Origin of the sequence: Nonomuraea sp. B12E4 (assembly GCF_039871825.1) — a bacterium.
GTDB lineage: Bacteria > Actinomycetota > Actinomycetes > Streptosporangiales > Streptosporangiaceae > Nonomuraea.
The window spans coordinates 1-54,584 of sequence record NZ_JBDPME010000027.1 but is presented as its reverse complement, the minus strand read 5'-3'; the positions used below and the strand labels follow the sequence as shown (position 1 = coordinate 54,584).

Sequence of the window (54,584 nt, the reverse complement as noted above, 5' to 3'; positions counted from 1 at the left end):
GCCAACAGGAAACATATGCAAGAGGGGCTTGACAGTCAACACGAACGCGTCTGCTGTGAGCGATCAGACCGGAGATCCCCGCTCCCGGCGGCCTCCCGTTCCCTTACGACGCGCCGGTTCGAGCGCTCTACCAGGACGATAACGTCAATATCCGTGAACCTCGAAGCCTTCGCCGACCTGCTGACCCCGCGCGGGCAACGGGCGCTCGCCGAGGCCGGGGAGCTCACCGCCGCCGACCCGGTCGCCGCCGCCACGAGGCTCCGCAGGACATATGACGCCGCGCTCACCTCCGCCGCCCTCACCCAGGCGCGGCTCAGGGACCGCGCCAGGGCCAAGTTCGGCGCGGACGCCGGCCGGATGTACTTCACGCCCCACGGCCTGGAGCAGGCCACCCGGGCAGAGGTCGCCGCCCACCGCGCCCGCCGCATCGCCACCTGGCACGAGCACACCTCCCGTGAGCCCGACCGGCCCGGGCCCAGGGTGGTGGACGCCTGCTGCGGCATCGGCGGTGACCTGCTGGCGCTGGCCCGCGCCGGCTGCACCGTGACCGCCGTGGACACCGACCCGCTGACCGCGGCCGTGGCCAGGGCCAACGCCGAGGCGTTCGGCCTGCCCGCCGGCGTGTCCGTGGCGGATGCGGCGAGCGTCCGCCCGGAGGAGCACGACGTCCTGTTCGCCGACCCGGCCCGGCGGACGAGCAGGGGCCGGACGTTCGACCCCATGGCCTACTCCCCGCCCTGGCCCGTCGTGCTCGACCTGTTCGCCCGGGCCCGCCTGGCCTGCCTCAAGGTCGCCCCCGGCATCCCGTACGAGTTCATCCCCGGGGACGCCGAGGCCGAGTGGGTGTCCTTCAAGGGCGAGGTCAAGGAGGCCACCCTGTGGAAGGGCCCGGCGGGCGTCCGCCGAGCCACTCTGCTGCCCGGCGGGCACACCCTCACGGCCACCGGCGCCGAGGCCCCGGCCGGCCCGGTCGGGCGCTACCTCTACGAGCCCGACGGCGCCGCCGTCCGCGCGCACCTCGTCGGCGAGGTGGCCGAACTGGTCGGCGGCCGCCTGCCGGATCCGATGATCGCCTACATCACCGGTGACACCGCCGTGGACACCCCGTGGGCGGCGAGATACGAAATAGCGGACGCCATGCCGTTCTCCCTGAAAAAGCTGCGCGCCGAGCTCCGCAGGCGACAGGTCGGCAACGTCACCATCAAGAAGCGCGGTTCGGCCGTCGATATCGAACGCCTCAGAACGGACCTCCGGCTGAACGGCGACAATTCCGCGGTAATCATCCTGACCCGGATAGTGGACAAACCATCGGTCCTTATCTGTAACGCTCCTCCACCTGCTTGAACACCGTCAAATCAGCCATTACTCCGTTAACACGATCTTTCACTTCACCCCTGCCGGACCTTGATCGAAAGGCTAAGGTGGGCGGGCGGGAGTTCTCCCCCTAATGCGGTTATCCGCTTTCTCGCTCTTTCAACTGCAAACCGGACCTACCCAAAGCTGCGCGGCAGACCGTCGGCGAGCGAAGGAGCTTTTGGTGGACAATTCCAACCACACCACCCTTCTTCAGGCAGGCGCGCATCAAGCCGTCTCCGAGAGAATGCGAGACTTGCTCAACCGCGCCGCCCAGGACCACGTTTACGAGCAGCGCACCCAGGGGGCCGTGCTCGACGAGATCCGCCAGCGGCTCGAAGGCATGGAGTGGCTGCTGCGCGAGGTGCGCGAACGCGAACTGGGCGGGCTCAGCGGCACCCTGGAGGCGGTCAGCGGCAGGCTGGACGACATCACCGCCAAGCCGCCGATGTGGGCCGAGGGGCTGGCCCAGCACGTTGAGGCCGTGCGCGACCATGTGGACGCCGTAGGCGACCGGGTGAGCCAGGTGGACGCGCACATGGCTCCGGTCGCCGAGTTGCCGAGTCTCTCGGCCGACCTCGGCACCGTGGGCGACAACGTGGACGAGGCACTCAAACGGCTACAGTCAGTGCTCGACACCACTGATGGCATCACTAAGGGAATGTCCGACTTCGCCGCCCAGTTGGCCAGCCTCAATTCCAGCATGGAGGCGGCCGCCAGCCGGTTCACCAGGCTCGACAAGTCCATGTCCGAGCTAGCCGGGCGCACCGACCGGGTCGAGATCGTGGTCAGCGACCTGTCGGAGGGCATCGGCGACCGGCTCGCGGGCACCACCGAGCAACTGACCGCCAGGGTGCAGGCCGGCGAGGAGCGGCTCACCGCCCGCCTGGACCAGACCGGCCAGCGCCTGTCCGCCCGCCTCGACGACACCGACCAGCGCCTCTCGACCAGGCTCGACGAGACCGACCAGCGGCTGGCCACGAGCCTGGTCGAGGCGGACGAGCGGCTCGTCACCCGGCTCAGGGAGGCCGACGAGCAGCTCACCACCCGCCTGACCGAGACCGAGCAGCGCCTCGCGGCCCGCCTCGACGAGACCGACCGCCACCTCGCCGTCCAGGTCGGCGAGAGCGAGCAGCGCCTCGCTGCCCGGCTCAGCAGCGTGGACGCCCGGCTCGACCGGGCCGAGGGCCGGCTCACGGGCCTCGACACCAGGCTCACCGGCTTCGACAGCCGCCTGGAGTCCGCCGACGAGTGCCTGGCCGACATCGACACCAGGCTCGACGGCATCGACGGCCGGGTGGGCGGCGTGGACAAGCGGCTCACGTCCATGGACAGCCAGCTCAGCGGGTTCACCAAGCGGCTGAGCACCGTGGACGGCCACCTGGGCCGGCACGACGACCGCTTCGACGCCCTCGACGTACGCATCGACGCCCGCTTCACCTCGCTGGACGAGCGCATGGCCGGCACCGAGCAGCGCGTCGGCGAGAGCGCCACCCGCAGCGAGGGCCGCTTCAACAAGCTCGACAATCAGATCGACGCCATCGACGAGCGACTGGTCGAGACCGAGGAGCACCTGATCGGCCGCCTCGACGCGGTGGAGGGCCAGTTCGGCACCTTCGACAGCCGCTTCAACGGCCTCGACACCCACCTCAACGGCCTGGCCGCCCGCGCCCAGCAGGCCGGCGAGCACCTGGAGTCGGTGGACGACCGCATCGAGGCCGTCAATCAGCGGGTGGGGCAGCTCCCCACCATCCTGGCCATCCCCGAGCGGGTCGGCGAGCTGATCCGCTCACAGGCCGGCGAGCAGGCCGACCGCCTGACCGCCGCCGCGGACACCCTCGCCGAGCTCGTACACACCCGGCCCGACCGCGACCAGCTCACCGAGACGGTCACCGGCATCGTCCAGCCCGCCACCGACGACCTGACCAGGCGCCTCAGCGCCCTGGAGGAGACCATGCTGGCCCTGGCGGAGGCGCTGCTACGCCCGATCAGGGCCAAGGACTGAGCGGGCGCCAGAGGGCGTCCCAGGCCCGCGGGCTCACGACGTGGGCCACCTGACCCCTGCCCCAGCAGGCGGGGCCGGGGTCAGACGTGGATCGTGGTGATCGGCAACGAGGAGTCGGCGGGGATCTCCAGGCTGGAGGGAGTGATGCCGGCCGACACCAGATCGGCGCCCAGGGCGGCGACCATCGCGCCGTTGTCGGTGCACAGCCCGGGCCGGGGCACCCGCAGCCGTACGCCGGCCGCGTCGCACCGCTCCTGAGCCAGCGCCCGCAGCCGGGAGTTGGCCGCCACGCCGCCGCCGATCAGCAGGTCGTGCACGTCGTAGCGCTTGCACGCCTGCAGCGCCTTGCGGGTCAGCACGTCGACCACTGCCTCCTGGAAGGAGGCGGCCACGTCGGGCACGTGGATCGACTCGCCGGCGCCCTCCCGGGCCTCGACCCAGCGGGCCACGGCCGTCTTGAGCCCGGAGAAGGAGAAGTCGAGCGTGCCGTCGTCGATCTTGCCCCGGGGGAACGTGACGGCCGTGCCGGAGCCGTCGCGGGCGGCCCGGTCGATGTGCGGCCCGCCCGGGAACGGCAGGCCGAGCACCCGCGCCACCTTGTCGAACGCCTCGCCGGCCGCGTCGTCCACGGTGGACCCGAGCGAGATCACGTCCGCGGCCACGTCGGGCACCAGCAACAGCGACGAGTGGCCGCCGGACACCAGCAGGGCGATGCACGGCTTGGGCAGCGGCCCGTGCTCCAACTGGTCGACGGCGACGTGGGCGGCCAGGTGGTTGACGCCGTAAAGAGGCAGCCCGAGGCCGAGCGCGTAGGACTTGGCGGCGGCCACACCCACCAGCAGCGCCCCGGCCAGCCCCGGCCCCGCGGTGACGGCGATGGCGTCGATGTCGGAGAGCTTCAGCCCGGCCGCGGCCAGCGCGGCCTCCACGGTCGGCGTCATGGCCTCCAGATGGGCGCGTGAGGCCACCTCGGGCACCACGCCGCCGTACCGGGCGTGCTCGTCCATGCTGGAGGCGATCGTGTTGGCCAGCAGGGTGTGGCCCCTGACGATGCCGATGCCGGTCTCGTCGCAGGACGTCTCGATCCCCAGGACCAGGGGTTCGTCAGTCATCGAGCTTCCTTCTCATCATGATCGCGTCGGTGCCGTCGTCGTAGTAGCGGCGGCGGGTGCCGATGTCCTCGAACCCGAAATGGCGGTAGACGGCCTGCGCCCGCGGGTTGTCGGCACGCACTTCCAGGAAGATCTCAAGCGCTCCCCTGCGGCGCGCCTCGGCCAGCAACTCGGTCAGCATCGCGCCACCGATGCCGGTGCCCTGGTGCTTGTCCAGGACCGCGATGGTCTGCACGTCGGCCTGGTCGGCGGCGGCGGCGAGCCCGGCGTACGCGACGATCTCCTCATTCACCAGGACCACCACGTAATGCCGGGTGCGGGGCATCTCGGCCAGCTCGCCGCGCATCATGCCCTCGCTCCAGGCGTCGAGCGGGAACGTGGCCCGCTCGATCGCCATGACGGCCGGCAGGTCTCCCATGGTCATCGGCCGGAGCTTCACGCCGTCACCCGCTTGGGCGCGCCCGGCACCACGGCGTCGGGCCTGCGCAGGTAGATCGGGCGCGGCGGGTCGAGCGGCGTGCCCTCGGCCAGGCGCTCGGCCGCCAGGGCGGCCAGGGAGCCCGCGAACGGGTAGAGCGGAGCGTCACCCTGATGTCCGAGGATTTCCGGATAGAGGGCGGCTCCGGCTCCCACGACCGGCATCCCCTGCACCGGCACCTCGGCCGGCCGGTCCACGAACGGCCCGGCGAGCCGGGTGCGCATGTCGGCGTATCGCGCCCAGAACACCTCTTTGCGCCGCGCGTCGGTCGCCACCAGGAACGGCTCTCCGAGCCCGCTGCCGTAGGCGACCGCGTCGAGCGTGCACACGCCGTAGGCGGGCACGCCCAGCGTGGTGGAAAGGCCCTGCGCGGTCATCAGCCCGACCCGCAGCCCGGTGTAGGGACCGGGGCCGCTGCCCGCCACGATGGCGGTCACGTCGCGCAGCGCCGCGCCCGACTCTCTCAGCACGGTCTCGATGGTGGGCACGAGCAGCTCGCCGTGTCGCCGGGCGTCGATCGTCGTCGACTCGGCGAGCACGCGCCCGCCGTCGTGAAGAGCAGCGGTGACGGCGGGCGTCGCGGTATCAAAGGCCAGGACCAGCACGACTGTTTAGCCTACCCGCCGAGAAGGTCACGCCCAGCCGGTACGGTGTTTCAGCCACTCCAGCGCCACCGCGCCCTGGGCCCGCTGGAAGGCCCGCACCGTGGGCAGGCCCGGCGGATCCGGCTGCCGCCCGCCCCAGATGAAGAACCCGGCGAGCCCGGCGAGAAACGCGGTCACCGCCGGATCGGGGTCGGTGAACACCTCCTGCGGGCGCGGCCCGCCCTGCATCCCGACCGACGGCAGCATGCCCACCAGATCGACCCAGGGCGCCCCGACGCAGGCCCACGGCCAGTCCACGAGATAGACCCGGTCGCCGGCCAGCAGGATGTTGTCGGCCCGCAGGTCGCCGTGGACGAGGGTGTCGCCCGCCGCCCCCTCGGCCCAGCCGGACTCCAGCTCGGCCAGCGCGCCGAGGTGCCGCGCCGCCCACGGGTCCAGCCCGTCGGGGCGCTCCTTCAGCAGCTCGCGCCAGCCGCGGAAGGACAGGTCGAGGGCGTCGCCGATGGCCGGCACGTCGATCGGCGAGGGGGTGAGCGTCGCCGACATCCGCTCGATGGCGGCCAGCACCAGGTCGAGCTGGTCACGCCGCCATGGCATCGCCGGGTGGGCGCCCTCGACGTCCTCGAAGACCAGCGCCACCCAGCCCGCCACCTCCAGCCCGGTCAGCAGCCGGGGGGCGGGCACCGACTCCGGCAGCGCCGCGGCGATCCTGAGCTCGTCGCGGTAGATGCGCACGCTGTCGGGGTTCGGCTCGGGGCCGACGGCCTTGACGAACGCGCGCCTGCCCCCCTCCGTGCGCACCCGGACGGCCGCGGCCGGGGAGAACCCACCCGGCTGGGTGCGGGCCTCGACGACGGCTCCGCCGAGGAACTCCGCCACCGCCTCGCGCACCAGGGGATGGACCTCCCGCCAGGGCACGCGCACCCCGGACGCCGGCGGGTTGGTGTCAACGCTCATGTCTCCATCGTCTCGCCGGGCACAAGCGGTTTTTCACGCCTTCGAGGCGTACACGATGATGTTGTCCAGGTATTCGCCTTGGGCATAGTCGAACTTGCCACCGCAGGTGACCAGCTTGAGTCCGTCCTCCAGGTAGACGCGCTCGCTCGGGAAGCTGTCCTTGTGCACCTGTTCGATCGAGTCCACCTTGAACCGCACGACCTTGCCGTCGCTGCGCTCGACCTTGACGGTCTCGCCCTTGCGTAACTGCCGGAGCTTGTAGAACACGGCGGGGGCGGTCTTGGTGTCGACGTGACCGATGATCACCGAGGCGCCCTTCTCGCCGGGCACGGCACTGCCGGAGTACCAGCCGGCGACCTTCGGCTTCTCGTACGGGGGCAGCTCGACCTCGCCGTTCTTGGCCAGGCCGAGCTTCATCAGCGGGGCGTCCACGTCGATCGAGGGGATGTCGATGCTCTCGGGCACGATGTCGGCGACCGGGGTGGTGTTGTCGCTCTGCATCCCCCGGCCGAACGCCACCAGCAGCAGCCCCGTCACGGCACCCGCGAGCACCACCCGTCCTGGGCGGGCCATGGGACTACGACCGGCGACGCTTGACGGCCACGCCGACGCCGACGGCCAGCCCCAGCCCGATGAGGGCCGCCGCGGGGCCGATCGGGACCGTGGAGCCCTCCTCGACGTCCTTGGCGTACGTGCCACCGCCGCCTGCCCGGGGCGCCCTGGTGGGCACTCGCGTGGGCTCGTCCTCGGACTCGGCCGCGACGACCCGGAGCGTGGCCCGGCCCATGTCGTTGGTGCCGTCGCACTTGACGTCGACCCGGTAGGAGTCGCGCCGGACCGTTCCTGAGACCCGCGCCTCGCCGCGCACCCAGGGGGAGCCGCCGCTCACGCCGGTCGGGGTCGGGCTGGCCCCCCGCTGCGGGGGAACCGGGTTGAGCGTGACGCCGTTGACGAACGCCCTGGAGGTGGCGGTGCCGGTGTGCGCGGGGCCGCCGGTCGGGACCGGGCAGTTGGCCAGGATCCACACGGTGGAGGTCTCACCCGCGGTGACGCGGTCGGGGTTGAGCTGGACCTGGATGGTCGGCCTGGTGGTGTTGGTCCGAGGACTGGCCGTGCTCGTCGGTGCGTTTGTGGAGGTGGCGGTCGAGGAGGGGCTGGGTGTCGGCTCCGACTCCGCCGAGGCCGTGCAGCCGGTCAAGCCGACCATGACGATGGCTCCCGCGTACGCGACTCGCCTGACCTTGAGCACCGGCCGCACCCCACTTTGCCGTCTTGCACCAAGCATCCACCGAAAATGTGGACGTCGCCCCTCCTGATACCCAGAAATTCTGGGCGAATCCCATGCCAACGATCATGATTCAGCCGGTCGGCCTGGTGCGTCAAGGGTGCCAGCTCTAACGGAAAATGGCTGAGATTTTAACCTTCTGGCGGTTCAGACGGCGTGTCGGCCCACCGCGCGCCCACGCCGCGCAGCGTCACGAGGCGGGCCTCGTCGCCGGCCTCGCGATCGATGTGGATCTCCAGCCGGTCTTCGGACAGCCCCTCGACCAGCCCCTCGCCCCACTCCACGACGGTGACGGACTCCTCCAGCGAGGCGTCCAGGTCGAGGTCGTCCACCTCCAGGTCGCCGCCCAGACGGTAGGCGTCCACGTGCACGAGCGGCGGGCCCTGGCACAGCGACGGGTGCACCCGGGCGATCACGAAGGTGGGCGAGGTGATCGGGCCGCGTACTTTGAGCCCTTCGGCCAGGCCCTGCACGAGCGTGGTCTTGCCGGCGCCGAGCGAGCCGGACAGGACGAGCAGGTCCCCGGGGCGCAGCCGGGCGGCCAGGCGGGCACCAAAGGCGCGGGTGTCCTCGGCGGTCGCGAGCCTCACTACACCTCCACCCGCTTGACCAGGTCGCGCAGCGCGTCGTTGACCACGCCGGGACGCTCGAGCTGGATCAGGTGCGAGGTGTCGGGCACCTCGGTGAGCTGGGCGTTGGGCAGCGCCGAGGCGATCGCCCTGCTGTGGTCGGGCGGGGTCAGCCAGTCGCGCTCGCCCACCAGGATCGCGGTGGGCACGGGGTCGAGCACGTGCAGCGCGGAGAGCTTGTCGTGGTTCATCAGCGCCGGGTAGAAGTCGGCGAACACCTCGGTCGGCGTCGCCCTGATCATCGACTCGGCGAAGTCGACCACGGTCGGGCTGACGTTCTTGGAGTCGCCGAAGCCCATGTAGCGGGTGATCAGGAAGGCGATGTCGCTGCCCACGCTGCGGGTCCTGTCGACCAGCGCGCCGCGCTTGCCGAGCATCGACACCGTGACCGGGGCGACCTTGTGCACGGCCTTGGACACCATCGCGGGCAGGCCCAGCGTCAGCTCGGCCAGCTTGCCCGCCGAGGTCGCGATCAGCGCCACCGCGCGGATCCGCTCGCCGAACAGCTCAGGATAGCGGTCGGCCAGCGCCATGATCGTCATGCCGCCCATGGAGTGGCCGATCAGCACGCACGGGCCGGGCACGAACTTCTCGATCACCTCGGCCAGGTCGTCGCCCAGCCGGTCGATCGTGCTCTCGTCGGCGCTCGCGCGCTCCGAGCGCCCGTGCGAGCGCTGGTCCCACAGCACGACGCGGTAGTTTTCGCGCAGGTCCTTGCGCTGGTAGTGCCAGGACTCCAGGTTGAGACAGTAGCCATGACAGAAGACGACGGTGACAGGCGCGTCCTCGGGGCCGTCGATCTCCAGGTGCAACGCCTTGCCATCGGAGGTGACGAGCGTGCGCTCCCTGCCCCGCAACTCACCGAACGGCTCGCTCGCCTCGGTGTCGAGGCGCAGCCGGATCCGGCCTACCGCGTAGCGCTTGGCCAGTGCCGCCGCCGCGACACCGGCGGAAGCCGCACCGACGAGCGCGCCGGCGATTCCTACCCTGCGCCGTGTTGTCGTCGTCATCTCCCCGATCCTTCTCCGCTCATTACCGCCGCGAAGTGCTCTTCGTCACTCGGAGTCCCTTTCACGTGAGGCTTATCACGTGGGGCTCGTGCACCTGGGACTCCTCCGCTCGTAGACTCGCGGCACGCGCGAGCCGATCCTCGTCACGATCTCATGCGTGATCGTGCCGAGGGTATCCGCCCACTCCTGAGCGGTCGGTTCGCCCCCGTCACCAGGCCCGAACAGCACCACCTCATCGCCCGCCGACAGCGGGTCGTCACCCATGTCGATCATGAACTGGTCCATGCACACCCGGCCGGCGATCGTCCGGCGCCGCCCGCCCGCCAGCACCTGGGCCCGGCCGGTCGCGTGCCGGAGGATGCCGTCGGCGTAGCCGAGCGGGACGAGCCCGAGCGTGGTCTCGCGAGCGGTGGTGTAGAGGTGGGCGTAGGAGACCCCCGCGCCCCCGGGCACCCGCTTGACCAGGCCCGCCTGGGCCACCAGCGTCATCGCCTGCCTGAGGTTGAAGTCGCCCAGCTCGGGGATGGGGCTCAGGCCGTACATCGCGATGCCGGGCCTGACCAGGTCGTAGCGGGCGTCGGGCAGCGTCATGATGGCGGCGGAGTTGGACATGTGCCTGATCACGTGGGAGCCCGCGGCGCCCACCTGCTCGGCCAGCTTCAGCGCCGCCTCGAACTCCTCGATCTGCCGCACGATCGACGGATGGCCCGGGATGTCGGCGCAGGCGAAGTGGGACCAGAGGCCGACGATCTCGACGACGCCCTCGGCCCGCAGCTTCAGCGCCGCGCTCAGCAACTCCGGCCAGCCGGCCAGCGGGCACCCGCCCCGGCTCATCCCGGTGTCGGCCTCCAGATGCAGCTTCGCGGTGATCCCCGTGCGCCGAACCGCGGCGGCGATCTCGCCGAGCAGGCCCACGCCGGAGGACGACAGCTCGACATCCGCCCGGAGCGCCTCGTCGAGCGGCTCTTCGGGGGTGACCAGCCAGGACAGGATCGGCGCGGTCACGCCGCCGGCCCGCAGCGCGAGCGCCTCCCTGACGAACGCGGTGCCCAGCCGGCTCGCGCCCCCCTCCAGCACCGCCTCGGCCGAGGGCACCAGCCCGTGCCCGTAGGCGTCGGCCTTGACAGCCCCCATCAGCTCCGCACCGCGGGCCCGCTCCTTGAGCATGGCCACGTTGAACCTGATCGCGTCCAGGTCGATGCGGGCCTGCGCCGGGGTCGCCATCGGGGAGTACATCCTTCTAGTGTGGCAGCTCAGAGCTGTGGTCGAGCATGATTCTCACCGCTCGCCCCCAGGTCGGCGATTACTTTCCACCCTCGGGGGCGCCACGGGGGCCGGCCGTCCGGCCGCTGGAAGCCCGGCTGTCCGGCCGCGAGGCGATCCGGCCGTCGGGCGGGTTCAAGGCCGGGTTCGGACCTGGGCGGAGGTCAGCCGCTCTCACCGCTCACCGTGCGGATGGCCGCGGGTACGGCGGCGGCCACGTCGGCGGCCGCCAGCGGGGCGCCGTCGGCGGCGAGCCGGCCGGCGAGCCCGTGCACGTAGGCCCCGCACGAGGCGGCGTCGTAGCAGCTCAGCCCCTGGGCGAGCAGGGCCCCCGCCACGCCCGACAACACGTCCCCGGTGCCCCCGGTGGCCAGCCAGGACGTCCCGGTGGTGTTGACCCGCACCGGCCTGGCATCCTCGGCCACCACCGTGGTCGAACCCTTGAGCAGCACGGTAACACCCAGCTCGGCCGCCGCCCGGCGGGCATGCTCCAGCCGGGCGGCCTCGATGTCGTCGCGGTCGGCCCTGATCAGCCGGGCCAGCTCCCCTGCGTGCGGCGTGATCAGCACCGGCGCGCTCCGCCGCAGCAGCGCCCGGTCCCCGGCCACCAGGGTCAGCCCGTCGGCGTCGATCAGCACGGGCACGTCCGAGGCGAGCACCCTGGCCGCCAGCTCGTGCGACCAGTCGCCGGTGCCGAGCCCCGGCCCGAGCACCCACGCCTGCACCCGGCCGACCCCGTCGAGCGAGGGCTCGTCCAGCTCGGTGATCACCGCCTCCGGCCAGCGCGCCCGCACTTGCGCCACCGGCGCGGCCGGCCCGGCGTAGCGCACCAGGCCCGCCCCGGCCCGCAACGCGCCGCCCACGGCCAGCACGGCGGCGCCGGTGAACTCGTCACTTCCGGCCGCCACCCCCAGCACCCCGCGGCGATACTTGTCCGACTCGCCACCCGGCCGCGGCAGCAGGTCGTCCACGTCGCCGCCGGTCAGCGCCGCCACGTCGGGATCCGGCAGGTGGACGCCCAGGCCGATGTCCACCAGCGTCAGCGTCCCGGTGTGGGCCGCCCCGGGATCGACCAGCAGGCCGGTCTTGTAGGCCCCCATGGTCACGGTCATCCGGGCGCGTACGGCCGCCCCCGGCACCCGGCCGGTGCTCGCCTCCACGCCGCTCGGGACGTCCACCGCGACGATCGGGCCGCGGGCCGCGTTAGCCGCCTGGACGACCGGCACGTACGGCTCCCGCAACGCCCCCGTCGCCCCGATGCCCACGAGCCCGTCCATGATCAGGTCGGCCCGCTCGATCTCCTCCTGGCCGACCACCCGCCCCCCGGCCTCGCGCAGTGCCCGCAGCCCGGCCTCGTGCGCCCTGGACCCCGCCAGCACCGCCCCCACCCAGGCGCCCCGCCTGGCCAGGCGCTCGCCCGCGTAGAGGGCGTCCCCGCCGTTGTCGCCGCTGCCCACGAGGAGCACGACGCGTTTGCCGTAGACCCTGCCGAGCAGGTCGGCGCAGGCGGCGGCGAGCCCCGCGGCCGCCCGTTGCATGAGCGTGCCCTCGGGCAGCCGCGCCATGAGCTCGTGTTCGGCGGCCCGGATCTGGTCGGCGGTGTAGGCGGTACGCATGATCCGAAGCTATCCCTCCGCGATCACGTAGGCCACGGCGACTCCCGCGTCGTGGCTGAGCGAGATGTGCCAGCGCTTGACGCCGAGCCCGTAGGCGACCTCGGCGGCCTTGCCCGTCACGCGCAGCTCGGGTTTGCCCAGGTCGTCGCAGCGCACCTCGGCCTCCAGGTGTCCCAGCCCCGGGGGCGCGCCGAGCGCCTTGGCCACGGCCTCCTTGGCGGCGAACCTGGCGGCCAGCGACCGCACCGGCAGGGGCTTCTCGATCTCGGTGAACAGCCGGTCACGGAGCTGCGGGGTGCGCTCCAGCGTCGCCTCGAAACGGGCGATGTCCACGACGTCCACGCCGATACCCAGGATCACAGCACCCAAGGGTACTCAGAACAGGCCACGCTCCCAGGGACCCCAGATCGCGAAGGAGGTGCCCTGCTTGGCCTGGATGTTGACGTAGAGCGTCCGGCCGCCGGGCCCGAACGTGGAGCCCGCGAACTCCGCGCCCGGGTCGCCGTCGATCGGCCGCAGCCGGCAGAAGTCGAAGATCCCGCCCGTCTTCGTGAGCCCGCGCAGATAGTTGTCGCCGTCGCCGTCCTCGCACAGCACCAGCGTGCCGCGCCTGCTGACCGTCACGTTGTCCGGCAGGTCGAGGGTCGAGGAGCCGGGCGACTCGTAGACGAGCCTGAGCCGGCCGCTGCCCGTCTCGTACGCCCACACCTGCCCCCGCCCCTGGCCGAACCCCGCGGGCAGCAGGTCGCCCGCCGCGGTGGCCCCGCCCTGGGTGGAGACGAAGTAGACCATGCCCTGGTGGTGGACCGCCCCCTCCAGCCGGGAGAAGACGGCCGCGCCCGCCTCACGGCCCTGCCTGCCCACGGCCTGGACGGCCTCGTCGTTGGCCGCCCCGCCGGTGAACGCCGGGTCGGGGTCGTCGATGTCCACCCAGGTGGTGGCGTACGTGGCGGCCGGTGGCTGGCCCACGGAGAGGTCCTTGCGCGGAGCGCCCTTGACGGCGAGCATCTGCAGCCTGCCGCCGTCGAGCAGCCGCCCCGCCTGGACCGGGTGCCGGGGCGGCAGGTAGCGGTAGCAGCCGGACGGGTAGCCGAAGTTGTCCTCGGTGAGGTAGAGGGCGCCCGCTGCGGGGTCGAACGCCGCCGCCTCGTGCGCGAACCGGCCCGCCGACCTGATCGGCCCGGCGTCGGCCGCGCGCCCGACGGGCACCTCGAAGAGGTAGCCGTGCCTCCTCTTGAGCTTGGAGTTGTCGCCGCCGGAGAAGTCGTCGCCCACGTCGGGGCCGTTGACCGTCTCCTCGCAGCTCACCCAGGCCCGCCACGGCATGGGGCCGCCCGAGCAGTTCATCATGGTGCCGGTCAGCGAGGGGGCGCTCTGGAGCACCTCCCCCTGGGCGGTGACGCGCAGGGTCGAGGTGCCGCCCCCGGCCATCGGGTCGTAGGCCCTGTCCTTGTCGCCGAACGCGCCGACCGGGCCGTTGATCTCGTGGTTGCGAATCAGGATGACGGTGCCGTCGGGCCCGGGGAAGGCCGCCATGCCGTCGTGTCCGCCCGGCACGGCGGAGCCGTCGCTGAACTCGTCGCCGGCGGCGCTGAACGAGCGGTAGTGGAATCCGTCCGGCAGGTGCAGCCGCACCTTCCCGTCCCGCAGGTCGCGTACGGGCCGCAGCGGCCCGTAGCCGCTCGACACCGGTTTGGCGCCTCCCCGCGAACCCGCGCACGCCACGCCGGCGAAGGGCCCGGCGATGCCCGCGGCCATGGCGGAGATGAAGCGACGACGGTCCACGAGATCTCCCCGCCCCGAACCCCCACAGCGACAGAAACGCATTCTTTCCCCGAACTGAGTCTCGGTAATCCCACGTCTTTATCCACAGGCTGTGGACTTCCACGGATCACCCCACCCATGATCGAGCGGACCAGGGATCGTTACGCTGCCAAGGTGAACAACGGCTACGTGGAACTGAGCAGGGAGCGGTGGAGCGAGCTCCGCAAGAACACGCCCTTGACTCTCACCGCAGACGAGCTGGAAGAGCTACGCGGCGTCGACGACCCCATCGATCTCACCGAAGTCACCGACATCTATCTTCCTCTGACCCGGCTGCTCAACCTGCACTTCACCGGGTCCAAACAACGCAGCAGCGTGCTGAGCGCGTTCCTCGGTCATCCCGGGGAGCGGGTCCCGTACATTCTGGGCATCGCGGGCAGCGTCGCGGTCGGGAAATCGACCACTGCCCGGTTGCTGCACACGCTGCTGGCCCGCTGGCCCGAGCATCCGCACGTGGAGCTGATCACCACCGACAGCTTCCTCTACCCCAACGCGGTGCTGGAGGCCAAGGGGATCATGCATCGCAAGGGCTTCCCGGAGAGCTATGACCGGCGGGCGCTGGTCAGGTTCGTGGCGGAGGTCAAGGCGGGCACACCGGAGGCGTACGCACCGGTCTACAGTCACCTTGAGTACGACATAGTTCCCGGCGCGACCCAAGCGGTGAAAAATCCGGATATCTTGATCATCGAAGGCCTCAACGTCCTCCAACCCGCCCCGCCCACCTCCCTCGCGGTCAACGACTACTTCGACTTCTCCATCTACGTCGATGCCAAGGTCGAGGACATCCGCACCTGGTACGTCGACCGCTTCCACAAACTCCGCCGCACCGCCTTCGAGGACCCGAAGTCGTACTTCCGGCACATCGCGGAGCTCTCCTACGACGAGGCCACCGCCTTCGCGGTCAACGTCTGGCGCGACATCAACGAACGCAACCTGATCGAGAACATCGCCCCCACCAGAGGCCGTGCCGATCTCGTCCTGCAGAAGGACGCCGACCACTCCGTCCGTCGGGTACGGCTCCGCCGGACCTGAACGCCTCCTCGACCAGATAACGCCCCAACCTGCCCCCGCACTCCTGGTCGTCGATATCGGCGAACCAGCACTCCGCACCGTCGTCGTGACACCTGAACCGGATCATGCGAGGAACCCTCGCGTACCGGCGTCAACAACCCATCAATGTCCGATGGACGGCGACGGTGCGGGTCCCATGGAAACATGGCCAGAAGTAGGACGCGAGGAGGACATCGTTCATCCGTCTGAACGAGGCCAGGGCCATGGTGCGACGGGTAGGGTCCGGCACATGCACATCCTCGCCACCGAGGGGCTGACCAAACGATTCCCCACCGTCACCGCGGTCGACCAGCTCACGGTCACCGTGGGCGCCGGCGTCACCGGTCTGGTGGGGGCCAACGGCGCGGGCAAGTCGACGCTGATCAAGATCCTGCTCGGGCTGCTGCCGCCCACCGCCGGCACCGCCAAGGTGCTCGATCTTGACGTGACCGCGCAGGGGGCGGAGATCCGCAGGCTCGTCGGCTACATGCCCGAGCACGAGTGCCTCCCGCCCGACGTCTCCGCCACCGAGTTAGTCGTCCACCTCGCACAGATGTCCGGGCTGCCGCGTACGGCCGCCCGCGAACGCGCCGCCGACGTGCTGCGTCACGTCGGCCTGGCCGAAGAGCGCTACCGCGCCGTCGGCGGCTACTCCACGGGCATGAAACAGCGCGTCAAGCTGGCCCAGGCCCTGGTGCACGACCCCAAGCTGATCTTCCTCGACGAGCCCACCAACGGGCTCGACCCCCGTGGCCGCGACGAGATGCTGACGCTGATCAGGCGCATCGGCACCGAGTTCGGCATCAGCGTGCTGGTGACCTCCCACCTGCTGGGCGAGTTGGAGCGCATCTGCGACCACGTGATCGTCATCGACGCCGGGCGGCTGCTGCGCTCGTCCGCGATCGGCGAGTTCACCCAGGCCACGCAGACCGTCACGGTCGAGGTCGACGAGGGGCTGGAGCCGCTGGCCGCCCGCCTGGCCGAGTGCGGGCAGACCGTCTCGCGGCAGGGCCGCATGCTGGTGGTCAGGGTGGCGGGGCCGGAGACGTACGACGCGATCCGTGACGCCACGGTCGACCTGGACCTCTGCCTCATCCGCCTGGAGCAGGGCCGTCACCGCATCGAGGACGTCTTCCGGGAGGAGGTCGCGGGTGTCTGAGATCTACGACATCGGCTACCGGCACTACGACGGGCCCCGGCTCGGGCGCGGCTACGCCACGCGGGCGCTGGCCGTGCACAGCCTGCGCGGCGTCTTCGGCCTCGGCCGCACGGCACGCAGCAAGATCATGCCGTTCTCGCTGGCCACCATCATGCTCCTGCCGGCCGTCGTGTCCATCGCGCTGATGGCGCTGGCCCAGCAGCGCGGCATCCCCTACAGCGGGTTCGCCGTCGTCATGCAGGCCGTGGTGGCGATCTTCCTGGCCTCGCAGGCGCCCACCGTGGTCGCGCCCGACCTGCGCTACCGCGTGCTGCCTCTCTACCTGTCACGTCCCGTCGCCGTCGCCGAATACATCACCGCCAAGGTCACGGCGATGAGCGTGGCGCTGTTCCTGCTGGTGGGGGTGCCGCTGACGCTCATGTACGCCGGCGAGCTGCTGATCGACCTGCCCGGGCCGCCGCCGACCAAGGAATACCTCGGCTCCATGCTGATGACGCTGGTGCTGGCGCTGCTGCTGTCGGCGTTCGGGCTGGCCATCGCCTCGTTCACGCCGCGGCGCGGGCTCGGCGTGGCCTCCGTGATCGCGGTCTACCTGCTGTCCTCGGCGTCCGTGCCGGTGATCTACGGGACTCTCTACTCCGCGGGCAACGAGGACGCGGCCGCGTGGGCGTGGCTGGCCAACCCGTTCTGGCTGGTGGACTCCGTACAGTCGTGGTTGTTCGGCACGCCGCCGCACTCCATCGAGAGCGCCGCCTATCCCAGCGGCCCGGCCTCCCTGGCGATCCTGGTGCTGCTGATCGCCGCCGGCCTGCTCGCCCTCGCACTGCGCTACAGGAAGGCGGCCTCGCGGTGAAGATCGAGCTCGCGCAGGTGTCCCGCTGGTACGGCAACGTCGTGGCGGTCAACGACGTGACGATGACGATCGGGCCGGGCGTCACCGGGCTGCTCGGCCCGAACGGGGCGGGCAAGTCGACGCTGCTGCACATGATGGCCGGGTTCCTGGCCCCGTCGAGCGGCTCGGTCACGCTGGACGGCACTCGGGTCTGGAAAAATCACCATATTTACCGAAATATCGGCCTAGTTCCGGAACGGGAGGGCGTGTACGGCTTCCTGACCGGCTGGCAGTTCGTCCTGTCCGCCGCCCGGCTCCACGGCCTCCCCAACCCCATCGAAGCCGCCCAGAAGGCGCTGGCCACGGTCGAGATGGAGGAGCCGAAGGACCGCAAGGTCGAGACGTACTCCAAGGGCATGCGCCAGCGCGTCAAGGTGGCCGCCGCCCTCGTCCACGACCCGCCGGTGCTGCTGCTCGACGAGCCGTTCAACGGGATGGACCCGCGCCAGCGTCTGCACCTGATGGACCTGATCCGTGCGATGGGCACGGCGGGCAAGACGATCCTGTTCAGCTCCCACATCCTGGAGGAGGTCGAACGGGTCGCCCAGCACATCGAGGTCCTGGTGGCCGGGCGGCACGCGGCCTCGGGCAACTTCCGCGAGATCAGGCGCCTGATGACCGACAGGCCCCACCTTTTCCGGATCCGTTCCAGCGACGACAGGAAGCTCGCCGCCGCCCTCATCCGCGACGACTCGGCCGGCGGCATCACCCTGCGCCCCGACGGCCTGGAGGTCCAGGCCACCGAGTTCCTCCGCTTCACCAGGCTCCTGCCCAGGGTCGCCCGCGATGAGGGCGTACACCTGCACCAGGTCTCCCCGGCGGACGAGGACCTGGAGAGCGTCTTCTCCTACCTGATCACCCGGAGCACCTGATGACCCCCCAACCCGGCGCCACCACACCCCACCGCGGACCCAGAAGCATGACCACACCGCCGCACGGAGTAACAAGGCCATGAACACTGTCGTCGCCGGCATCACCTACCGCGCCCTGCTGGGCCGCAGGCGCATCATCCTGCTCCTGCTGCTCCCCATGGCGCTGATCGGCCTGGCCCTCCTGCTGCGCCTGTTCGGCGAGGGAGACCAGCGCTCGGCCATTCTCCTGATGCAGAACTTCGCCGTCGGCACCATGCTGCCCCTGCTCGGCCTCATCGCCGGCACGGGCGTCATCGCCCCCGAGATCGACGACGGCACCATCATCCACCTGATGTCCAAGCCGATCTCCCGCCCGGTGATCGCCCAGACGAAGTTCCTGGTGGCGGCCTCGCTGCTGGCCCTGTTCGCCGCCGTGCCGACCTATCTCTCGGCCTGGCTGCTGGTCCGCAACGAGGACGGCATAGCCCCCGGCTTCGCCCTGGGCGCCCTGGTGGCCGGCATCGCCTACGCCGCCGTCTTCCTCCTGCTGGGCGTCATCACCCGGCACGCGGTCACGATAGGCATCATCTACGCCCTGGTCTGGGAGTCCCTGGTGGGCAACCTGGTGCCGGGCGCCCGCAAGTTCTCGATCCAGCAGTGGGCCCAGTCGATCGCCGACCAGATCTCCGGCTCACCGTTCCTGAAGACCGACGTCAGCCTCGGCTTCGCCATCCCGGCCATCATCATCGTCACCCTGGGCGCCGTCCTCTGGACCGGCCACCGCCTCCGCTCGTTCTCCCTCACGGGCGACGAGTAGGGTCACCTGTAGTGTTGGAATCGTGCCTGCGCGCCTGACCGAGCTGCGGCTGACCGAGTTCAAGACGCCCGATACGCGGCGGGATCGCGGGCTGCCCGCCGCACGGCGGCGACGAGTTCAGGCTGGGCTGCACGGTCGCCAACCCGGATCGCGCGGGCACCGGCTGGGTCACCGTCGACTTCGACATCATCAGCAAGCTGGGCCTGGGTGACCTGTGCATCCTCGCCGAACGAGACCTCTACCGCAGCCGCGTGACAGGGGTCGAGGTGACCCTCTGGACCCTGGACGACCAGCTGAGATCCCATTCGTGAGGCATTGGGTACGGCACACGGCGTGCCGTACCCAATCAAGAAGCGCAGGCCGTGCGTACGACGTCGGCCAGGCGGCCCGCCACCTGGGTGGCGTGTTCTTCGGAGGCGGCCTCGACCATCACGCGGATCATCGGCTCCGTGCCGCTGGGCCGGATCAGGACGCGGCCCGTCTCGCCCAGCTCCGCCTCGGCCTCGACCACGGCGGCGACGAGCTCGGGGATGGCGGCCTTGGCCCGGTCAACGCCCTTGACGTTGATCAGGATCTGCGGCAGCGGCGTCATCACCGAGGCCAGCTCCCTGAGCGACACACCCGACTTGGCGACCACGCCCAGCAGGTGGAGCGAGGTGAGCAGGCCGTCGCCGGTCGTGGCGTGGTCGAGCATGATGACATGCCCCGACTGCTCCCCGCCCAGGTTGTAGCCGTCCGACTTCATGCGTTCCAGCACGTAACGGTCACCCACCGCGGTCTCCACCACGGTGATGCCCGCGTCGCGCATCGCCAGCTTGAAGCCCAGGTTGGACATCACGGTCGCGACCACGGTGTCCTTGGCCAGCGAACCCTCGCCGTGCATCGCGCCGGCCAGGACCGCCATGATGTGGTCGCCGTCGACGATCGCGCCGGTGTGGTCGATCGCCAGGCAGCGGTCGGCGTCACCGTCGTAGGCCACGCCCAGGTCCGCCCCGCGCGAGACGACCACCTGCTGGAGCTTGTCCAGGTGGGTGGAGCCGTGGCCGGAGTTGATGTTGAGGCCGTCGGGCCGGGCGCCGATGGCCTCGACCCTGGCTCCCGCGCGCACCAGCGCCTCCGGGGCGACCATGTGGGCGGCGCCGTGCGCGCAGTCGACCACGATCGACAGGCCGTCGAGCGGCGCGCTCACCGTGGTCAGCACGTGGGAGATGTAGCGGTCGGCCTCACCGTACGCGTCCCGCACCCGCCCCACGGCCGAGCCGACCGGAAAACTCCACTGCTCGCCCAGCCGACGCTCGATCTCGTCCTCGACCGCGTCGGACAGCTTGAAGCCGCCCCTGGCCAGGAACTTGATGCCGTTGTCCGGCGCCGGGTTGTGCGAGGCCGACAACATGACGCCGAGGTCGGCGCCGAGTGCGGCGGTGAGGTGGGCGACGGCCGGGGTGGGCAGCACGCCGAGGCGCAGCACATCCACTCCAGACGCCGCGAGGCCGGCGACCACGGCGGCCTCGAGAAACTCTCCCGAGGCGCGCGGATCCCGGCCTACGACGGCCACGGGCCTGCGTCCCGTGGCCGTGAACGCGCCTGCATCGCCGAGGACATGAGCCGCCGCGACCGCCAGGTCCATGGCGAGCTCGGCGGTGAGGTCGCGCCCGGCGACCCCACGCACCCCGTCGGTGCCGAAAAGGCGCGCCAATTTAGCGCTTGCTGTACTGCGGAGCCTTGCGGGCCTTCTTGAGGCCGTACTTCTTCCGCTCCGTGGCGCGGGCGTCACGGGTGAGGAAGCCGGCCTTCTTCAGCGGCGGGCGATTGACCTCGACGTCCAGGATCGCCAGGGCGCGCGACAGACCCATGCGCAGCGCACCGGCCTGGCCGGTCACGCCGCCGCCGTCGATACGCGCGATGACGTCGAACGCCTCCTCAGCGCCGAGCACCACGAAGGGCTCGTTGACGATCTGCTGGTGGACCTTGTTCGGGAAGTAGATGTCCAGCGAACGACCGTTGATCGTCCACTTGCCGCTGCCCGGGACGATGCGCACGCGGGCGATCGCCTCCTTGCGACGGCCGGTGCCGTACGAGTTGCCCGTGGTGACGGGCTTGCGCACGGGGGCGTCAGCGCTGGCGGTGGACTCGGTGGTGTACTCGGAAGGGAAGTCCTCGCCGGAGAGGTCCTCAACCTCGGCCGTCTCGACGACCGTCTCGACACCGGTGGGCTCAGCCACGGTTCTCCTCTAACTCTTTCGAACTACTACTGGGCGATCTGGGTGATCTGGAACGGCACCGGCTGCTGGGCCTGGTGCGGGTGCTCAGGACCCGCGTAGACCTTGAGCTTCCTGGCCATCTTCCGGCCGAGGGAGTTTTTCGGCAGCATGCCCTTGACGGCCTTCTCGACGGCCTTGTCCGGCCGCTTCTCCATGAGCTCGCCGTACGTGACGGAACGCAGACCGCCCGGGTAGCCCGAGTGGCGGTAGGCCTTCTTCTGCTCAAGCTTGTTACCGCTCAGCGCGATCTTGTCCGCGTTGATGACGATGACGAAGTCACCGGTGTCGACGTGGTTGGCGAAGATCGGCTTGTGCTTGCCGCGGAGCAGGATCGCGACGTGGCTGGCCAGCCGGCCCAGCACGACATCGGTCGCGTCGATGACGTACCACTGACGCTGGACGTCGGCGGGCTTCGGTGAGTACGTGCGCACGGTCGTAGCCTTCTTTATGCTCGCGTCTTCGGCGCTGTCGGATGCGACAGCAACATTGGTCGGTCGGTGCGGGCACACGACGGCCCGGACCTTCCGTCTCCGCACACGGGAGATGACGCCGGACGCGCCGCGCATCGGTCACACAGGACCTGTGCACACAACGAACCTAAGCTACCCGCCCACAGGCGCTCGGGTCAAAAGACCGGTAACCCTGCGCGATTCTACCCGACCTCAGAACGGTTCGGTTTCGTTTACCTGGAACCCCTTCTTCCCCAGGACCAGACATCCCTATCGTTGGTGGCGGTATGTGGCAGGACTCTCGCACCCGGCAAACCCAGCGGGGCGCTCGGCGCCGGAACCACCTGGGTGTGCTGGCCTGCCTCATGGCCGTGCTGTTCACGGGCGTCCTGATCGGCCGGCTGACCGGCGGTTCCGAGCCGACCCGCCACATCTACCTCAACGAGACCGCCCCGCCCGCGGCCGCCACCGCCGGCCCGGCGCCGACGGCGTCCAAGAAGGCCCAGCCGCAGGCCGAGCGGATCCCCCGGGAAGCCAGAAACCCGGCCCGGCGCGGCTCCACCACCCCCAAGGCCGCCAGGTCGCCCAAGGACCAGATCCCCGGCTACTACTCGCAGGACCCGCCCTCAATGGTGCTCGGCGAGGAGACCGGTCCCGTCCGGTTGATGGGCGGCATGGCGAGCAGGGTCGTCTCCCTGACGAACTCCGCCCGGGCCCGGCACGGCTGCGGGCCGCTCCGGGTGGACGACGAGCTCACCCGCTCGGCGCGTACTCACTCGCTGGAGATGGCCCGCAGCGGGCGGCTCATGCACAACTCCCCCAACGGCGCCTCGCCGTGGGACCGGATGGAACGGGCCGGATACCATTGGGGCGCCGCGGAGAACATCGGCGCCGGCTACACCTCGCCGGACGAGGCCGTTCGCGGCTGGCTCGACAGCCGCGACCACCGCAAGAACATCCTGGACTGCGGCCTGAAAGCCATCGGTGTCGGCGTCGCCTCCGGCCCGAACGGTCCATGGTGGACCCAGGACTTCGGAACTCAGTAGCGACATCACGGTAATGTCTCCGCATGGGTTTTCCCGAGGAACGTGAAAACGGCACGGGCGGCGCCCCCTATGGGATGGGGGGCCCGCCGCAGGGTGCCCCGTACGGGATGGGGAGCAACTTCCAGCCCCCTTCCGCCGGCGCTGGGAACCAGTTCCAGCCCCCTACCGGCGGCGCGGGCAACTTCCAGCCTCCCGCTGACAACGGCGCCGGCCACAACTTCCAGCCTTCGTCCAACGGCGCGGGCAACAACAACTTCCAGCCCGCCTCCAACGGCCCCGGCAACGACTTCCCGCCCGGCCCCAACGGCTCCGGCAACGTCTTCCAACCGGCCCCCAATGGCCCCGGCAGCGCCTTCCAGCCCGCCTCGGGCGGCATGGGCAACGCCTTCCAGCCCCAGCAGAACGGTCCGGGGGGAGCTTTCGGCGCCCCTCCCGGCGGGCCGGAAGGGCCTCCTCAGGAGGCGCCCCCGGAGAAAGGCCGCGGCCGCCGCTCGCGCAGGCAGCGCCCCGCCGAGGTCGCCGAGGCCGAGGGCGGCTCGGATGCCGGTGCCGGCGAGCCCGAGGACAAGGAGCAGTGGAGCCCGCAGAGCAAGTTCGGCTGGAGCCCTTACGACGAGGGCCCGCGCTCGCGTGCGCCGCTGTGGGCCGCGCTCGGTGGCATCTTGGTGCTGGGCCTGCTCGGCGGCGGCCTCGCGCTGATGTGGAACGCCGGGCCGACCTCCACCACGGCCGAGGTCGCCACTCCCCAGCGGACCTCCGCGCCGCTCCCGTCGGCTCCGCCCGGCAAGTACGGCTTCGCCGCCGAACGAGAGACCGACCCCGACGCGATCTCGGTCAAGGAGCTCTTCGGTTCGAAGAAGAAGCTCACCTTCTCGGGCCGCGGCTACGAGATGACGATCACCAAGCTGGACAAGAAGTGCGCCGACGCCGCCCTGGGCGACGACCTGAAGAAGGCGCTCAAGAGCGGCAAGTGCAACCAGCTCGTACGCGCCAGCTTCCGTGACAAGGCCGGCGAGGTGATCGGCACGGTCGGCGTGGCCAACCTCGACACCAGCAAAAACGCGACCAAGGTGGCCAAGAGCGGCGACACGAGCAACTACGTCAAGCCGCTGCCGGGTAAGGACAGCGTGACGAAGCAGCTCGGCTCGGGCAGCGGCGGCGCCAAGATCTGGACACACGGGCACTACGCGATTTTGGTGTGGTTCCAGCGGAAAGACGGCGCCAAGCCCGACTCCAAGGGCTCCAAGCGCATCTCCCAGGCCATCGAAGACATCATCAAGAACACCGTGTTCAAGGCCATGGACAACCGGTCGCTGACCGGCAGTCCGCTGTGAGCCAAACAGAGCTTTGAGCGCGTTATGCCGGCAAACGGGATGCCCGATCCATCTGGGTACGCCGATACCGACGTAACGATCTCGCTACTCTCGCTAGGCTCACACCATGCGTGGCCAGGAACCCGGGTCTGATCACGAGCGCAACGAAGCCGGCGGCTCGGCCGCACCAGCGACACCACCGCCGAGCTTCGGCCAGACCAGCGGGCGAGACATATCACCGGCGCCGGCTCTCCACGAGGAGGCCGCGGACGCCGAGGCGACTTTCGCCGTCCCCACCTTCCAGGGATCGCAACCGGGACTCGAGGACCCGGCCGGGACGCAACCCTGGGAGGTGCCGGCCGACGACGCCACCGCCTACGACTGGCTCACCGACCCCACCCAAAGCGACCCGGCCGGCCTCGCCCCCACTCCGGCCACCCTCCCCGATCGACACCCGCACCCCAGCCACTTCAGGCCGTCCCCCACCACTCCCTTCCACCCCCACCACCCGCACCCGGGCCCGCACCACCCGGGCCCCAACGCCACACAACCCGGCCCCGCGGCCCCCAACTCCCCGCAGCCCGACCACCCGGGCCCCGACGACGTCCCGCGTGCCGACGGTGAGGCGGCGATGCCGCCCTGGCCCGGGCAGCAGCAGCCCACCTGGCCCGCCAAGCCGGTGGTGCCTGGCGCGCCGCCCTGGGAGCCGCCCCCGGCCTTCACCGCCGCCGCCGCGGGCATGAAGGTGTGGCCCGCGCCCCTGACCGATCCGCACGCCATGCCGCCCTGGCCCGCCGCCACGGGCGAGTTGGTGGCCGAGCCAGACGAGCCGGACGACCAGGCCCCCGCCTTCGACCCCAACTCCACGAACCCCGAGGGCTTCACCCAACCGGCCCACTACTTCGACCCGGAAGCCGCCAAACGGGACGCCGCCCACCAGGACGCGGCCCACCACGACAACACCCGACCGGCAGCCTTCACCCAGGACCCCACCCCAAACACTCAGGAAAGCCGCCCAAACCCCACCCAAATCGGCAGCATGCCTCTGGCCGCCCCCGTCCCCGTACAGCACGAGGACACCCACCCCTTCACCCACGAGGACATCGCCAGACCGATCCCCCCAGACCCGGCCCAGCCCACGAAGCCGGCCCACTACTTCGACCCCGAAGTCGCAAAGCAGGACGCCCACCTCTTCAGCCCGCATCCCACCAACCCGTCCGCCCGCCCCGCCGAGCCCGGCGACGTACCGGTCTGGCCGCCCACCCCCCAAGGCACGGAGAAGCTCCCCGACCTCCCCTTCCCCCGGGAGACCTGGGGCCAGCGCCACACCACGTCCCTGGAGCTGCCATCGCCCGAAGCGGCGTACCCGGCTGGAGCGTTCAAACAGCCCCCGTTCCAGACCCCGCCCCCGCCGCCCCCGCCGGGCAGGAGCAAGCGGGCCCTGTTCGTCACGCTCGGCGCGCTGGCCCTGGCAGGCATGGCGACCGGCGGGTTCTTCGCCTACCGCGCCGTGAGCAACCCCGCCCCCACCACGGCCGCCGCCCGCCCCACCCCGTCCGCGCCGGCGCGCACCGAGGTGGCCACCTCCGCCCCGCCCGCCGACGTCACCGGCGCGTCCGTGCTCAACTCCGAGGCGACCGACCCGCAGAAGCTGTCGCTGTCGGAGGCGTTCCCGGAGAAGAAGGTGAGCGCGGCGGGCACGACGTTCACCAGGATCAAGACCGGCATGGAGACGACCTGCGACAAGGCCGCCACGGGCGCGTTCGCCGACGCGCTGCGGGAGCAGAAGTGCTCCCGCGTCCTGCGCGCCACCTACGTCGACAGCAAGCGCCGCTACGCCGTGACCACGGGCATCGCCGTACTGCCGACCAAGGCCGCGGCCACCACCGCCGACGCGGCGAAGGACCTGTCGCACAACGTCTGGTTCCGCCCCCTCCCCGGCGCCGACGGCTCGGGCGGCGAGCGCGTGCACATCGCCGGCGGCTACGCGGCGGGCCTGGTGTGGGGCCGCTACATCGTCTTCAGCTACGCCACCCACGCCGACGGCCACACCCCGGAGGCCAAGGAGAAGACGTTGCCGAAGGTCAGCGGCGCGTTCAGGGACCAGACCTCACTCGTCCTCGAACGCCGCGTCACCGGCGGCTGAGCAGGGCGTACAGGGACCCGCCGTCAGAGCGTACGGACCCGCCGCGTGTGATCGGCCCGCGCGGCGAGCTCCTCCGCAGGCGGATAGCCCACCTCCTCCAGGCACAACCCGTGCGCGGGCGCCACATGCACCCCCGAGTCACGCACACCCCGCACCAGCACCTCCCCCGGCCACTCCACGGGCCGGCGGCCGTCTCCGGCGGCCAGCAGCGACCCCACCAGCGCCCGCACCATCGAGTGGCAGAACGCGTCGGCCACGACGACGGCCACCAGCACCCCGTCGGGCTCCCGCGTCCACTCCAGCCGCTGCAGCTCCCTGATCGTGGTGGCCCCGTCCCGCTTCTTGCAGAACGCCGCGAAGTCGTGCTCGCCGAGCAGCCGGGAAGCCGCCGCGTTGAGCGCGCCGAGGTCCAGCGCCCGGTTGTGCCAGACCACCTCGCGCCGCCGCAGCGGGTCCACCCCGCCCACGACGTCGCTCACCCGGTACGCGTACCGCCGGAACATGGCCGAGAACCGCGCGTCAAAGCCCCCAGGAGCCACCGAGACCCGATGAACCCGGACATCGGGCGGCAGGACCCCGCCGAGCCTTCTCACGAGCGCAGAGAGCCTCTCATCGACGCCCAGCGGCCCCCGGTTCCCGTCCAGCTCCCCCAGCGCGTCGTCCGGCACGTCAACGTGGGCGACCTGACCCCGGGCGTGCACCCCCGCATCGGTACGCCCGGCCACGGTCAGCGTCGCCGGCTCGCCGAGGCGCAGGATCCTGCCGACCGCCTGCTCGATCTCCTCCTGGACCGTACGCCGCCCCGGCTGCCTGGCCCACCCCGAGAAGTCGGTCCCGTCGTACGCCAGGTCGAGGCGGAGCCGTACCACGATCATCCTCCTAGGTAACGAAACAGGCCCGAACCCCCGCGCGGGGGTCCGGGCCCGTGAAAGCCGGCCTGAAAGATCAGGCCTCGTCCTTCTTCGCCTCGGCGGCCGGCGCCTCGTCGGCGGCGGCTTCCGTGGACTCCTCAGCCTTGGCCTCCTCGGCCTCGGCCGCGGGAGCCTCGCTCTCCTCGACCTTGCCCTCTTCGACCTCGGTCTCCTCGGCGGCGGGCGCCGGGGCGGCGACCGGGGTCTCGACGCGGCGGGTGGAGACGGGGCTCAGCGGCTCGGTCACCAGCTCGATGACCGCCATGGGAGCGTTGTCACCCTTACGCGCACCGATCTTGGTGATGCGGGTGTAGCCACCGGGACGCTCGGCGAACGTCGCCGCGATCTCGGTGAACAGGTGGTGCACGACGCCCTTGTCCCGAACGACGGTCAGGACCTGGCGACGGTTGTGGATGTCGCCCTTCTTCGCCTTGGTGATCAGGCGCTCCGCCACCGGACGCAGGCGCTTGGCCTTCGCGACCGTCGTGCGGATCTTGCCGTGGCGGAACAGATCGGTGGCGAGGTTCGCCAGGATCAGCCGCTCGTGCGCCGGGCTGCCGCCAAGACGTGCACCCTTGGTGGGCTTGGGCATTTCAGCTCTCCTTGTGGATTAACCCGCCCCGGCCGTACCAGGTACCGGAGTCGGGCCGGCGCCGCGTTCGCGCGGCGCCGTTACGTTCACCCGCGCGGGCCCCTCGCCGAGGGACCCGCGGGAAGTGGTTAGTACTGCTCGGTCTCGACGTACGCGCTGTCGTCGTCGTCGTAGCCACCGCCGGCCACCGCGCTCGGGTCGAACCCGGGCGGGGAGTCCTTGAGCGCCAGCGACATCTCGTGCAGCTTCTGCTTGACCTCTTCGATCGACTTGGCGCCGAAGTTCCGGATGTCCAGCAGGTCCTGCTCGCTGCGCGCCACGAGCTCACCCACGGTGTGGATGCCCTCGCGCTTGAGGCAGTTGTAGGAGCGGACCGTCAGGTTCAGCTCCTCGATCGGCAGCGCCAGGTCGGCGGCCAGGGCGGCGTCGGTCGGCGACGGGCCGATGTCGATGCCCTCGGCCTCGACGTTGAGCTCGCGGGCCAGCCCGAAGAGCTCGACGAGCGTCTTGCCGGCGGAGGCCACCGCGTCGCGCGGCTTCATCGCGGGCTTGGTCTCGACGTCGAGGATGAGGCGGTCGAAGTCGGTGCGCTGCTCGACTCGGGTCGCCTCGACCTTGTAGGTGACCTTGAGCACCGGGGAGTAGATCGAGTCGATCGGGATGCGCCCGATCTCCTGGCCCGGCTGCTTGTTCTGGGCGGCGGAGACGTAGCCGCGACCGCGCTCGACGGTCAGCTCCATCTCCAGTTTCGCCTTGCCGTTGAGCGTGGCGATGCGCAGCTCGGGGTTGTGCACCTCGACACCGGCCGGCGGCGCGATGTCGGCGGCGGTGACCTCACCCGGGCCCTGCTTGCGCAGGTACATCACGACCGGCTCGTCGTGCTCGGAGGAGACGACCAGCTCCTTGAGGTTGAGGATGATGTCGGTGACGTCTTCCTTGACCCCGGGAACGGTCGAGAACTCGTGCAGCACGCCCTCGATGCGGATGCTCGTCACGGCCGCGCCCGGGATGGACGACAGCAGCGTGCGGCGCAGCGAGTTGCCGATGGTGTAACCGAAGCCCGGCTCCAGCGGCTCGATGACGAATCGGGACCGGGTCTCTTCGAGAGACTCTTCGAGAAGAGTCGGACGCTGAGCGATCAGCATGTGCGGGTTCTCCCCTTTTCGTGTGACGCCCGCTATATGACGCCACTCCGATAAACAGCCTAGCCCGGGTACGAGAAACTCGTACCCGGACCGGCGAGCACTACTTCGAGTAGTACTCGACGATGAGCTGCTCCTGAACCTGGGTGTCGATCTGCTGCCGGACGGGCAGCTGGTGCACCAGGACGCGGAGCTTCTCCGGCACGACGCCGAGCCACGCGGGAACCGTGCGCTCGCCGGCGGTGGCGCGGGCCACCTCGTACGGCATCAGGTTGCGCTTGGTCTCGCGGACCTCGACGATGTCGTGCTCACGCACGCGGTACGACGGAATGTCGACCTTCTTGCCGTTCACCAGGAAGTGCCCGTGACGGACCTGCTGGCGGGCGGCGTCGCGCGACTGCGCGAACCCGGCGCGGAAGACCACGTTGTCGAGCCGGCTCTCCAGGATCTGGAGCAGCACCTCACCCGACTTGCCGGTCTTGCTCGCGGCTTCCTCGTAGTAGTTGTGGAACTGCTTCTCGAGGACGCCGTAGATGCGACGGGTCTTCTGCTTCTCACGAAGCTGGGTCTGGTACTCGGTGTCCTTGGGACGCGCACGACCGTGCTCGCCCGGCGGGTAAGGACGGATCTCGATGGGGCACTTGGCGGACTCGCACTTGCTGCCCTTGAGGAAGAGCTTGACCTTCTCGCGACGGCAGAGCTTGCAGTCCGCGCCCGTGTAACGAGCCATTTCTCAATATCTCCTGGGAATCAAACGCGGCGGCGCTTGGGCGGACGGCAGCCGTTGTGCGGAACCGGGGTGACGTCCTGGATCGAGCCCACTTCGAGGCCGGTGGCCTGCAGCGAGCGGATCGCGGTCTCCCGGCCGGAGCCGGGGCCCTTGACGAAGACGTCGACCTTGCGCATGCCGTGCTCCATGGCGCGGCGGGCGGCGTTCTCGGCGGCCATCTGGGCGGCGAACGGGGTGGACTTGCGAGAGCCCTTGAAACCCACGTGGCCGGCGCTGGCCCAGGAGATCACGTTACCGTTCGGGTCGGTGATCGAGACGATCGTGTTGTTGAACGTGCTCTTGATGTGGGCGTGCCCGTGAGCGACGTTCTTCTTTTCCTTGCGGCGCACCTTCTTCGGCGCACCCTGGCGGCTCTTAGGAGGCATTGCTTGCCTTCACTCCTGAGGTCTTCGGTCCGCGGCTGCGCGAACTACTTCTTACCGGGCTTCTTCTTACCGGCAACGGTCTTCTTCTTGCCCTTGCGGGTGCGCGCGTTGGTCTGCGTGCGCTGACCGTGGACGGGCAGGCCCTTGCGGTGCCGGATGCCCTGGTAGCAACCAATCTCGATCTTGCGACGGATGTCGGCCTGGACCTCGCGGCGCAGGTCACCCTCGATCTTGAAGTTCGCCTCGATGTAGTCACGCATCGGGACGAGCTCGGTGTCGGAGAGCTGGTGCACGCGGAGGTCGCCGCTGACACCGGTGGCCTGGAGGATCTCCTGGGCCCGGGTGCGGCCGATTCCGTAGATGTAGGTGAGAGCGATCTCCAGCCGCTTTTCGCGGGGGAGGTCGACGCCAACCAGGCGAGCCATGGCGGGCATTCTCCTTCTCTGTGGCGGAGGTCTTGCGCCTCACTGCCCCTCCCCAATGCCCGGGGTGAGGGCCCCGGCCTCCGACCGGGGGTCTCCCGAGTGGTTCGGGCCGCCGGAGAGGACCGCCTGCTCGGGTGTGACACGCGATTACTGGCTCGGGCACCTCATGCGTCGAGCCCGCTCCCTGGCGGGGCGGACTCGGAGAAGCCCTTGCGGCGACCTAACCCTGACGCTGCTTGTGGCGCAGGTTGTCGCAGATCACCATGACGCGACCGTGCCGGCGAATCACCTTGCACTTGTCGCAGATCTTCTTGACGCTCGGCTTAACCTTCATCGTCCTTCGTGTTCCTCAGACGTCTTACTTGTATCGGTAGACGATCCGCCCACGACTCAGGTCGTAGGGGCTCAGTTCAACGACTACCCTGTCGTCCGGCAGGATCCGGATGTAGTGCATCCGCATCCGTCCGCTGATGTGGGCCAGGACCTTATGGCCGTTGTCGAGCTGCACCCGGAACATGGCGTTCGGGAGCGACTCGACCACAGTGCCCTCGATCTCGATGGCGCCGTCTTTTTTGGCCAAAATTCCTCGCGTTTCACTGATCGATCGTCTGAGGCTCCGGTTCACTAAGCAGCCGCGACCTCACGCTTCGAAGAGAGCGACGACCACAACAGCCGCCGACGCGTGATGGTCATAGTGAGCCGACTAAGCAGTGTACGACACCTGAGCCTAAAACGCGAAACGCGTGCCAGGTGTCCTGACACAACCATGTAATAGTCTACCCCACCTTTGCATGCCCGGACCCCAGACACAGCGGAAGGCCCACCGGGGAGAGCCGGCGGGCCTTCGGCGGGGGTCCGAGGACGGGGTCTAGTAGATCCTCCGCGGGGCGCCGCAGTACTTGAACCGGCCTTCCCAGCAGGTGTACGTGTACAGCTTCTGGATGCCGCCCTTGGACCAGGTCTCGCTGTAGGAGCCGTTCCACCCGCGGGAGAACTTGTGCCAACTCCCGCCCGAGTAGTACCTGAACCACACGTAGCCGTGCTTGGGGGAGAACTCCTTGCCGTACCACTTCGTGTAGAGCCTGCCGTTCTGCTTCCACGTCTTGCCGAAGGTGTAGGCCTTGTGGTTGCTGGAGTAGAACTTGCCCCAGTTGCCGATCGAGGCGCCGGCGGTGGTGGCGGTGGCCGCCTGGGCGGCGGGCGCGACGGCGAGGCCGGTGACGGCGACCGAGCCGGCGAGGGCGGCTGCTGCGAGGACCTTGCGCATTTGGGTTTCCTCCGTGAGTTGCGTTCCCGACACAGCTCACGTTAGGAATCCGCGCCCCGCCCTACTGCGCACGAATGCACACAGTGCACAAGTGCACAAACCCCTACTGGTGGCGGGGGCGGTGGTTGCCGAACACGGTGCTGATCAGCAGGATCAGGCCCCACGGCCCCATCACCCACAGCGGCCACGGATACACTAAGTCGCCCGACGTGATGCTCACGATCAGCCAGATCACCCAGTTGATGCCACTGGCCGTGGCCCAGGCGCCCCAGGCCGCCCGCATGCCCGGATGCATGCGGTTGTCGGGCGCGGCGGCCGGGCGCACCTTGGCCGGGCGGTTGCGCAGGTCCACGTCGGGCAGGTCGGCCGTCAGCTTGGCCAGCTCGCCATAGGTCTTGCTGCGGTAGAGCGATTCGAGCCGCTCGTTGAACTCATCCATGGTGATGCGGCCCTGCGCGGTGTGCTCGCGGAGGATGGCGGCCACGCGGTCGCGGTCGGCGTCGGAGGCTCGCATCTCGGGGCTGTTGGCCATCCCACACTCCCGGCTAGTTCTGCAGGTGCGCCAGGCGCTCTTGGCCCCCGTCCAGGGCGGTCAGCACCCAAGGACCATTATGTGTCACCGCGACGCTGTGTTCGAAGTGTGCCGAGGCCTTGCCGTCGATCGTCACCACGGTCCAGTCGTCCGCCAGTACGCGGGTGCGCTCGGTGCCCAGGTTCACCATGGGCTCGATGGCCAGGCACATGCCCTCCTCCAGCACCGGGCCCCGCCCGGGCCGGCCGTGGTTGGCGATCCACGGGTCCATGTGCATCTCGGTGCCGATGCCGTGGCCTCCGTATTCCGGGGGGATGCCGAAGCGGCCCTGCGACTTGACGTACCGCTCCACCTCGTGGCCGATGTCCGACAGGTGGCGGCCGACGCGCAGCGCGGCAATGCCGCGCCACATGGCCTCCTCGGTGATCCGCATCAGCTCCGTCAGCTTGGGGTCCACCTCGCCGACCGGCACGGTGACGGCCGAGTCGCCGTGCCAGCCCTCCAGGATGGCCCCGCAGTCGATCGAGATGATGTCGCCCTCGCGCAGCTTGCGGACGTCGGTCGGGATGCCGTGGACCACTTCCTCGTTCACCGAGGCGCAGATCGTCGCGGGGAAGCCCTGGTAGCCCTTGAACGACGGGATCGCTCCCTCGTCCCTGATGGCCTTCTCGGCGATGCCGTCCAGGTCGAGCGGCGTCATGCCGGGCTCGACCGAGCGCTTCAGCAGGTCGAGCGTGCGCCCGACCACCAGGCCCGCGGCCCGCATCTTCTCCAGTTGCTCCGGAGACTTGATCTGGATCCCGTGCCGGTTGCGCTTGAACATCTGCCTGCCCCCCTGGGTCTCAACGGGCCACGCTGGGGGCCCAATCCCCCCACAATAACCGTCCAATAGCGAGCAGGGTGGCGTGGAAGCCCACGCCACCCCAAAACGGTCGTTCTCCGACTTAACCCATGAACGGCTGAATCGCCTCCATGGCCCGCTGTGTGATCTCCTCGACCGGGCCCGTGGCATCGACCCCCACGAGAATGCCCTCGTCGGCGTAGTAGGAGACCAGCGGCGCCGTCTGCTCCTGGTAGACCTCCAGGCGGTGCCGGACCGTCTCCTCCTTGTCGTCGTCACGCTGGAAGAGCGCGCCCCCGCACGCGTCGCACCTGTCGTCCTTCTTGTCGTCGAACTCGACGTGCCAGATGCGCCCGCACTGACTGCACGTGCGCCGGCCGGCCAGCCGCCTGACGACCTCGTCGTCCTCGACCACCAGCTCCAGCACGACGTCGAGCGCCTGCCCCCAGTCCTTGAGCATGTCGCGCAGGATCTCCGCCTGCGCGACATTTCGGGGGAAGCCGTCAAGCAGGAAGCCGTCCTGCGCGTCGTCCTCGGAGAGACGGTCACGGACCATGGCGATGGTCACCTCGTCAGGCACCAGGTCGCCACGGTCCATATACGTCTTGGCCAGCTTGCCAAGATCCGTGCCCCCCGAGACATTGGCACGGAAGATGTCACCTGTCGAGATCTTCGGGATCGACAGGTTCGATGCGATGTACTGGGCCTGTGTCCCCTTACCCGCTCCGGGGGGCCCGACCAGAACGAGACGCACTACCGCAGGAAACCTTCGTAGTTACGCTGCTGGAGCTGGCTCTCGATCTGCTTCACCGTGTCCAGGCCGACACCAACCATGATCAGAATGCTCGTCCCTCCGAACGGGAAGTTCTGGCTCGCACCGGACACCGCCAGCGCGACGATCGGGACCATGGAGATCAGACCCAGATAGAGCGAGCCCGGCGCGGTCAGACGAGTGAGCACGAAGTTCAGGTATTCAGCCGTCGGACGGCCGGGACGGATGCCCGGAATGAAACCACCGTACTTCTTCATGTTGTCGGCGACTTCAGTGGGGTTGAACGTGATGGACACGTAGAAGTACGTGAAGAAGATGATCAAGAGGAAGAACGTGGCCATGTAGATCGGCGTGTCGCCCGTGGCCAGGTTTTGCGAGATCCACCGGATGACCGCGTTGTCGGTCGTCTGGAACAGCGACGTGATGAGCTGCGGCAGGTAGAGCAGCGACGAGGCGAAGATGACCGGGATGATGCCGGCCTGGTTGACCTTGAGCGGGATGTACGTGGACGTGCCGCCGTACATCCTGCGGCCCACCATGCGCTTGGCGTACTGCACCGGGATGCGCCGCTGGGCCTGCTCGACGAAGACCACCGCGGCGATCATGAAGACGCCGACGACCATGACGACCGTGAAGGTGAACTTGTTGGCCTGGAAGATGTTGGTCAGCTCGGACGGGAAGACCGCCACGACCTGAGTGAAGATCAGGATGGACATGCCGTTGCCGACGCCGCGGTCGGTGATGAGCTCACCCAGCCACATGATCACCGACGTACCGGCCGTCATGATGATGACCATCGTGACGATGCCGAAGATGTTGTCCGGGTCGAGCAGGACGTCCTGCTGGCAGTTCGGGAAGAGCTGGCCGGTGCGGGCCAGCGCGATGAAAGCGGTCGACTGGAGAACGGCGAGCCCGATGGTCAGATAACGCGTATACTGCGTGATCTTGGTCTGACCGGACTGCCCCTCCTTCTTCAGCGCCTCCAGGCGTGGGATCACCACGACGAGCAGCTGGAGGATGATGCTCGCGGTGATGTACGGCATGATGCCCAGCGCGAACACCGACAACTTCAGGAGCGCACCACCGCTGAAGAGCTGCACCATCCCATAGATGTTGCCGGCGGCTCCATTACGGGCCTGGTCGAAACAGGCCGCGAGATTCTGGACGTGAACACCCGGAGTCGGAAGAACCGAGCCGAGTCGGAACAGCGCGATGATGCCCAGGGTGAAGAGCAACTTCTTGCGCAGGTCCGGTGTCCGGAACGCCCGGGTAAACGCGGTCAGCACGGTCCCTCCTGCGCGCCTTTACGGCGGTATGAGTATGCGATGGTGCGGGGATCTGCCATCTGAAGTCTCAGGTCAAACGAGCCGGACAGAATCCTGCCGTCTCGCGAACTCTAACGCACTACGGGCGTGGGGGCATTTGTCAAAGCCCCCACGCCTCGTAATTGCTCTTACAGCTCGGTAACGGAACCACCAGCAGCGGCGATCTTCTCCTTCGCGGCGGACGAGAAGGCGTGAGCCTGGACGTTCACCGCGACAGAGAGCTCACCGGTGCCGAGCACCTTCACGAGCTGGTTCTTGCGGACAGCACCCTTGGCGACCAGCGCCTCGACGGTGACCTCGCCACCGTCGGGGAACAGCTCGCCGAGCCTGTCCAGGTTGACGACCTGGTAGGTCGTCTTGAACAGCGCGTTGGAGAAGCCCTTGAGCTTCGGCAGACGCCTCTGCAGCGGCACCTGGCCACCCTCGAACCCGAGGGGAACCGTCGTACGGGCGTGGCTGCCCTTGGTGCCGCGACCGGCCGTCTTGCCCTTCGACGCCTCGCCGCGACCCTTGCGGATCTTGGCCTTGTTGGCACCGGGGGCAGGACGCAGGTCGTGAATCTTGAGCGGAGCAGCGTTGTTGGAGCTGTCAGTCATGTCAATCGACCTCTTCCACATCGACGAGGTGCGTCACCACGGCGACCATCCCGCGAATCTCGGGCCGGTCCTCCTTGACGACGACGTCGCCGATCCGCTTCAGGCCAAGCGAACGCAGCGAGTCACGCTGGTTCTGCTTGCCACCGATCTTCGAGCGAACCTGAGTGATCTTCAGGCGTGCCATGACTAGCTCACCGCCTTCGCCGCCGCCGCTTCCGCGAGGCCTTCGCGCTGGGCCTTCAGCATCGCGGGCGGGGCGACGTCCTCGATCGGCAGGCCACGGCGGGCGGCGATCTCCTCGGGCCGCGACAGGGCCTTCAGCGCCGACACGGTGGCGTGCACGATGTTGATCGGGTTGTCCGAGCCGAGCGACTTGGACAGCACGTCGTGGATGCCGGCGCACTCCAGCACCGCGCGCACCGGGCCACCGGCGATGACGCCGGTACCGGCCGAGGCCGGCCGCAGGAAGACGACGCCCGCCGCCTCCTCGCCCTGCACGGTGTGCGGGATGGTGCCCTGGATCCTCGGCACCTTGAAGAAGTGCTTCTTCGCCTCTTCGACGCCCTTGGCGATGGCCGCGGGCACTTCCTTGGCCTTGCCGTAGCCGACGCCGACCAGGCCGTTGCCGTCACCGACGACGACGAGGGCGGTGAAGCTGAAGCGACGACCACCCTTCACGACCTTGGCCACTCGGTTGATCTTCACTACGCGCTCGATGTACGAGACGCCCTTGTCGGCGGCGCCACCGCGGCGATCGTCACGACGGTCCCGCCGCTCGCCACCGGTGCCGCCACCGCGACGCGGAGCTGCAGCCATCAGTGGTTCCTCATCTCAACAGTTGCCATCATTTGCGATCCTCGGGCCCGCATCAGAACGCGAGCCCGCCTTCGCGAGCGCTGTCGGCCAGCGCCGCGATCCGACCCGCATACCGGTTGCCACCGCGGTCGAAGACGACCGCCGTGATGCCGGCTTCCTTGGCCCGCTGAGCGAGGAGCTCGCCGACCTTCTTGGCCTTCTCGGTCTTGTCCGCCTCCAGGGCGCGCAGCGTGGGGTCCATGGTGGACGCGCTCACGAGCGTGTGACCGACGGAGTCGTCCACGATCTGCACGAACAGGTGACGGGTCGAACGGTTGACGACCAGGCGCGGACGCGCGGCCGTACCGACGACGTTCTTGCGGACGCGGCGGTGACGGCGAGCCCGCGAGACGGTGCGGGCAGCCGTGTGCTTGCCGAACGCAGTCTTCGGAGCCATGCCTACTTACCAGCCTTTCCGACCTTGCGGCGGATCTGTTCGCCCTGGTAGCGCACGCCCTTGCCCTTGTACGGGTCAGGCTTGCGCAGCTTACGGATGTTGGCCGCGACCTCACCGACCTTCTGCTTGTCGATGCCGTCCACGTGGAACACGGTGGGCCGCTCGACGCGGAAGGTGACGCCCTCGGGGGCGTCGACGACGACGGGGTGGCTGAAGCCCAGCGAGAACTCGAGCTGCGTCGGGCCCTTGGCCTGGACGCGGTAACCGACTCCGACGATCTCCAGGGTCTTGGAGTAGCCCTGAGTGACGCCCTGCACCATGTTGGCGATCAGCGTCCGCGACAGGCCGTGCAGCGCCCGGACCTTGTTCTCGTCGTTGGGGCGGCTGACGGCGATGGCACCGTCGTCGTCGCGGGCGACCGTGATCGGGTCCGCGACCGTGTGAGTGAGCGTGCCCTTCGGGCCCTTGACCTGGACATCCTGGCCACTGATCGTGATGTCTACGCCACTGGGCACCGGGATGGGCAGCCGTCCGATTCGCGACATGCTGTGTTCCTCCCCTCTACCAGACGTAGGCGAGGACTTCCCCGCCCACACCACGCTTGCCGGCCTGCTTGTCGGTCATGAGACCGGCGGACGTCGAGATGATCGCGACGCCCAGCCCGCCCAGGACTCGAGGCAGATTGTCCTTCTTCGCATAAACCCGCAGACCGGGCTTGGACACCCGGCGCAGGCCCGCGAGCGACCGCTCACGGGTAGGCCCGAACTTGAGCTCCACCACGAGGTTCTTGCCAACCTTGGCGTCTTCGACGGTCCAAGCCTGGATGTAGCCCTCCTGCTGGAGGATCTCGGCGATGTGCGCCTTGATCTTCGAGTACGGCATCGACACGCTGTCGTGGTACGCCGAGTTCGCGTTACGCAGACGTGTGAGCATGTCTGCGATCGGGTCGGTCATCGTCATGGCCAGTGGCCTTCCTCGCCGCGGTTTCCAGTCGGTCAAGCAGCACCTGTCGTGCTCTCTACCGGTGGACCTTCGGCGCGGTCACGGACGCGGGACGCGTCCTGCCTTGTCTATCTACTGAATATGTGTGCGGTCGATCACCTGGGGGGCGACACGCGGCCGCCCCCCAAGGTTAACTACCAGCTCGACTTGGTGATGCCGGGCAGCTCGCCCCGGTGCGCCATCTCGCGGAAGCACACGCGGCACAGCCCGAACTTGCGGTAGACGGCGCGCGGCCGGCCACAACGCGAGCAACGAGTGTATGCCCGGACCTCGAACTTCTGCTTACGCCCTGCCTTGGCGATCAGTGACTTCTTCGCCATGATCAGGCCTCCTTGAAGGGGAACCCGAGGAGCTTCAGCAGCGCCCGGCCCTGGTCGTCGTTCTTCGCCGTGGTCACGATCGTGATGTCCATGCCCCGCGGCCGGTCGACCTTGTCCTGGTCGACCTCGTGGAACATGACCTGCTCGGTCAGACCGAACGTGTAGTTGCCGTTGCCGTCGAACTGCTTGGGCGACAGGCCACGGAAGTCCCTGATACGCGGCAGCGCCAGGGCGAGCAGCCGGTCGAGGAACTCCCACATGCGGTCCCCGCGCAGCGTGACGTGCGCGCCGATCGGCATGCCCTCGCGCAGCTTGAACTGGGCGATGGACTTGCGGGCCCGCACGACGGCCGGCTTCTGGCCGGTGATCACGGTGAGGTCGCGAACGGCGCCTTCGATGAGCTTGGAGTCACGCGCCGCCTCGCCCACGCCCATGTTGACCTTGATCTTGGTCAGGGCCGGGATCTGCATGACGTTCTCGATCGCGAACTGCTCGCGAAGCTGGCCCGCGATCTCCTCGCGGTACTTCGTCTTGAGTCGGGGCGTCGGGCGCTCGGTCTCAGTGGTCGTGGCAGTCATCAGCTGTCCTCACCCGTCTCGTCGGCCTTCTTGTCCTCGGCCTTCTTGTCGGCGGGCTTGTCGTCCTTGAGCTTCTTCACATTGGAGACGTGAATGGAAGCCTCCATGGTCTGCACGCCGCCGGTCTTGGCGCCGCGCGGGCCCTGGTGGGTCTCCTTCGTGTGCTTCTTGATCATGTTGACGCCCTCGACCACCACGCGGTCCTCGCGCGGGAGCGTGGCGATGACGCGACCCTTGGCACCCTTGTCCTTGCCCGCGATGACCTGGACCAGGTCACCCTTCTTGACGTGCAGCTTCGGCATCACAGCACCTCCGGGGCGAGCGAGATGATGCGCATGAACTTCTTGTCGCGCAGCTCCCGGCCGACCGGGCCGAAGATACGGGTGCCGCGAGGGTCACCGCTGTCCTTGATGATGACGGCGGCGTTCTCGTCGAAGCGGATGTAGGAGCCGTCGGGCCGGCGGCGCTCCTTGACCGTGCGGACGACGACGGCCTTGACCACGTCGCCCTTCTTGACGCCAGTGCTGCCGGGCAGCGCGTCCTTGACAGTGGCGACGATGACGTCGCCGATACCGGCGTAGCGTCGGCCCGAGCCACCGAGAACACGGATGCAAAGGATCTCCTTCGCGCCCGTGTTGTCGGCGACCTTGAGCCGCGACTCCTGCTGGATCACGTTCTACTCCTGTTAGTCGCGCCGGTTCTCATTTCTGAGCCTGGCGGAACCTGCTGTTGTCTTGTTCCCCCGGCCACAGCCCCGTGGGCCGCTCAGCGTGTCCCTGAGCGGCCTGCGGCACCGCACCGCAGGCGACGCGAGACCGGGGGTGACCCCGCGTCCTTGGACGCCGTCGTGGGGGCTCTCAGAACCCCCACGAGGCGCGGCATGCCAGAGAAGGCGTGTTACTTGGCCTTCTCGAGGATCTCCACGACCCTCCACCGCTTGGTGGCGGACAGGGGGCGGGTCTCCATCAGCAGCACGCGGTCGCCGACGCCACAGGCGTTGGCCTCGTCGTGCGCCTTGTACTTGGTCGTCCGGCGGATGACCTTGCCGTACAGGCGGTGCTTCACGCGGTCCTCGACGGCGACGACGACGGTCTTGTCCATCTTGTCGCTGACGACCAAGCCCTCACGGACCTTGCGGAAGTTCCGCGCGTTCTCCGCCGCCTCGGCGGTCTCGGTGGTGCTGGTCTCGGTGGTCTCAGCCATCGCTCGTCTCCTTCTCAACCGTGATGATGCCGAGCTCCCGCTCACGCATCACGGTGTAGATACGGGCGATCTCGCGGCGGACGGCACGCAGCCGCCCGTGGCTCTCCAACTGACCGGTCGCCGCCTGGAAGCGGAGGTTGAACAGCTCCTCCTTGGCCTCCTTGAGCTTGCGGACCAGGGTGTCCTGATCCTCCACCCGCAGCTCGCCGGCGGTCAGGCCCTTAGCCATCACGCCTCACCCACTTCACGCTTAACGATCTTGCACTTCATAGGCAGCTTGTGGATCGCGCGCTGAAGCGCCTCGCGCGCGACCGACTCCGCCACGCCGGACAGCTCGAACATCACGCGTCCGGGCTTGACGTTGGCGATCCACCACTCCGGCGAGCCCTTACCGGAACCCATGCGGGTCTCGGCGGGCTTCTTGGTGAGGGGACGGTCGGGGTAGATGTTGATCCACACCTTGCCGCCACGGCGGATGTGACGGGTCATGGCGATACGGGCCGACTCGATCTGGCGGTTGGTCACGTAAGCGTGCTCAATCGCCTGGATGCCGAACTCGCCGAACACGACCCTGGTGCCGCCCTTGGCGGCGCCGCTGCGGTCAGGCCGGTGCTGCTTACGGTGCTTGACCCTGCGCGGGATCAGCATGGTCAGCTCCCTTCGGCACCCGGCTGCGCGGCCGGGCCGGTCTCGGGGGCGGCCTGCGAGGCCGCCTCTGTGCGGGGGGCACGGTCGCCGCGGTCACCGCCACGGCCGCCACCGCGACGGGCGCCACCGGCGCCGCCACGACGGGGACGGTCGCCGCCGCCGCCACCACGACGGTCGTCACGCTCGCGACGCTGGCCGGCCCGGGCGCCGGCGGCGGCCGCCTCGCGCTCGGCGCGGCTGGTCGGAGCCTCGCCCTTGTAGATCCAGACCTTCACGCCGATCCGGCCGAAGGTGGTACGGGCCTCGTAGAAGCCGTAGTCGATGTCCGCGCGAAGCGTGTGCAGCGGCACGCGGCCCTCGCGGTAGAACTCCGACCGCGACATCTCGGCGCCGCCCAGACGACCGGAGCACTGGACACGGATGCCCTTGGCACCGGACTTCATGGCCGACTGCATCGCCTTGCGCATGGCACGGCGGAACGAGACCCGGCTGGACAGCTGCTCGGCCACGCCCTGCGCGACGAGCTGCGCGTCGATCTCGGGGTTCTTGACCTCGAGGATGTTGAGCTGGACCTGCTTCTTGGTCAGCTTCTCCAGGTCGCCACGGATGCGGTCCGCCTCGGCGCCGCGCCGGCCGATCACGATGCCGGGCCGCGCGGTGTGGATGTCCACCTGTACGCGGTCCGTGGTGCGCTCGATCTCGACCTTGGAGATGCCGGCCCGCTCCATGCCCTTCTGCAGCATGCGGCGGATCGACACGTCCTCGGCGACGTACGACTTGTACAGCTTGTCGGCGTACCACCGGCTCTTGAAGTCGGTCGTGATGCCGAGGCGGAACCCGTGCGGGTTAACCTTCTGGCCCACTATCGGGTCCTTCCCTTCGGCTCGCGGGATTCCACGATCACGGTGATGTGGCTCGTCCGCTTGTTGATCCGATAGGCACGACCCTGTGCACGCGGGCGGAACCGCTTCAGCGTCGGGCCCTCGTCGACCCACGCCCGGCTCACGACGAGCGTGCTCGGGTCGAGGTCGAAGTTGTGCTCGGCATTCGCCATGGCGCTGCTGAGCACCTTGTAGATCGGCTCGCTCGCCGACTGGGGAGCGAACTGCAGCACGGCCTGCGCCTCCGAAGCGGGCAGCCCGCGAATAAGGTCCACCACACGGCGGGCCTTCATGGGCGTGACACGGACGAACCGCGCCTGAGCCCTGGCTTCCATCGCCTTCTCCTACTTCTGGGACGCTTACCGCCGGCTGCGGCGGTCTTCCTTGACGTGGCTGCGGAACGTCCGCGTGGGGGCGAACTCTCCGAGCTTGTGGCCGATCATCGACTCGGTGATGAAGACCGGGACGTGCTTGCGGCCGTCGTGCACGGCGATCGTGTGCCCGAGCATGTCGGGAACGATCATGGAGCGCCGCGACCACGTCTTGATGACGTTCTTGGTGCCCTTGTCGTTCTGGACGTCCACCTTCTTCTGAAGGTGCTCGTCCACGAAGGGACCCTTCTTAAGGCTACGTGGCATTTCGGCTGCTCCTACCGCTTCTTCCTCTTGCTCCGGCGACGAATGATCAACCGGTCGCTGGCCTTGTTGGCCTGGCGGGTGCGCCCCTCGGGCTTACCCTTCGGGTTCACCGGGTGGCGACCACCGGAGGTCTTGCCCTCACCACCACCGTGCGGGTGGTCGACGGGGTTCATCGCGACACCGCGGACGGTCGGGCGCTTGCCCTTCCACCGCATACGGCCGGCCTTGCCCCAGTTGATGTTGGCCTGCTCGGCGTTGCCGACCTGGCCCACCGCGGCCCGGCAGCGCACGTCGACCATGCGCATTTCACCCGACGGCATACGCAGCGTGGCGTACTGGCCTTCCTTGGCGAGCAGCTGGATCTGGGCGCCGGCGGAGCGGCCCAGCTTGGCGCCGCCGCCCGGACGGAGCTCCACCGCGTGGATGAAGGTACCGGTCGGGATGTTGCGCAGCGGCAGGCAGTTGCCCGGCTTGATGTCGGCGGCGGGGCCGTTCTCGATACGGTCACCCTGCTTGAGGCCCGTCGGCGCGATGATGTAGCGCTTCTCACCGTCGGCGTAGTGGAGCAGAGCGATATTGGCGGTACGGTTCGGGTCGTACTCGATGTGAGCGACCTTCGCCGGAATGCCGTCCTTGTCATGCCTACGGAAGTCGATGATCCGGTAGGCGCGCTTGTGACCGCCGCCCTGGTGGCGTGCGGTGACCCGGCCGTGTACGTTCCGGCCGCCCTTGCTGTGAAGGGGCGCAAGCAGCGACTTCTCCGGCGTGCTGCGGGTGATCTCGGAGAAGTCCGAGACACTCGATCCGCGGCGACCCGGGGTCGTCGGCTTGTACTTACGGATGCCCATCTTTTTCGTTCATCCTTCGTCGGTTACATGGGCGAGCCCGCCGCACCGGAGTACGGCGGTCTCGGCCCCGCGAGCCTCGCGGCCCGCTCACTTCTCTGGTGGCTAGCCGATCTGACCGAAGATGTCGATCCGATCGCCCTCCACCAGGCTCACGATCGCGCGCTTGGTGTCGGGACGCTTGCCAAAACCGGTACGGGTCCGCTTGCGCTTGCCCTGCCGGTTGATGGTGTTCACACTGGTGACCTTGACCCCGAAGATCTGCTCAACAGCGATCTTGACCTGGGTCTTGTTCGCGGTCTTCTTCACCAGGAACGTGTACTTGTTGAACTCATCGATCAGGCCGTAGCTCTTCTCAGAGACGACCGGCTTGATGATGACGTCGCGCGGGTCGACGATCTTCTCCATCAGGCCTCTTCTCCCTCATTAGCCGCCGACCCCGCCGAAAGCCGGGCCACGACCTGGTCGTAGGCCTCCCGCGTGAAGATCACGTCGTCGGCCAGCAGCACGTCGTACGTGTTGAGCTGCCCGGCGTCCAGCAGGTGGACCTCCGGAGCGTTGCGCAGGCTGAGCCAGGTCGCCTCGTCGGCCTCGTCGACCACGACGAGGACGCGGGGGGCCTGGGTGACCTTGCGCAGGGCCTGCAGCGCGGCCTTGGTCTTGGGGGTGTCCCCCGTGACCAGCGAGCTGACCACGTGCACGCGACCGCCACCCGCCCTGTCGGAGAGGGCGCCACGCAGCGCGGCGGCCTTCATCTTCTTGGGCGTCCGCTGCGAGTAGTCGCGCGGAACCGGGCCGTGGACGGTGCCACCGCCGGTGAACTGCGGCGCGCGGGTCGAGCCCTGGCGGGCGCGGCCGGTGCCCTTCTGGCGGTACGGCTTCTTGCCGCCGCCGGAGACCTCACCACGGGTCTTGGCCTTGTGCGTGCCCTGCCGGCGAGCGGCGAGCTGCGCCACGACCACCTGGTGGATCAGCGGTACGTTGACCTTGGTGCCGAAGACGTCTTCGGGCAGGTCAACGGTGCCGGTCTTGGCACCGCTGGCGTCGAGGACGTCAATGGTGATGCTCACTTGGCAGCCCCCTTCTTGGCAGCGGTGCGAACGAGGACCAGACTGCCGTTGGCGCCGGGGATCGCACCCTTGATCAGGATGAGACCGTTCTCGACGTCCACGGAGTGGACCTTGAGGCTCTGCACGGTGGTGCGGACGTTACCCATCCGGCCAGCCATGCGCAGACCCTTGAAAACGCGGCCCGGGGTGGCGCAGCCACCGATGGAACCCGGCGAACGGTGCTTGCGCTGCGTACCGTGCGACGCGCCCAGACCACCGAAACCGTGGCGCTTCATGACACCGGCGAAGCCCTTGCCCTTGCTCTTGCCCGTCACGTCGACGAACTGGCCGGCCTCGAAGGTGTCGGCCAGCAGTTCCTGGCCCAGGGTGTAGTCGCTCGCGTCGTCAGTGCGGATCTCCGCGAAGTAACGGCGCGGGGTGATGTCGTGCTTACGCAGGTAGTCGCCGAGCGGCTTGTTGACCTTCCGGGGGTCGACCTGCCCGAAGCCGAGCTGGACGGCGGAGTAGCCGTCCTTCTCAGGAGTGCGGACGCGGGTCACCACGCACGGACCGGCCTCGACCACGGTGACCGGGACCATCCGGTTGTCCGCGTCGAAGACCTGGGTCATGCCGAGCTTCTTGCCCAGGACGCCCTTGATCGTCTTAGCCATGTCAGTGCGTTCCCTCAGAGCTTGATCGAAATGTCGACACCCGCGGGGAGGTCGAGCCGCATGAGCGAGTCAACCGTCTTGGGGGTCGGGTCGATGATGTCAATCAGCCGCTTGTGCGTGCGCATCTCGAAGTGCTCGCGGCTGTCCTTGTACTTGTGCGGCGAGCGGATGACGCAGTACACGTTCTTCTCGGTCGGCAGCGGCACCGGGCCCGCGACCTTCGCGCCAGTCCGCGTCACTGTCTCGACGATCTTCTTGGCCGAAGTGTCGATGACCTCGTGGTCATAGGCCTTAAGCCGGATGCGGATCTTCTGTCCCGCCATAGTGGCCTCGGTGTCCTTCGCTGTCGTCTGAAAAAGTATCGTGCGGCCTTGTGCCGCTGTGTTGTTGCAGGTCAGAGCCTGCCTGACCCCACGAGGCAGACGCAGTGGAGCTGCCTGTTCTTCCGTGATCCGGCAGTGACTTCGGTCACTGTCCGATGTCTCACCGCTGAGCGGATCGACCTCGTCCCGTCAGCCGAAGTGACTGCAGGATCACGGCGCCGGTTCGCAGGGCCCTGTACGCGGATCGGCGGTCGGTCCCAAGTCCGGGGCCGACCGCCGCCCCAACGGTCCAGCTACTTGATGATCTTCGTGACCCGACCGGCGCCGACGGTGCGGCCACCCTCACGGATCGCGAACTTGAGACCTTCCTCCATGGCGATGGGCTGGATCAGCTCAACGCGCATCTCGGTGTTGTCGCCCGGCATGACCATCTCCGTGCCCTCGGGGAGGTTCACGACGCCGGTCACGTCAGTCGTACGGAAGTAGAACTGCGGGCGGTAGTTGTTGAAGAACGGCGTGTGGCGGCCGCCCTCGTCCTTGGACAGGATGTAGACCTGGCCGTTGAACTCGGTGTGCGGGGTGGTCGTGCCCGGCTTGATGATGCACTGGCCGCGCTCGACGTCGTCGCGCTTGATGCCGCGGAGCAGCAGGGCGGCGTTGTCACCGGCGTGACCCTCGTCGAGCATCTTGTTGAACATCTCGATGCTGGTGACGGTGGTGGTCGTCTTCTCCGGCTTGATGCCGATGATGTCGACCTGCTCGTTGACCTTGACGATGCCGCGCTCGATACGGCCGGTGACGACCGTGCCGCGACCGGTGATCGAGAAAACGTCCTCGACCGGCATGAGGAACGGCTTGTCCGTCTCACGCGGCGGCTCGGGCACGTTCTCGTCCACGGCGTTCATGAGCTCGACGATGCTGTCGGCCCACTTGGCGTCGCCCTCGAGAGCCTTGAGGGCGGAGACGCGTACGACGGGCAGGTCGTCGCCGGGGAACTCCTGAGCGGACAGGAGCTCACGGACCTCGAGCTCGACCAGCTCGAGGATCTCCTCGTCGTCGACCATGTCGGCCTTGTTGAGCGCCACGACGATGTAGGGGACGCCGACCTGGCGGGCCAGGAGGACGTGCTCCTTCGTCTGCGGCATCGGGCCGTCGGTAGCGGCGACCACCAGGATGGCGCCGTCCATCTGAGCGGCACCGGTGATCATGTTCTTCACGTAGTCGGCGTGACCGGGGCAGTCCACGTGGGCGTAGTGGCGCTTCTCGGTCTGGTACTCGACGTGCGCGATGGAGATCGTAATACCACGGGCCTTCTCCTCCGGCGCCTTGTCGATCTTGTCGAACGGCGTCGCGGCGTTGAGCTCGGGGTAACGGTCGTGAAGCACCTTGGTGATCGCCGCGGTCAGCGTGGTCTTGCCGTGGTCGATGTGCCCAATGGTGCCGATGTTCATGTGCGGCTTGTTCCGCTCGAACTTGGCCTTGCCCACTGGTTCTCTCCTTAGAGAATCTGACTGACTTTCGTACACACTCGGGCCCGGGAGCTCCCGAACCCCTTGGCGGCGGGGTGGCTGCTCACCACCCCACCAGGGACCAGGACTTGAAGTCCTGCTCCGACCCGTCGCCGGATCGGACCAGGAACTACTCGCCCCGGGCCTTCGCGACGATCTCCTTGGCGATGCCCGGAGGCACCTCCGCATAGGAGTCGAACTGCATGCTGTAGCTCGCGCGCCCCTGCGTCTTGCTACGCAGGTCGCCCACGTAGCCGAACATCTCAGACAGCGGCACGAGCGCCTGGACGACCCGGGCTCCGGCCCGCTCGTCCATCGCCTGGATCTGCCCGCGGCGGCCGTTGAGGTCGCCGATGACGTCACCCATGTAGTCCTCGGGCGTGGTGACCTCGACGGCCATCATCGGCTCGAGAAGCACGGCGTCCGCCTTGCGCGCGGCCTCCTTGAAGGCCATCGAGCCGGCGATCTTGAAGGCCATTTCCGAGGAGTCGACGTCGTGCGCGGCACCGTCGGTCAGCGTAACCTTCACGCCCACCATCGGATAGCCGGCCAGCACGCCGAACTCGGCGGCCTCCTGGGCGCCCGCGTCGACCGACGGGATGTATTCCCGCGGGACGCGGCCACCGGTGACCTTGTTCTCGAACTCGTAGCCGTCGTTGCCCTCGCCCAACGGCTCGAGGTTGATGATCACCCGCGCGAACTGACCGGAACCACCGGTCTGCTTCTTGTGGGTGTAGTCGATCTTCTCCACCTTGCGGCGGATGGTCTCGCGGTAGGCGACCTGCGGCCGACCGACGTTGGCCTCGACCTTGAACTCGCGGCGCATCCGGTCGACGAGGATCTCCAGGTGGAGCTCGCCCATGCCCCAGATGACCGTCTGACCGGTCTCCTCGTCACGGCGGACCTGGAAGGACGGGTCCTCCTCGGCCAGCCGCTGGATGGCGGTCGACAACTTCTCCTGGTCGCCCTTGGTCTTCGGCTCGATGGCGACGTTGATGACCGGAGCCGGGAACGTCATCGACTCGAGCACGACCTGGTTGGACGTGTCGGACAGCGTGTCGCCCGTCGTGGTGTCCTTCAGGCCCATGACGGCGACGATCTGGCCGGCGATGGCCGTCGGCCGCTCTTCACGCTTGTTGGCGTGCATCTGGTAGATCTTGCCGATCCGCTCCTTCTTGCCCTTCACAGAGTTGGTGACCTGTGAACCGGCCTCGAGCGTGCCCGAGTAGATGCGGATGTAGGTGATCTTGCCCAGGTGCGGGTCGCTGGCGATCTTGAAGGCCAGAGCGGAGAACGGCTCAGTCGGGTCCGCGTGCCGCTCGATGACCTTCTCCTCGTTGCCGACCGCGTGGCCCTTGAAGGCCGGGATGTCGGTCGGCGCCGGGAGGTAGGCGACGATCCCGTCGAGCAGGGGCTGCACGCCCTTGTTCTTGAACGCGGTGCCGCACAGGACGGGGTTGATGGCGCTGCTCAGCGTGGCGCGGCGGATGGCCGCGATGAGCTGCTCCTCGGTGGGCTCGGTGCCCTCCAGGTAGAGTTCCATCAGCTCGTCGTCGTTCTCGGCGACGGTCTCGATGAGGCGGTCCCGCCACTCGCGAGCGGCGTCGGCGTGGTCGGCCGGGATGTCGACGGTGTCGTACATCTCGCCCTTGGCCGCCTCGGCGCTCCAGATGAGACCCTTCATCGTGATGAGGTCGATGACGCCCTTGAAGTCGGCCTCGACGCCCCACGGAAGCTGGATCACAGCGGGGGTCGCGCCCAGGCGGCTGACCATCATCTCGACGCAGCGGTGGAACTCCGCGCCGACCCGGTCCATCTTGTTCACGAAGCAGATGCGCGGGACGTTGTAGCGGTCGGCCTGGCGCCACACCGTCTCCGACTGCGGCTCGACACCCGCGACACCGTCGAACACGGCGACGGCACCGTCGAGCACGCGGAGCGAGCGCTCCACCTCGATGGTGAAGTCGACGTGCCCCGGGGTGTCGATGATGTTGATGGTGTGACCGAGCCATTCACAGGTGGTCGCGGCGGACGTGATGGTGATGCCGCGCTCCTGCTCCTGCTCCATCCAGTCCATCGTGGCAGCGCCCTCGTGGACTTCACCGATCTTGTAGTTGATGCCGGTGTAGAACAGGATGCGCTCGGTCGTGGTGGTCTTGCCCGCGTCGATATGGGCCATGATCCCGATGTTGCGGACCTTGGCCAGGTCAAGAGCGGTCGTGGTGGCCACTTCTCTCGCGTCCTCGTCGTCTCGTCGAACCCACTACCAGCGGTAGTGAGCGAAGGCCTTGTTGGACTCGGCCATCTTGTGGGTGTCCTCGCGCTTCTTCACGCTCGCCCCGAGGCCGTTGCTGGCGTCGAGGAGCTCGTTCATGAGGCGCTCGGTCATGGTCTTCTCGCGGCGGGCGCGGGAGTACTGCACCAGCCAGCGCAGGGCCAGCGTGGTGCTGCGCGCGGCACGCACCTCGACCGGCACCTGGTAGGTCGCGCCACCGACACGGCGGCTGCGGACCTCGAGGGTCGGCTTGACGTTGTCAAGCGCGCGCTTGAGGGTGACGACCGGGTCGTTGCCGGTCTTATCCCTGCAGCCCTCAAGGGCGCCGTAGACGATTGACTGTGCAATGGAACGCTTGCCGTCCAGAAGCACCTTGTTGATCAGGGCGGTCACCAGCGGCGAGCTGTAAACCGGGTCAGCCATGAGCTGACGGCGGCCAGGAGAACCCTTGCGAGGCATTGTTAGCTCTTCTCCTTCTTCGCGCCGTAACGGCTCCGGGCCTGCTTGCGGTTGCGGACACCCTGGGTGTCGAGCGAACCACGGATGATCTTGTAGCGAACACCCGGCAGGTCCTTCACACGACCGCCACGCACGAGCACGATGGAGTGCTCCTGCAGGTTGTGGCCCACACCGGGGATGTAGGCCGTGACCTCGATGCCGTTCGTGAGCCGAACGCGGGCCACCTTGCGCAGTGCCGAGTTGGGCTTCTTCGGGGTAGTGGTGTAAACGCGCTGGCAGACGCCGCGCCGCTGCGGACTCCCCTTGAGGGCAGGAGTCTTGGTCTTGGCGACCTTGTCCTGCCGGCCCTTGCGGACCAACTGCTGAATAGTGGGCACTGCCACTCCGTTTCGTGCCTTGGCCGGTGTTACGTCATCAGGTGCTGCGTTTCGCAGGTGCTGCCGGTGTCATGACCTGCTGTTTTTCCCTGCCTCGGCGCCCCCGCGCTCGGGCGTGTCGCGCTATCCACACAGACACATCCGAGAGGGAAACGAGCCAGGAAGCCGTCCTACGCCGCAATGAGCGCGCGGTCGAAGGCCCGCATAGAGACGGGCACGATGTCCAAGACTACCCAGGCCCATGCGACACGTCAAAACGGCGCGACATGGCCAGTCAGCCTTGCCACTCCGGATCGCCGAGGCCTACTTCATCCAGCCCATCTACAGCTCCGCAGCCATGATATCCGCCCTGCACTGCATTCCGCACGGAGATCCGCGACCCCGGCCCCGCCGACCCGTGGCCCGAAGCCCGATCACTCCCACGGGGCCGCCCTTTTCGCCCCCGGCACCCGGCCGGCCATCCACAAACCTTCCCCGGCAGGCCACAACCACGTAACCCGGCCCACAGGGCGTCGTAACGGCGGCCGGCCCGCGCAGGGTCAGCCACCGTCTCCCTGGAAGGCCCCCGGCCCCGTGCGGCGTCTGGGGCAGCCACGGCAGCGCGTAACGGATGGGGGTTCATGGGAGGCGCAACGGATGGGCGTTACGGCAGCGCGCCCGGCCCCCCAAACAAGAGACCCCGAGCACACCGCGCGGACGCACCCGAACCCCCAAACAAGAGACCCCGAGCACACCGCGCGGACGCACCCGAACCCCCAAACAAGAGACCCGAACACACCGCACACGGACGCGCCCGGACCCCCGAAACGGGGACCCGGGCGCGTCACAGCGAACTAAGAACAATTCACCTGTTGTACTGACCGAAGTCGTATTCCTCCAGGGGAACCGCCTCGCCGCTGCCGGTGCCGAAGGTGTAGTCGGCCGCGGAGCCGTCGTAACCGCCGACGGTGTACATGGCCGCCTTGGCCTCCTCGGTCGGCTCCACCCTGATGTTGCGGTACTGCGGCATGCCGGTGCCCGCCGGGATGAGCTTACCGATGATGACGTTCTCCTTCAGGCCCAGGAGCGAGTCGGACTTGGCGTGGATCGCCGCGTCCGTCAGGACCCTGGTCGTCTCCTGGAAGGAGGCCGCCGACAGCCACGACTCGGTGGCGAGCGACGCCTTCGTGATGCCCATGAGCACCGGACGACCGGCGGCCGGGCCGCCGCCCTCCGCCACCGTCTCGCGGTTCATCTGCTCGAAGCGCGGGCGCTCCACGAGCTCGCCGGGCAGCAGGTCGGTGTCACCGGACTCCAGCACGTTAACGCGCTTGAGCATCTGCCGCACGATGATCTCGATGTGCTTGTCGTGGATCGACACACCCTGCGACCGGTAGACCTGCTGGACCTCCGCCACCAGGTGCAGCTGCACGGCCCGCGGGCCGAGGATGCGCAGCACCTCGTTGGGGTTGACCGCACCGGCCACGAGCTGCTGACCGACCGTGACCCGCTGGCCGTCCTGCACGAGCAGGCGCGAGCGCATCGAGACCGGGTAGGCGATCTCCTCCGAGCCGTCGTCGGGGGTGATCACGATCTTCCTGGTCTTGTCGGTCTCGTCGATCCGGGCCCGGCCCTCGGCCTCGGAGATCGGGGCGACACCCTTGGGGATGCGCGCCTCGAACAGCTCCGTGACACGGGGCAGACCGTGGGTGATGTCGGCGCCGGCCACACCACCGGTGTGGAAGGTCCGCATCGTCAGCTGCGTGCCGGGCTCACCGATCGACTGGGCGGCGATGATGCCGACCGCCTCGCCGACGTCCACGAGCTTGCCGGTGGCCAGCGAGCGGCCGTAGCAGGTCGCGCAGACACCGATCTTGGCCTCGCAGACGAGCGCGCTGCGGGTGCGTACGGTCTCGATACCGGCCTCGACCAGCGCGGTGACGTGCAGGTCGTTGATGTCGACCCCCGCCGCCGCGATGATCTTGCCGTCGACCTCGACGTCCTCGGCCAGGATGCGGCCGTGCACGTTGGACTCGGCGTTCTCCGCCTTGACCAGGGTGCCCGCCGAGTCCCGCTCGCCGACGTGCAGCGGGACCGCGCGGTCGGTGCCGCAGTCGATCTCGCGCACGATGACGTCCTGCGCCACGTCCACCAGACGCCGGGTCAGGTAACCCGAGTCCGCCGTACGCAGGGCGGTGTCGGCCAGACCCTTCCGCTGGCCGTGGGTGGAGATGAAGTATTCCAGCACCGACAGGCCCTCGCGGAACGAGGCCTTGATCGGCCGCGGGATCGTCTCACCCTTGGTGTTGGACACCAGGCCGCGGATGCCGGCGATCTGCCGGACCTGCATCTTGTTACCACGGGCGCCGGAGTTGACCATCATCCAGACCGGGTTGGTCGCCGGGAAGGCGTTGACCATGTCGGTCTCGACGTCGGCCGTCGCGTGCGTCCAGATCTCGATGAGCTCCTGACGGCGCTCCTCGTCGGTGATCAGACCGCGCTCGTACTCGCGCTGCACCTTGTCGGCCCGGCGCTCGTAGTTCTCCATGATGTCGGTCTTGTTCGGCGGCGCGACGACGTCCTCGATCGAGATCGTGACACCGGAGCGGGTCGCCCAGCGGAAGCCCGCGTCCTTGAGCGCGTCGAGCGAGTTGGCGACCTCGATCTTGGGGTAGGTCTCCGCCAGCTCGTTCACGATCGTGGACAGCTGCTTCTTGCCGACCTGGAAGTCGACGAACGGGTAGCTCTCGGGGAGCGTCTGGTTGAACAGGCACCGCCCGAACGTCGTCTCCAGCCGGAGCGGGTCGCCCGGCTCCCAGCCGTCGGGGGCCACCCAGTCGCGCGGCGGCAGGACGTCCTTCAGCCGGATCTGGATCTTCGCCTGGATCTCCAGCTCGCGGCGGTCGAAGGCCATCTGCGCCTCGGCGATCGAGCCGAACACGCGGCCCTCGCCCTCCGCGCCCTCCTTCATGGTGGTCAGCCAGTAGAGGCCGATGACCATGTCCTGGGTGGGCATCGTCACGGGCTTGCCGTCGGCCGGCTTGAGGATGTTGTTGGTCGAGAGCATCAGGATGCGTGCCTCGGCCTGGGCCTCAGCCGACAGCGGCAGGTGCACGGCCATCTGGTCACCGTCGAAGTCCGCGTTGAACGCGGTGCAGACGAGCGGGTGGATCTGGATGGCCTTGCCCTCCACGAGCTGCGGCTCGAACGCCTGGATGCCCAGGCGGTGGAGCGTCGGAGCGCGGTTGAGCAGCACGGGGTGCTCGGTGATGACCTCTTCGAGCACGTCCCACACCACGGGGCGGGCCCGCTCGACCATCCGCTTGGCCGACTTGATGTTCTGTGCGTGGTTGAGGTCCACGAGCCGCTTCATCACGAACGGCTTGAACAGCTCCAGCGCCATCTGCTTGGGCAGACCGCACTCGTGCAGCTTGAGCTGCGGGCCGACGACGATGACCGAACGGCCGGAGTAGTCGACTCGCTTGCCCAGCAGGTTCTGGCGGAAACGACCCTGCTTACCCTTCAGCATGTCGCTGAGGGACTTCAGCGGCCGGTTGCCGGGACCGGTGACCGGGCGACCGCGGCGGCCGTTGTCGAACAGCGCGTCCACGGCCTCCTGCAGCATCCGCTTCTCGTTGTTCACGATGATCTCGGGCGCGCCGAGGTCGAGCAGACGCTTGAGGCGGTTGTTCCGGTTGATGACCCGGCGGTAGAGGTCGTTGAGGTCGGAGGTCGCGAACCGGCCACCGTCGAGCTGCACCATCGGGCGCAGGTCCGGCGGGATGACCGGGATGCAGTCGAGCACCATGCCGCGCGGCGAGTTGGTGGTGTTCAGGAACGCCGACACGACCTTGAGCCGCTTGAGCGCACGGGCCTTCTTCTGGCCCTTGCCGCTGCGGATGGTCTCGCGCAGGTTTTCGGCCTCGGCGTCGAGGTCGAAGCTGATCAGGCGGTCCTGGATCGCCTGCGCGCCCATGCCGCCCTTGAAGTAGCGGCCGAAGCGGTCGCGCATCTCGCGGTAGAGCAGCTCGTCGCCCTCCAGGTCCTGGACCTTGAGGTTCTTGAAGCGGCTCCAGACCTCGTCGAGCCGGTCCAGCTCGCGCTGGGCCCGGTCGCGGAGCTGGCGCATCTCGCGCTCGGCGCCCTCACGGACCTTGCGGCGCTGGTCACCCTTGGCGCCGGCGGCCTCAAGCTCGGCCAGGTCGCCTTCGAGCTTCTTCTGCCTGGCCTCGACGTCGGCGTCGCGGCGCTGCTCGATGTGCTGCCGCTCGACGGAGATCTTCGCCTCCAGCGAGGGCAGGTCACGCTCGCGCATCTCGTTGTCGACATGCGTGATCATGTACGCCGCGAAGTAGATGACCTTCTCCAGGTCCTTCGGGGCCAGGTCGAGCAGGTAACCGAGGCGCGAAGGAACGCCCTTGAAGTACCAGATGTGCGTGACCGGCGCGGCCAGCTCGATGTGGCCCATCCGCTCACGGCGCACCTTGGCCCGAGTGACCTCGACGCCACAGCGCTCGCAGATGATGCCCTTGAAGCGGACGCGCTTGTACTTACCGCAGTAGCACTCCCAGTCGCGGGTCGGACCGAAGATCTTCTCGCAGAAGAGTCCGTCCTTTTCCGGCTTGAGAGTCCGGTAGTTGATGGTCTCGGGCTTCTTGACCTCTCCATGCGACCACTGACGGATGTCGTCGGCGGTCGCGAGACCGATTCTGAGCTCGTCGAAGAAGTTGACGTCCAGCATTTGTGCGATCTCCCCCTCAGACTTCTTCCACGCTGCTCGGCTCACGCCGGGACAGATCGATACCGAGCTCTTCCGCGGCGCGGAAGACGTCCTCGTCGGTGTCACGCATCTCGATCGACATGCCGTCGCTCGACAGCACCTCGACGTTCAGGCACA

Annotated in this window: 64 protein-coding genes; 10 read left to right on the top strand and 54 right to left on the bottom strand. The window is 68.7% G+C overall.

What is annotated here, in order from left to right; genetic code table 11:
* The first annotated feature begins 153 nt into the window (after positions 1-153).
* A complete protein-coding gene (locus ABGB18_RS39465) occupies positions 154-1,344 on the top strand; it encodes a methyltransferase domain-containing protein (RefSeq protein ID WP_347700783.1) in 1,191 nt (396 codons plus the stop codon).
* A gap of 265 nt (positions 1,345-1,609) precedes the next feature.
* Positions 1,610-3,358, top strand: coding sequence for a hypothetical protein (locus ABGB18_RS39460; protein WP_347700782.1), 1,749 nt, complete (start codon positions 1,610-1,612; stop codon positions 3,356-3,358).
* 80 nt (positions 3,359-3,438) lie between these two features.
* Here ABGB18_RS39460 and tsaD read toward each other — a convergent pair whose 3' ends face one another.
* The 12 genes from tsaD to ABGB18_RS39400 all read right to left on the bottom strand — a co-directional run bounded on the left by tsaD (position 3,439) and on the right by ABGB18_RS39400 (position 14,098).
* Positions 3,439-4,470 (bottom strand): tRNA (adenosine(37)-N6)-threonylcarbamoyltransferase complex transferase subunit TsaD, encoded by a 1,032-nt coding sequence (tsaD, locus tag ABGB18_RS39455; protein ID WP_347700781.1) that lies wholly within the window; start codon positions 4,468-4,470, stop codon positions 3,439-3,441.
* Positions 4,463-4,894 (bottom strand): ribosomal protein S18-alanine N-acetyltransferase, encoded by a 432-nt coding sequence (gene rimI, locus ABGB18_RS39450; RefSeq protein ID WP_347700780.1) that lies wholly within the window; start codon positions 4,892-4,894, stop codon positions 4,463-4,465. Before rimI ends, tsaD begins: the two co-directional genes overlap by 8 nt.
* A gap of 11 nt (positions 4,895-4,905) precedes the next feature.
* A complete protein-coding gene (gene tsaB / locus ABGB18_RS39445) occupies positions 4,906-5,553 on the bottom strand; it encodes a tRNA (adenosine(37)-N6)-threonylcarbamoyltransferase complex dimerization subunit type 1 TsaB (protein WP_347700779.1) in 648 nt (215 codons plus the stop codon).
* 27 nt (positions 5,554-5,580) lie between these two features.
* Positions 5,581-6,510 carry an aminoglycoside phosphotransferase family protein gene (locus ABGB18_RS39440; protein WP_347700778.1) on the bottom strand — a complete coding sequence of 310 codons (930 nt, stop codon included), beginning with the start codon at positions 6,508-6,510 and terminating at the stop codon, positions 5,581-5,583.
* Between the two features lie 33 nt (positions 6,511-6,543).
* A complete protein-coding gene (locus tag ABGB18_RS39435; RefSeq protein ID WP_347700777.1) occupies positions 6,544-7,083 on the bottom strand; it encodes a class F sortase in 540 nt (179 codons plus the stop codon).
* Between the two features lie 4 nt (positions 7,084-7,087).
* Positions 7,088-7,759, bottom strand: coding sequence for a hypothetical protein (locus tag ABGB18_RS39430; protein WP_347700776.1), 672 nt, complete (start codon positions 7,757-7,759; stop codon positions 7,088-7,090).
* A 167-nt stretch (positions 7,760-7,926) separates the two neighbouring features.
* Entirely contained in the window at positions 7,927-8,385 is a 459-nt protein-coding gene (gene tsaE / locus ABGB18_RS39425; protein WP_347700775.1) for a tRNA (adenosine(37)-N6)-threonylcarbamoyltransferase complex ATPase subunit type 1 TsaE, read from the bottom strand.
* Positions 8,385-9,434, bottom strand: coding sequence for an alpha/beta hydrolase (locus ABGB18_RS39420; protein ID WP_347700774.1), 1,050 nt, complete (start codon positions 9,432-9,434; stop codon positions 8,385-8,387). Before ABGB18_RS39420 ends, tsaE begins: the two co-directional genes overlap by 1 nt.
* A gap of 75 nt (positions 9,435-9,509) precedes the next feature.
* A complete protein-coding gene (gene alr, locus ABGB18_RS39415) occupies positions 9,510-10,658 on the bottom strand; it encodes an alanine racemase (RefSeq protein ID WP_347700839.1) in 1,149 nt (382 codons plus the stop codon).
* A 203-nt stretch (positions 10,659-10,861) separates the two neighbouring features.
* The gene (locus ABGB18_RS39410; protein ID WP_347700773.1) at positions 10,862-12,313 is read right to left on the bottom strand and encodes an NAD(P)H-hydrate dehydratase; all 1,452 of its coding nucleotides are present in this window, start codon (positions 12,311-12,313) and stop codon (positions 10,862-10,864) included.
* A gap of 9 nt (positions 12,314-12,322) precedes the next feature.
* The gene (locus ABGB18_RS39405) at positions 12,323-12,673 is read right to left on the bottom strand and encodes a holo-ACP synthase (protein WP_347700772.1); all 351 of its coding nucleotides are present in this window, start codon (positions 12,671-12,673) and stop codon (positions 12,323-12,325) included.
* A 15-nt stretch (positions 12,674-12,688) separates the two neighbouring features.
* Positions 12,689-14,098, bottom strand: a complete 1,410-nt coding sequence (locus tag ABGB18_RS39400) for an alkaline phosphatase PhoX (RefSeq protein ID WP_347700771.1) — start codon at positions 14,096-14,098, stop codon at positions 12,689-12,691.
* A 117-nt stretch (positions 14,099-14,215) separates the two neighbouring features.
* Between ABGB18_RS39400 and coaA the strand changes: the two genes are divergently transcribed.
* From coaA to ABGB18_RS39375, 5 genes are all read left to right on the top strand, one after another.
* Positions 14,216-15,169: a type I pantothenate kinase gene (coaA, locus tag ABGB18_RS39395; protein ID WP_347700770.1), complete on the top strand. Its 954-nt coding sequence runs from the start codon at positions 14,216-14,218 to the stop codon at positions 15,167-15,169.
* Positions 15,170-15,437: 268 nt separating this feature from the next.
* On the top strand, positions 15,438-16,346 hold the full coding sequence (locus tag ABGB18_RS39390) for an ABC transporter ATP-binding protein (RefSeq protein WP_347700769.1): 909 nt from the start codon (positions 15,438-15,440) through the stop codon (positions 16,344-16,346).
* The gene (locus ABGB18_RS39385; protein ID WP_347700768.1) at positions 16,339-17,199 is read left to right on the top strand and encodes an ABC transporter permease; all 861 of its coding nucleotides are present in this window, start codon (positions 16,339-16,341) and stop codon (positions 17,197-17,199) included. The genes ABGB18_RS39390 and ABGB18_RS39385 overlap by 8 nt, the downstream gene beginning before the upstream one ends.
* Positions 17,196-18,110, top strand: a complete 915-nt coding sequence (locus tag ABGB18_RS39380; protein ID WP_347700767.1) for an ABC transporter ATP-binding protein — start codon at positions 17,196-17,198, stop codon at positions 18,108-18,110. Before ABGB18_RS39385 ends, ABGB18_RS39380 begins: the two co-directional genes overlap by 4 nt.
* Before the next feature lie 79 nt (positions 18,111-18,189).
* On the top strand, positions 18,190-18,906 hold the full coding sequence (locus ABGB18_RS39375) for an ABC transporter permease subunit (RefSeq protein ID WP_347700766.1): 717 nt from the start codon (positions 18,190-18,192) through the stop codon (positions 18,904-18,906).
* 346 nt (positions 18,907-19,252) lie between these two features.
* Here the strand turns inward: ABGB18_RS39375 and glmM are convergent, their stop codons facing one another.
* Genes glmM through rplM form a run of 3 tightly spaced genes read right to left on the bottom strand, consistent with a single transcriptional unit; the run spans position 19,253 to position 21,598 of the window.
* On the bottom strand, positions 19,253-20,602 hold the full coding sequence (gene glmM / locus ABGB18_RS39370; protein ID WP_347700765.1) for a phosphoglucosamine mutase: 1,350 nt from the start codon (positions 20,600-20,602) through the stop codon (positions 19,253-19,255).
* A 1-nt stretch (position 20,603) separates the two neighbouring features.
* The gene (gene rpsI, locus ABGB18_RS39365) at positions 20,604-21,128 is read right to left on the bottom strand and encodes a 30S ribosomal protein S9 (protein WP_347700764.1); all 525 of its coding nucleotides are present in this window, start codon (positions 21,126-21,128) and stop codon (positions 20,604-20,606) included.
* 26 nt (positions 21,129-21,154) lie between these two features.
* The gene (gene rplM, locus ABGB18_RS39360; RefSeq protein WP_347700763.1) at positions 21,155-21,598 is read right to left on the bottom strand and encodes a 50S ribosomal protein L13; all 444 of its coding nucleotides are present in this window, start codon (positions 21,596-21,598) and stop codon (positions 21,155-21,157) included.
* A gap of 368 nt (positions 21,599-21,966) precedes the next feature.
* Here rplM and ABGB18_RS39355 point away from each other — a divergent pair, with 368 nt between their 5' ends.
* From ABGB18_RS39355 to ABGB18_RS39345, 3 genes are all read left to right on the top strand, one after another.
* Complete coding sequence (locus ABGB18_RS39355) at positions 21,967-22,662, top strand: CAP domain-containing protein (RefSeq protein WP_347700762.1); 696 nt, start codon at positions 21,967-21,969, stop codon at positions 22,660-22,662.
* 23 nt (positions 22,663-22,685) lie between these two features.
* Positions 22,686-23,996, top strand: coding sequence for a hypothetical protein (locus ABGB18_RS39350; RefSeq protein ID WP_347700761.1), 1,311 nt, complete (start codon positions 22,686-22,688; stop codon positions 23,994-23,996).
* Between the two features lie 106 nt (positions 23,997-24,102).
* Positions 24,103-26,121 (top strand): hypothetical protein, encoded by a 2,019-nt coding sequence (locus tag ABGB18_RS39345; protein ID WP_347700760.1) that lies wholly within the window; start codon positions 24,103-24,105, stop codon positions 26,119-26,121.
* 23 nt (positions 26,122-26,144) lie between these two features.
* On the opposite strand, the gene truA is transcribed toward ABGB18_RS39345, so the two are convergent.
* The 39 genes from truA to ABGB18_RS39150 all read right to left on the bottom strand — a co-directional run bounded on the left by truA (position 26,145) and on the right by ABGB18_RS39150 (position 54,428).
* Positions 26,145-26,996 carry a tRNA pseudouridine(38-40) synthase TruA gene (gene truA, locus ABGB18_RS39340; protein ID WP_347700759.1) on the bottom strand — a complete coding sequence of 284 codons (852 nt, stop codon included), beginning with the start codon at positions 26,994-26,996 and terminating at the stop codon, positions 26,145-26,147.
* A 70-nt stretch (positions 26,997-27,066) separates the two neighbouring features.
* The gene (rplQ, locus tag ABGB18_RS39335) at positions 27,067-27,624 is read right to left on the bottom strand and encodes a 50S ribosomal protein L17 (RefSeq protein WP_347700758.1); all 558 of its coding nucleotides are present in this window, start codon (positions 27,622-27,624) and stop codon (positions 27,067-27,069) included.
* A 128-nt stretch (positions 27,625-27,752) separates the two neighbouring features.
* Positions 27,753-28,769, bottom strand: coding sequence for a DNA-directed RNA polymerase subunit alpha (locus ABGB18_RS39330; protein WP_347700757.1), 1,017 nt, complete (start codon positions 28,767-28,769; stop codon positions 27,753-27,755).
* A 100-nt stretch (positions 28,770-28,869) separates the two neighbouring features.
* Positions 28,870-29,496 (bottom strand): 30S ribosomal protein S4, encoded by a 627-nt coding sequence (gene rpsD, locus ABGB18_RS39325; RefSeq protein ID WP_347700756.1) that lies wholly within the window; start codon positions 29,494-29,496, stop codon positions 28,870-28,872.
* A gap of 20 nt (positions 29,497-29,516) precedes the next feature.
* Complete coding sequence (gene rpsK / locus ABGB18_RS39320) at positions 29,517-29,921, bottom strand: 30S ribosomal protein S11 (RefSeq protein ID WP_020542285.1); 405 nt, start codon at positions 29,919-29,921, stop codon at positions 29,517-29,519.
* Positions 29,922-29,965: 44 nt separating this feature from the next.
* Positions 29,966-30,346 (bottom strand): 30S ribosomal protein S13, encoded by a 381-nt coding sequence (gene rpsM / locus ABGB18_RS39315; protein WP_125644650.1) that lies wholly within the window; start codon positions 30,344-30,346, stop codon positions 29,966-29,968.
* A 220-nt stretch (positions 30,347-30,566) separates the two neighbouring features.
* On the bottom strand, positions 30,567-30,680 hold the full coding sequence (gene rpmJ / locus ABGB18_RS39310; RefSeq protein WP_003956441.1) for a 50S ribosomal protein L36: 114 nt from the start codon (positions 30,678-30,680) through the stop codon (positions 30,567-30,569).
* 24 nt (positions 30,681-30,704) lie between these two features.
* On the bottom strand, positions 30,705-30,926 hold the full coding sequence (infA, locus tag ABGB18_RS39305) for a translation initiation factor IF-1 (RefSeq protein ID WP_012887858.1): 222 nt from the start codon (positions 30,924-30,926) through the stop codon (positions 30,705-30,707).
* A gap of 288 nt (positions 30,927-31,214) precedes the next feature.
* On the bottom strand, positions 31,215-31,613 hold the full coding sequence (locus tag ABGB18_RS39300; protein WP_347700755.1) for a hypothetical protein: 399 nt from the start codon (positions 31,611-31,613) through the stop codon (positions 31,215-31,217).
* A 103-nt stretch (positions 31,614-31,716) separates the two neighbouring features.
* The gene (locus ABGB18_RS39295; protein ID WP_347700754.1) at positions 31,717-32,145 is read right to left on the bottom strand and encodes a DUF1707 domain-containing protein; all 429 of its coding nucleotides are present in this window, start codon (positions 32,143-32,145) and stop codon (positions 31,717-31,719) included.
* A 13-nt stretch (positions 32,146-32,158) separates the two neighbouring features.
* Positions 32,159-32,968, bottom strand: a complete 810-nt coding sequence (gene map, locus ABGB18_RS39290; protein WP_347700753.1) for a type I methionyl aminopeptidase — start codon at positions 32,966-32,968, stop codon at positions 32,159-32,161.
* Positions 32,969-33,089: 121 nt separating this feature from the next.
* Positions 33,090-33,740 carry an adenylate kinase gene (locus ABGB18_RS39285; RefSeq protein ID WP_347700752.1) on the bottom strand — a complete coding sequence of 217 codons (651 nt, stop codon included), beginning with the start codon at positions 33,738-33,740 and terminating at the stop codon, positions 33,090-33,092.
* Positions 33,740-35,044: a preprotein translocase subunit SecY gene (secY, locus tag ABGB18_RS39280; protein WP_347700751.1), complete on the bottom strand. Its 1,305-nt coding sequence runs from the start codon at positions 35,042-35,044 to the stop codon at positions 33,740-33,742. Before secY ends, ABGB18_RS39285 begins: the two co-directional genes overlap by 1 nt.
* 167 nt (positions 35,045-35,211) lie before the next feature.
* Complete coding sequence (gene rplO, locus ABGB18_RS39275) at positions 35,212-35,679, bottom strand: 50S ribosomal protein L15 (RefSeq protein WP_347700750.1); 468 nt, start codon at positions 35,677-35,679, stop codon at positions 35,212-35,214.
* A 1-nt stretch (position 35,680) separates the two neighbouring features.
* Entirely contained in the window at positions 35,681-35,863 is a 183-nt protein-coding gene (rpmD, locus tag ABGB18_RS39270) for a 50S ribosomal protein L30 (RefSeq protein ID WP_093171751.1), read from the bottom strand.
* A gap of 2 nt (positions 35,864-35,865) precedes the next feature.
* On the bottom strand, positions 35,866-36,495 hold the full coding sequence (gene rpsE / locus ABGB18_RS39265; protein ID WP_090930445.1) for a 30S ribosomal protein S5: 630 nt from the start codon (positions 36,493-36,495) through the stop codon (positions 35,866-35,868).
* 52 nt (positions 36,496-36,547) lie between these two features.
* Positions 36,548-36,931 (bottom strand): 50S ribosomal protein L18, encoded by a 384-nt coding sequence (rplR, locus tag ABGB18_RS39260; protein WP_347700749.1) that lies wholly within the window; start codon positions 36,929-36,931, stop codon positions 36,548-36,550.
* A 2-nt stretch (positions 36,932-36,933) separates the two neighbouring features.
* Positions 36,934-37,476 (bottom strand): 50S ribosomal protein L6, encoded by a 543-nt coding sequence (gene rplF / locus ABGB18_RS39255; protein ID WP_347700748.1) that lies wholly within the window; start codon positions 37,474-37,476, stop codon positions 36,934-36,936.
* 16 nt (positions 37,477-37,492) lie between these two features.
* Positions 37,493-37,891 carry a 30S ribosomal protein S8 gene (gene rpsH, locus ABGB18_RS39250; protein ID WP_090930448.1) on the bottom strand — a complete coding sequence of 133 codons (399 nt, stop codon included), beginning with the start codon at positions 37,889-37,891 and terminating at the stop codon, positions 37,493-37,495.
* Between the two features lie 176 nt (positions 37,892-38,067).
* Positions 38,068-38,253 carry a type Z 30S ribosomal protein S14 gene (locus tag ABGB18_RS39245; protein ID WP_020542298.1) on the bottom strand — a complete coding sequence of 62 codons (186 nt, stop codon included), beginning with the start codon at positions 38,251-38,253 and terminating at the stop codon, positions 38,068-38,070.
* A 2-nt stretch (positions 38,254-38,255) separates the two neighbouring features.
* Positions 38,256-38,831: a 50S ribosomal protein L5 gene (gene rplE, locus ABGB18_RS39240; RefSeq protein ID WP_347700747.1), complete on the bottom strand. Its 576-nt coding sequence runs from the start codon at positions 38,829-38,831 to the stop codon at positions 38,256-38,258.
* Positions 38,831-39,124 (bottom strand): 50S ribosomal protein L24, encoded by a 294-nt coding sequence (rplX, locus tag ABGB18_RS39235; RefSeq protein ID WP_347700838.1) that lies wholly within the window; start codon positions 39,122-39,124, stop codon positions 38,831-38,833. The genes rplE and rplX overlap by 1 nt, the downstream gene beginning before the upstream one ends.
* A gap of 8 nt (positions 39,125-39,132) precedes the next feature.
* A complete protein-coding gene (gene rplN, locus ABGB18_RS39230) occupies positions 39,133-39,504 on the bottom strand; it encodes a 50S ribosomal protein L14 (protein WP_043623452.1) in 372 nt (123 codons plus the stop codon).
* Positions 39,505-39,728: 224 nt separating this feature from the next.
* A complete protein-coding gene (rpsQ, locus tag ABGB18_RS39225) occupies positions 39,729-40,034 on the bottom strand; it encodes a 30S ribosomal protein S17 (RefSeq protein WP_347700746.1) in 306 nt (101 codons plus the stop codon).
* The gene (rpmC, locus tag ABGB18_RS39220) at positions 40,027-40,263 is read right to left on the bottom strand and encodes a 50S ribosomal protein L29 (RefSeq protein ID WP_090930525.1); all 237 of its coding nucleotides are present in this window, start codon (positions 40,261-40,263) and stop codon (positions 40,027-40,029) included. Before rpmC ends, rpsQ begins: the two co-directional genes overlap by 8 nt.
* Positions 40,263-40,682 carry a 50S ribosomal protein L16 gene (gene rplP / locus ABGB18_RS39215; RefSeq protein WP_347700745.1) on the bottom strand — a complete coding sequence of 140 codons (420 nt, stop codon included), beginning with the start codon at positions 40,680-40,682 and terminating at the stop codon, positions 40,263-40,265. Before rplP ends, rpmC begins: the two co-directional genes overlap by 1 nt.
* 2 nt (positions 40,683-40,684) lie before the next feature.
* A complete protein-coding gene (gene rpsC, locus ABGB18_RS39210; protein WP_347700744.1) occupies positions 40,685-41,545 on the bottom strand; it encodes a 30S ribosomal protein S3 in 861 nt (286 codons plus the stop codon).
* Positions 41,545-41,898, bottom strand: a complete 354-nt coding sequence (gene rplV, locus ABGB18_RS39205; RefSeq protein ID WP_347700743.1) for a 50S ribosomal protein L22 — start codon at positions 41,896-41,898, stop codon at positions 41,545-41,547. Before rplV ends, rpsC begins: the two co-directional genes overlap by 1 nt.
* Before the next feature lie 24 nt (positions 41,899-41,922).
* On the bottom strand, positions 41,923-42,201 hold the full coding sequence (rpsS, locus tag ABGB18_RS39200) for a 30S ribosomal protein S19 (RefSeq protein ID WP_347700742.1): 279 nt from the start codon (positions 42,199-42,201) through the stop codon (positions 41,923-41,925).
* Between the two features lie 11 nt (positions 42,202-42,212).
* On the bottom strand, positions 42,213-43,049 hold the full coding sequence (gene rplB, locus ABGB18_RS39195) for a 50S ribosomal protein L2 (RefSeq protein ID WP_090930456.1): 837 nt from the start codon (positions 43,047-43,049) through the stop codon (positions 42,213-42,215).
* 102 nt (positions 43,050-43,151) lie between these two features.
* Positions 43,152-43,454, bottom strand: coding sequence for a 50S ribosomal protein L23 (rplW, locus tag ABGB18_RS39190; protein ID WP_347700741.1), 303 nt, complete (start codon positions 43,452-43,454; stop codon positions 43,152-43,154).
* Complete coding sequence (gene rplD, locus ABGB18_RS39185; RefSeq protein ID WP_347700740.1) at positions 43,454-44,116, bottom strand: 50S ribosomal protein L4; 663 nt, start codon at positions 44,114-44,116, stop codon at positions 43,454-43,456. The genes rplW and rplD overlap by 1 nt, the downstream gene beginning before the upstream one ends.
* A complete protein-coding gene (gene rplC, locus ABGB18_RS39180; protein WP_347700739.1) occupies positions 44,113-44,766 on the bottom strand; it encodes a 50S ribosomal protein L3 in 654 nt (217 codons plus the stop codon). Before rplC ends, rplD begins: the two co-directional genes overlap by 4 nt.
* 14 nt (positions 44,767-44,780) lie before the next feature.
* Positions 44,781-45,089 carry a 30S ribosomal protein S10 gene (rpsJ, locus tag ABGB18_RS39175; protein WP_090930460.1) on the bottom strand — a complete coding sequence of 103 codons (309 nt, stop codon included), beginning with the start codon at positions 45,087-45,089 and terminating at the stop codon, positions 44,781-44,783.
* Positions 45,090-45,382: 293 nt separating this feature from the next.
* Positions 45,383-46,576, bottom strand: coding sequence for an elongation factor Tu (gene tuf / locus ABGB18_RS39170; protein WP_347700738.1), 1,194 nt, complete (start codon positions 46,574-46,576; stop codon positions 45,383-45,385).
* Positions 46,577-46,727: 151 nt separating this feature from the next.
* The gene (gene fusA / locus ABGB18_RS39165) at positions 46,728-48,827 is read right to left on the bottom strand and encodes an elongation factor G (protein WP_347700737.1); all 2,100 of its coding nucleotides are present in this window, start codon (positions 48,825-48,827) and stop codon (positions 46,728-46,730) included.
* A 33-nt stretch (positions 48,828-48,860) separates the two neighbouring features.
* Positions 48,861-49,331 carry a 30S ribosomal protein S7 gene (gene rpsG, locus ABGB18_RS39160; protein ID WP_055505082.1) on the bottom strand — a complete coding sequence of 157 codons (471 nt, stop codon included), beginning with the start codon at positions 49,329-49,331 and terminating at the stop codon, positions 48,861-48,863.
* A gap of 2 nt (positions 49,332-49,333) precedes the next feature.
* The gene (rpsL, locus tag ABGB18_RS39155; RefSeq protein ID WP_043623420.1) at positions 49,334-49,708 is read right to left on the bottom strand and encodes a 30S ribosomal protein S12; all 375 of its coding nucleotides are present in this window, start codon (positions 49,706-49,708) and stop codon (positions 49,334-49,336) included.
* A gap of 844 nt (positions 49,709-50,552) precedes the next feature.
* A complete protein-coding gene (locus ABGB18_RS39150; protein WP_347700736.1) occupies positions 50,553-54,428 on the bottom strand; it encodes a DNA-directed RNA polymerase subunit beta' in 3,876 nt (1,291 codons plus the stop codon).
* Between the last annotated feature and the right edge of the window lie 156 nt (positions 54,429-54,584).

Bases quoted from the DNA above. Each gene is read 5' to 3' on its own strand.
- rplP (WP_347700745.1), bottom strand. From the start codon at position 40,682: ATGCTGATCCCGCGCAGGGTCAAGCACCGTAAGCAGCACCGGCCTGAC.
- ABGB18_RS39420 (WP_347700774.1), bottom strand. From the start codon at position 9,434: ATGACGACGACAACACGGCGCAGGGTAGGAATCGCCGGCGCGCTCGTC.
- rpsS (WP_347700742.1), bottom strand. From the start codon at position 42,201: ATGCCACGTAGCCTTAAGAAGGGTCCCTTCGTGGACGAGCACCTTCAG.
- ABGB18_RS39350 (WP_347700761.1), top strand. From the start codon at position 22,686: ATGGGTTTTCCCGAGGAACGTGAAAACGGCACGGGCGGCGCCCCCTAT.
- rpsH (WP_090930448.1), bottom strand. From the start codon at position 37,891: ATGACGATGACCGACCCGATCGCAGACATGCTCACACGTCTGCGTAAC.
- rpsK (WP_020542285.1), bottom strand. From the start codon at position 29,921: ATGCCTCCTAAGAGCCGCCAGGGTGCGCCGAAGAAGGTGCGCCGCAAG.
- rpmD (WP_093171751.1), bottom strand. From the start codon at position 35,863: ATGGCACGCCTGAAGATCACTCAGGTTCGCTCGAAGATCGGTGGCAAG.
- ABGB18_RS39375 (WP_347700766.1), top strand. From the start codon at position 18,190: ATGAACACTGTCGTCGCCGGCATCACCTACCGCGCCCTGCTGGGCCGC.
- ABGB18_RS39300 (WP_347700755.1), bottom strand. From the start codon at position 31,613: ATGCGCAAGGTCCTCGCAGCAGCCGCCCTCGCCGGCTCGGTCGCCGTC.
- ABGB18_RS39410 (WP_347700773.1), bottom strand. From the start codon at position 12,313: ATGCGTACCGCCTACACCGCCGACCAGATCCGGGCCGCCGAACACGAG.
- tsaD (WP_347700781.1), bottom strand. From the start codon at position 4,470: ATGACTGACGAACCCCTGGTCCTGGGGATCGAGACGTCCTGCGACGAG.
- ABGB18_RS39150 (WP_347700736.1), bottom strand. From the start codon at position 54,428: ATGCTGGACGTCAACTTCTTCGACGAGCTCAGAATCGGTCTCGCGACC.
- rplW (WP_347700741.1), bottom strand. From the start codon at position 43,454: ATGGAGAAGATCGTCGACCCGCGCGACGTCATCATCAAGCCGGTCGTC.
- coaA (WP_347700770.1), top strand. From the start codon at position 14,216: ATGATCGAGCGGACCAGGGATCGTTACGCTGCCAAGGTGAACAACGGC.
- truA (WP_347700759.1), bottom strand. From the start codon at position 26,996: ATGATCGTGGTACGGCTCCGCCTCGACCTGGCGTACGACGGGACCGAC.
- ABGB18_RS39390 (WP_347700769.1), top strand. From the start codon at position 15,438: ATGCACATCCTCGCCACCGAGGGGCTGACCAAACGATTCCCCACCGTC.
- rplO (WP_347700750.1), bottom strand. From the start codon at position 35,679: ATGACTGACAGCTCCAACAACGCTGCTCCGCTCAAGATTCACGACCTG.
- rpmC (WP_090930525.1), bottom strand. From the start codon at position 40,263: ATGGCTAAGGGCCTGACCGCCGGCGAGCTGCGGGTGGAGGATCAGGAC.
- ABGB18_RS39435 (WP_347700777.1), bottom strand. From the start codon at position 7,083: ATGGCCCGCCCAGGACGGGTGGTGCTCGCGGGTGCCGTGACGGGGCTG.
- rpsJ (WP_090930460.1), bottom strand. From the start codon at position 45,089: ATGGCGGGACAGAAGATCCGCATCCGGCTTAAGGCCTATGACCACGAG.
- rplF (WP_347700748.1), bottom strand. From the start codon at position 37,476: ATGTCGCGAATCGGACGGCTGCCCATCCCGGTGCCCAGTGGCGTAGAC.
- rpsD (WP_347700756.1), bottom strand. From the start codon at position 29,496: ATGGCTCGTTACACGGGCGCGGACTGCAAGCTCTGCCGTCGCGAGAAG.
- rplB (WP_090930456.1), bottom strand. From the start codon at position 43,049: ATGGGCATCCGTAAGTACAAGCCGACGACCCCGGGTCGCCGCGGATCG.
- rpsM (WP_125644650.1), bottom strand. From the start codon at position 30,346: ATGGCTCGCCTGGTTGGCGTCGACCTCCCCCGCGAAAAGCGGCTGGAG.
- rimI (WP_347700780.1), bottom strand. From the start codon at position 4,894: ATGACCATGGGAGACCTGCCGGCCGTCATGGCGATCGAGCGGGCCACG.
- rplE (WP_347700747.1), bottom strand. From the start codon at position 38,831: ATGACTGCCACGACCACTGAGACCGAGCGCCCGACGCCCCGACTCAAG.
- ABGB18_RS39330 (WP_347700757.1), bottom strand. From the start codon at position 28,769: ATGCTGATCGCTCAGCGTCCGACTCTTCTCGAAGAGTCTCTCGAAGAG.
- alr (WP_347700839.1), bottom strand. From the start codon at position 10,658: ATGGCGACCCCGGCGCAGGCCCGCATCGACCTGGACGCGATCAGGTTC.
- rpsG (WP_055505082.1), bottom strand. From the start codon at position 49,331: ATGCCTCGCAAGGGTTCTCCTGGCCGCCGTCAGCTCATGGCTGACCCG.
- rpmJ (WP_003956441.1), bottom strand. From the start codon at position 30,680: ATGAAGGTTAAGCCGAGCGTCAAGAAGATCTGCGACAAGTGCAAGGTG.
- rplC (WP_347700739.1), bottom strand. From the start codon at position 44,766: ATGGCTAAGACGATCAAGGGCGTCCTGGGCAAGAAGCTCGGCATGACC.
- ABGB18_RS39295 (WP_347700754.1), bottom strand. From the start codon at position 32,145: ATGGCCAACAGCCCCGAGATGCGAGCCTCCGACGCCGACCGCGACCGC.
- rplV (WP_347700743.1), bottom strand. From the start codon at position 41,898: ATGGAAGCCAGGGCTCAGGCGCGGTTCGTCCGTGTCACGCCCATGAAG.
- rplQ (WP_347700758.1), bottom strand. From the start codon at position 27,624: ATGCCCAAGCCCACCAAGGGTGCACGTCTTGGCGGCAGCCCGGCGCAC.
- rplR (WP_347700749.1), bottom strand. From the start codon at position 36,931: ATGGCTCCGAAGACTGCGTTCGGCAAGCACACGGCTGCCCGCACCGTC.
- ABGB18_RS39245 (WP_020542298.1), bottom strand. From the start codon at position 38,253: ATGGCGAAGAAGTCACTGATCGCCAAGGCAGGGCGTAAGCAGAAGTTC.
- ABGB18_RS39440 (WP_347700778.1), bottom strand. From the start codon at position 6,510: ATGAGCGTTGACACCAACCCGCCGGCGTCCGGGGTGCGCGTGCCCTGG.
- rpsE (WP_090930445.1), bottom strand. From the start codon at position 36,495: ATGGCTGCAGCTCCGCGTCGCGGTGGCGGCACCGGTGGCGAGCGGCGG.
- ABGB18_RS39345 (WP_347700760.1), top strand. From the start codon at position 24,103: ATGCGTGGCCAGGAACCCGGGTCTGATCACGAGCGCAACGAAGCCGGC.
- map (WP_347700753.1), bottom strand. From the start codon at position 32,968: ATGTTCAAGCGCAACCGGCACGGGATCCAGATCAAGTCTCCGGAGCAA.
- rpsQ (WP_347700746.1), bottom strand. From the start codon at position 40,034: ATGGCTGAGACCACCGAGACCAGCACCACCGAGACCGCCGAGGCGGCG.